Annotated in this window: 50 protein-coding genes (2 of these 50 cut by a window edge); 24 read left to right on the top strand and 26 right to left on the bottom strand. The window is 44.9% G+C overall.

The window, feature by feature from the left end; translation table 11 throughout:
* Window positions 1–969: the 3' portion of an exonuclease subunit SbcD gene (gene sbcD, locus MN199_RS13220; RefSeq protein ID WP_335739743.1), read on the top strand. The gene continues 249 nt to the left of window position 1, outside the view; only the last 969 of its 1218 coding nucleotides appear in the window; the start codon falls outside the window, past its left edge; its stop codon occupies window positions 967–969.
* Window positions 966–3947, top strand: coding sequence for an AAA family ATPase (locus tag MN199_RS13215; RefSeq protein ID WP_335739742.1), 2982 nt, complete (start codon window positions 966–968; stop codon window positions 3945–3947). Before sbcD ends, MN199_RS13215 begins: the two co-directional genes overlap by 4 nt.
* Before the next feature lies 1 nt (window position 3948).
* On the opposite strand, the gene MN199_RS13210 is transcribed toward MN199_RS13215, so the two are convergent.
* The 3 genes from MN199_RS13210 to MN199_RS13200 all read right to left on the bottom strand — a co-directional run bounded on the left by MN199_RS13210 (window position 3949) and on the right by MN199_RS13200 (window position 7945).
* The gene (locus MN199_RS13210; RefSeq protein ID WP_335739741.1) at window positions 3949–6240 is read right to left on the bottom strand and encodes an EAL domain-containing protein; all 2292 of its coding nucleotides are present in this window, start codon (window positions 6238–6240) and stop codon (window positions 3949–3951) included.
* 131 nt (window positions 6241–6371) lie between these two features.
* Window positions 6372–7118 (bottom strand): DUF481 domain-containing protein, encoded by a 747-nt coding sequence (locus tag MN199_RS13205; RefSeq protein WP_335739740.1) that lies wholly within the window; start codon window positions 7116–7118, stop codon window positions 6372–6374.
* A complete protein-coding gene (locus MN199_RS13200) occupies window positions 7115–7945 on the bottom strand; it encodes a mechanosensitive ion channel family protein (RefSeq protein ID WP_132586182.1) in 831 nt (276 codons plus the stop codon). The genes MN199_RS13205 and MN199_RS13200 overlap by 4 nt, the downstream gene beginning before the upstream one ends.
* A gap of 132 nt (window positions 7946–8077) precedes the next feature.
* Here MN199_RS13200 and MN199_RS13195 point away from each other — a divergent pair, with 132 nt between their 5' ends.
* Both MN199_RS13195 and MN199_RS13190 read left to right on the top strand, forming a co-directional pair.
* Window positions 8078–8650 (top strand): DUF1285 domain-containing protein, encoded by a 573-nt coding sequence (locus tag MN199_RS13195; protein WP_335739739.1) that lies wholly within the window; start codon window positions 8078–8080, stop codon window positions 8648–8650.
* A 107-nt stretch (window positions 8651–8757) separates the two neighbouring features.
* A complete protein-coding gene (locus MN199_RS13190) occupies window positions 8758–10041 on the top strand; it encodes a metal-dependent hydrolase family protein (RefSeq protein WP_335739738.1) in 1284 nt (427 codons plus the stop codon).
* Between the two features lie 22 nt (window positions 10042–10063).
* Here MN199_RS13190 and MN199_RS13185 read toward each other — a convergent pair whose 3' ends face one another.
* The 4 genes from MN199_RS13185 to MN199_RS13170 all read right to left on the bottom strand — a co-directional run bounded on the left by MN199_RS13185 (window position 10064) and on the right by MN199_RS13170 (window position 13007).
* Complete coding sequence (locus MN199_RS13185; RefSeq protein ID WP_132586191.1) at window positions 10064–10519, bottom strand: DUF2489 domain-containing protein; 456 nt, start codon at window positions 10517–10519, stop codon at window positions 10064–10066.
* A 2-nt stretch (window positions 10520–10521) separates the two neighbouring features.
* Window positions 10522–11076 carry a Der GTPase-activating protein YihI gene (gene yihI / locus MN199_RS13180; RefSeq protein WP_132586194.1) on the bottom strand — a complete coding sequence of 185 codons (555 nt, stop codon included), beginning with the start codon at window positions 11074–11076 and terminating at the stop codon, window positions 10522–10524.
* A 53-nt stretch (window positions 11077–11129) separates the two neighbouring features.
* On the bottom strand, window positions 11130–11780 hold the full coding sequence (locus tag MN199_RS13175) for a methyltransferase domain-containing protein (protein ID WP_132586197.1): 651 nt from the start codon (window positions 11778–11780) through the stop codon (window positions 11130–11132).
* A gap of 600 nt (window positions 11781–12380) precedes the next feature.
* The gene (locus MN199_RS13170) at window positions 12381–13007 is read right to left on the bottom strand and encodes a c-type cytochrome (RefSeq protein ID WP_132586200.1); all 627 of its coding nucleotides are present in this window, start codon (window positions 13005–13007) and stop codon (window positions 12381–12383) included.
* Between the two features lie 181 nt (window positions 13008–13188).
* On the opposite strand from MN199_RS13170, the gene yihA reads away from it, so the two are divergent.
* Window positions 13189–13818: a ribosome biogenesis GTP-binding protein YihA/YsxC gene (gene yihA / locus MN199_RS13165; RefSeq protein WP_132586203.1), complete on the top strand. Its 630-nt coding sequence runs from the start codon at window positions 13189–13191 to the stop codon at window positions 13816–13818.
* A 335-nt stretch (window positions 13819–14153) separates the two neighbouring features.
* On the opposite strand, the gene polA is transcribed toward yihA, so the two are convergent.
* Complete coding sequence (polA, locus tag MN199_RS13160) at window positions 14154–16940, bottom strand: DNA polymerase I (protein WP_335739737.1); 2787 nt, start codon at window positions 16938–16940, stop codon at window positions 14154–14156.
* Window positions 16941–17461: 521 nt separating this feature from the next.
* Between polA and MN199_RS13155 the strand changes: the two genes are divergently transcribed.
* Entirely contained in the window at window positions 17462–17857 is a 396-nt protein-coding gene (locus MN199_RS13155; RefSeq protein WP_132586209.1) for a c-type cytochrome, read from the top strand.
* Between the two features lie 193 nt (window positions 17858–18050).
* Window positions 18051–19913: a sensor domain-containing diguanylate cyclase gene (locus tag MN199_RS13150; protein ID WP_132586212.1), complete on the top strand. Its 1863-nt coding sequence runs from the start codon at window positions 18051–18053 to the stop codon at window positions 19911–19913.
* Between the two features lie 17 nt (window positions 19914–19930).
* Here the strand turns inward: MN199_RS13150 and rep are convergent, their stop codons facing one another.
* On the bottom strand, window positions 19931–21949 hold the full coding sequence (gene rep, locus MN199_RS13145; protein WP_335739736.1) for a DNA helicase Rep: 2019 nt from the start codon (window positions 21947–21949) through the stop codon (window positions 19931–19933).
* Between the two features lie 140 nt (window positions 21950–22089).
* Here rep and ubiK point away from each other — a divergent pair, with 140 nt between their 5' ends.
* Window positions 22090–22377 (top strand): ubiquinone biosynthesis accessory factor UbiK, encoded by a 288-nt coding sequence (gene ubiK / locus MN199_RS13140; protein ID WP_132586218.1) that lies wholly within the window; start codon window positions 22090–22092, stop codon window positions 22375–22377.
* 95 nt (window positions 22378–22472) lie between these two features.
* On the opposite strand, the gene MN199_RS13135 is transcribed toward ubiK, so the two are convergent.
* From MN199_RS13135 to MN199_RS13125, 3 genes are all read right to left on the bottom strand, one after another.
* A complete protein-coding gene (locus MN199_RS13135; protein WP_335739735.1) occupies window positions 22473–23411 on the bottom strand; it encodes an SPFH domain-containing protein in 939 nt (312 codons plus the stop codon).
* 43 nt (window positions 23412–23454) lie between these two features.
* The gene (locus tag MN199_RS13130) at window positions 23455–23901 is read right to left on the bottom strand and encodes an NfeD family protein (protein WP_132586224.1); all 447 of its coding nucleotides are present in this window, start codon (window positions 23899–23901) and stop codon (window positions 23455–23457) included.
* A gap of 74 nt (window positions 23902–23975) precedes the next feature.
* Entirely contained in the window at window positions 23976–24860 is an 885-nt protein-coding gene (locus MN199_RS13125) for a LysR family transcriptional regulator (protein ID WP_132586227.1), read from the bottom strand.
* 99 nt (window positions 24861–24959) lie between these two features.
* Between MN199_RS13125 and MN199_RS13120 the strand changes: the two genes are divergently transcribed.
* Both MN199_RS13120 and MN199_RS13115 read left to right on the top strand, forming a co-directional pair.
* Window positions 24960–26321 carry an NADH-quinone oxidoreductase subunit L gene (locus MN199_RS13120; RefSeq protein ID WP_335739734.1) on the top strand — a complete coding sequence of 454 codons (1362 nt, stop codon included), beginning with the start codon at window positions 24960–24962 and terminating at the stop codon, window positions 26319–26321.
* Entirely contained in the window at window positions 26318–28747 is a 2430-nt protein-coding gene (locus MN199_RS13115; protein ID WP_335739733.1) for a DUF2309 domain-containing protein, read from the top strand. The genes MN199_RS13120 and MN199_RS13115 overlap by 4 nt, the downstream gene beginning before the upstream one ends.
* 98 nt (window positions 28748–28845) lie before the next feature.
* On the opposite strand, the gene MN199_RS13110 is transcribed toward MN199_RS13115, so the two are convergent.
* Window positions 28846–29658 (bottom strand): DUF2884 family protein, encoded by an 813-nt coding sequence (locus tag MN199_RS13110; RefSeq protein ID WP_335739732.1) that lies wholly within the window; start codon window positions 29656–29658, stop codon window positions 28846–28848.
* Window positions 29659–29955: 297 nt separating this feature from the next.
* On the opposite strand from MN199_RS13110, the gene MN199_RS13105 reads away from it, so the two are divergent.
* From MN199_RS13105 to MN199_RS13090, 4 genes are read left to right on the top strand one after another with little or no spacing between them, the layout of a single operon-like run.
* Window positions 29956–31761: an assimilatory sulfite reductase (NADPH) flavoprotein subunit gene (locus MN199_RS13105; protein WP_335739731.1), complete on the top strand. Its 1806-nt coding sequence runs from the start codon at window positions 29956–29958 to the stop codon at window positions 31759–31761.
* Window positions 31761–33482: an assimilatory sulfite reductase (NADPH) hemoprotein subunit gene (gene cysI / locus MN199_RS13100; RefSeq protein WP_335739730.1), complete on the top strand. Its 1722-nt coding sequence runs from the start codon at window positions 31761–31763 to the stop codon at window positions 33480–33482. The genes MN199_RS13105 and cysI overlap by 1 nt, the downstream gene beginning before the upstream one ends.
* Window positions 33466–34242: a phosphoadenylyl-sulfate reductase gene (locus MN199_RS13095; RefSeq protein ID WP_132586245.1), complete on the top strand. Its 777-nt coding sequence runs from the start codon at window positions 33466–33468 to the stop codon at window positions 34240–34242. Before cysI ends, MN199_RS13095 begins: the two co-directional genes overlap by 17 nt.
* 44 nt (window positions 34243–34286) lie before the next feature.
* A complete protein-coding gene (locus MN199_RS13090) occupies window positions 34287–35048 on the top strand; it encodes a substrate-binding periplasmic protein (protein WP_335739729.1) in 762 nt (253 codons plus the stop codon).
* A 17-nt stretch (window positions 35049–35065) separates the two neighbouring features.
* On the opposite strand, the gene MN199_RS13085 is transcribed toward MN199_RS13090, so the two are convergent.
* On the bottom strand, window positions 35066–35437 hold the full coding sequence (locus MN199_RS13085; RefSeq protein ID WP_335739728.1) for an META domain-containing protein: 372 nt from the start codon (window positions 35435–35437) through the stop codon (window positions 35066–35068).
* Window positions 35438–35636: 199 nt separating this feature from the next.
* Between MN199_RS13085 and ahpC the strand changes: the two genes are divergently transcribed.
* Window positions 35637–36203: an alkyl hydroperoxide reductase subunit C gene (gene ahpC / locus MN199_RS13080; RefSeq protein ID WP_132586254.1), complete on the top strand. Its 567-nt coding sequence runs from the start codon at window positions 35637–35639 to the stop codon at window positions 36201–36203.
* A 215-nt stretch (window positions 36204–36418) separates the two neighbouring features.
* Window positions 36419–37963, top strand: a complete 1545-nt coding sequence (gene ahpF, locus MN199_RS13075) for an alkyl hydroperoxide reductase subunit F (RefSeq protein ID WP_132586257.1) — start codon at window positions 36419–36421, stop codon at window positions 37961–37963.
* Between the two features lie 83 nt (window positions 37964–38046).
* Here ahpF and MN199_RS13070 read toward each other — a convergent pair whose 3' ends face one another.
* The 3 genes from MN199_RS13070 to MN199_RS13060 all read right to left on the bottom strand — a co-directional run bounded on the left by MN199_RS13070 (window position 38047) and on the right by MN199_RS13060 (window position 40779).
* The gene (locus tag MN199_RS13070) at window positions 38047–38868 is read right to left on the bottom strand and encodes an SAM-dependent methyltransferase (protein WP_335739727.1); all 822 of its coding nucleotides are present in this window, start codon (window positions 38866–38868) and stop codon (window positions 38047–38049) included.
* Window positions 38861–40405: a tetratricopeptide repeat-containing diguanylate cyclase gene (locus MN199_RS13065; protein WP_335739726.1), complete on the bottom strand. Its 1545-nt coding sequence runs from the start codon at window positions 40403–40405 to the stop codon at window positions 38861–38863. Before MN199_RS13065 ends, MN199_RS13070 begins: the two co-directional genes overlap by 8 nt.
* Before the next feature lie 167 nt (window positions 40406–40572).
* Window positions 40573–40779 (bottom strand): hypothetical protein, encoded by a 207-nt coding sequence (locus MN199_RS13060; RefSeq protein ID WP_132586266.1) that lies wholly within the window; start codon window positions 40777–40779, stop codon window positions 40573–40575.
* 255 nt (window positions 40780–41034) lie between these two features.
* Between MN199_RS13060 and cysG the strand changes: the two genes are divergently transcribed.
* The 8 genes from cysG to MN199_RS13020 are packed head-to-tail and all read left to right on the top strand — an operon-like array spanning window position 41035 to window position 49328.
* The gene (gene cysG / locus MN199_RS13055) at window positions 41035–42456 is read left to right on the top strand and encodes a siroheme synthase CysG (protein ID WP_335739725.1); all 1422 of its coding nucleotides are present in this window, start codon (window positions 41035–41037) and stop codon (window positions 42454–42456) included.
* Between the two features lie 10 nt (window positions 42457–42466).
* On the top strand, window positions 42467–43378 hold the full coding sequence (cysD, locus tag MN199_RS13050; RefSeq protein WP_335739724.1) for a sulfate adenylyltransferase subunit CysD: 912 nt from the start codon (window positions 42467–42469) through the stop codon (window positions 43376–43378).
* Window positions 43378–44817, top strand: a complete 1440-nt coding sequence (gene cysN / locus MN199_RS13045) for a sulfate adenylyltransferase subunit CysN (protein WP_335739723.1) — start codon at window positions 43378–43380, stop codon at window positions 44815–44817. Before cysD ends, cysN begins: the two co-directional genes overlap by 1 nt.
* Window positions 44817–46538 (top strand): SLC13 family permease, encoded by a 1722-nt coding sequence (locus tag MN199_RS13040; RefSeq protein ID WP_132586278.1) that lies wholly within the window; start codon window positions 44817–44819, stop codon window positions 46536–46538. The genes cysN and MN199_RS13040 overlap by 1 nt, the downstream gene beginning before the upstream one ends.
* Window positions 46539–46550: 12 nt before the next feature.
* Window positions 46551–47150, top strand: a complete 600-nt coding sequence (gene cysC, locus MN199_RS13035) for an adenylyl-sulfate kinase (RefSeq protein ID WP_335739722.1) — start codon at window positions 46551–46553, stop codon at window positions 47148–47150.
* Window positions 47151–47912, top strand: coding sequence for a 3'(2'),5'-bisphosphate nucleotidase CysQ (gene cysQ / locus MN199_RS13030; protein ID WP_335739721.1), 762 nt, complete (start codon window positions 47151–47153; stop codon window positions 47910–47912). It begins immediately after the preceding gene.
* Window positions 47913–47972: 60 nt separating this feature from the next.
* Window positions 47973–48671 (top strand): 16S rRNA pseudouridine(516) synthase RsuA, encoded by a 699-nt coding sequence (gene rsuA, locus MN199_RS13025; RefSeq protein WP_335739720.1) that lies wholly within the window; start codon window positions 47973–47975, stop codon window positions 48669–48671.
* Complete coding sequence (locus MN199_RS13020) at window positions 48672–49328, top strand: START domain-containing protein (protein WP_335739719.1); 657 nt, start codon at window positions 48672–48674, stop codon at window positions 49326–49328.
* A 28-nt stretch (window positions 49329–49356) separates the two neighbouring features.
* On the opposite strand, the gene MN199_RS13015 is transcribed toward MN199_RS13020, so the two are convergent.
* The 9 genes in view from MN199_RS13015 to MN199_RS12975 are tightly spaced (at most 3 nt apart) and all read right to left on the bottom strand, a layout consistent with a single transcriptional unit that may run on beyond the window.
* The gene (locus MN199_RS13015; protein WP_335739718.1) at window positions 49357–49791 is read right to left on the bottom strand and encodes an excinuclease ABC subunit A; all 435 of its coding nucleotides are present in this window, start codon (window positions 49789–49791) and stop codon (window positions 49357–49359) included.
* Window positions 49781–50623 carry a MipA/OmpV family protein gene (locus tag MN199_RS13010; protein ID WP_335739717.1) on the bottom strand — a complete coding sequence of 281 codons (843 nt, stop codon included), beginning with the start codon at window positions 50621–50623 and terminating at the stop codon, window positions 49781–49783. Before MN199_RS13010 ends, MN199_RS13015 begins: the two co-directional genes overlap by 11 nt.
* Window positions 50624–50626: 3 nt before the next feature.
* On the bottom strand, window positions 50627–51856 hold the full coding sequence (locus MN199_RS13005; RefSeq protein ID WP_335739716.1) for a beta-ketoacyl-ACP synthase: 1230 nt from the start codon (window positions 51854–51856) through the stop codon (window positions 50627–50629).
* Entirely contained in the window at window positions 51856–52578 is a 723-nt protein-coding gene (locus MN199_RS13000) for a 3-ketoacyl-ACP reductase FabG2 (protein WP_335739715.1), read from the bottom strand. The genes MN199_RS13005 and MN199_RS13000 overlap by 1 nt, the downstream gene beginning before the upstream one ends.
* A gap of 2 nt (window positions 52579–52580) precedes the next feature.
* Window positions 52581–53033: a hotdog family protein gene (locus MN199_RS12995; RefSeq protein WP_335739714.1), complete on the bottom strand. Its 453-nt coding sequence runs from the start codon at window positions 53031–53033 to the stop codon at window positions 52581–52583.
* Window positions 53030–54214, bottom strand: coding sequence for a beta-ketoacyl-[acyl-carrier-protein] synthase family protein (locus MN199_RS12990; protein WP_335739713.1), 1185 nt, complete (start codon window positions 54212–54214; stop codon window positions 53030–53032). The genes MN199_RS12995 and MN199_RS12990 overlap by 4 nt, the downstream gene beginning before the upstream one ends.
* The gene (locus MN199_RS12985; RefSeq protein ID WP_335739712.1) at window positions 54211–54774 is read right to left on the bottom strand and encodes a DUF3261 domain-containing protein; all 564 of its coding nucleotides are present in this window, start codon (window positions 54772–54774) and stop codon (window positions 54211–54213) included. Before MN199_RS12985 ends, MN199_RS12990 begins: the two co-directional genes overlap by 4 nt.
* Window positions 54756–55997, bottom strand: a complete 1242-nt coding sequence (locus tag MN199_RS12980) for an NAD(P)/FAD-dependent oxidoreductase (protein WP_335739711.1) — start codon at window positions 55995–55997, stop codon at window positions 54756–54758. Before MN199_RS12980 ends, MN199_RS12985 begins: the two co-directional genes overlap by 19 nt.
* A protein-coding gene (locus MN199_RS12975) for an MMPL family transporter (protein WP_335739710.1) crosses the window boundary here: on the bottom strand, window positions 55984–57671 show its 3' portion. It continues 580 nt past the right edge of the window; 1688 of the gene's 2268 nt are visible here — the last part of the coding sequence; the start codon falls outside the window, past its right edge — the gene reads right to left on this strand; its stop codon occupies window positions 55984–55986. The genes MN199_RS12980 and MN199_RS12975 overlap by 14 nt, the downstream gene beginning before the upstream one ends.

Raw genomic sequence — 57671 nt, 5'->3', positions numbered from 1 at the left:
CACGATGCCAGTGCGGTACTAAATGAAAGTAGAACCCTGCTACAACACCTAAATACCCACGTATTTGCCAGCAGCAGCTCAGAACTTAATCAGCAATTACTGGTACTACATAATAAGCAACAGCAACCGGCAGCCTTATTGTGTGCCGTACCTTTTTTACGCGCCCGTGACTTACTGCAAAGCCAAGCAGGGCAAAGCGCAACAGAAAAACAGAGCAGCTTACAGCAGGCGATAGCACAGCATTATCAACAACTATTCGCTTTAGCCCAGCGCTATAACAGCCAACATCAGCTACAGCTGCCTATAGTTATGACCGGCCATCTAACCACCTTGGGCGTAACGCAGTCTGAATCAGTACGAGATATTTATATTGGCTCACTTGAAGCTTTCCCCGCAGATGCATTTCCACCCGCCGACTATATTGCCTTGGGCCATATTCATCAAAGTCAGCAGATCAAAGCCAATACTGATATCCGCTATAGTGGCTCGCCAATTGCGCTTAGTTTTGACGAGGCTAACCAGCAAAAACAAGCCTGGCTAATTGAATTTAGCAGTAATAACAAAACTGTATCGAGTTTAGCCATACCCTGTTTTCAACCCTTAATTAGTATTAAAACCCCGCTTGATAGCATCAAGCCTAAAGTGCAGCAAGTACTTAACTCACTTGAGAAAAATAAAGTACTGTGGCTAGAGTTAGTGATCACAGAAACTGACGCCTACTTAACTGATTTGCAGCAAAGAGTAGAAGCCGAGTTAGAGGGTTTAGCAGTTGAACTATTACGTTTACGCCGCCAGCGCAATGAACAACTTGGCGGCTTAATTGACGATGCCCAAGCCAGCTTAGCCGAACTAACGCCAAGCCAAGTATGGCAAGCCCGCCTAAGCAGCGAAAGCCTTACTGATCAGCAACAGCAGCAACTGACGAATTTACATGCTCAGGTACTGGCAAAAGTGCAGGAAACACCATGAAAATTTTATCCGTACGGCTGCAAAACCTAAATTCATTACGCGGTGAATGGCTTATTGATTTTCGCCAGCCACCGTTTAATCAAACTAACATTTTCGCCATTACGGGCCCAACCGGCGCCGGAAAAACCACAATTTTAGACGCTATTTGCCTAGCGCTCTATCATCAAACACCTCGGCTAAAAACGTCACCAACCAGCAATGAGTTAATGACACGTAATACCAGCGAATGCCTAGCCGAGGTCGAGTTTGAAGTTGCAGGTGTGGGTTATCGGGCATTTTGGAGCCAACGCAAGGCCCGTGGGCAAAGTGATGGCAACTTGCAAGCGGCTAAAACTGAACTGGCAAAACTAGATGGCACTATACTGGCTGAAAAAACTAGCGATAAATTACGCCTAGTCGCCGACATTACCGGCTTAGACTTTGGCCGTTTTACTAAGTCAATGCTACTGGCACAAGGTGGCTTTGCCGCATTTTTAAATGCCGACGCCAACGAGCGAGCCGAGCTACTAGAAGAGCTAACGGGTACCGACATCTACGGTCGTATTTCTGAGCAAGTATTTATTGATTGTCGTGAGCAGAAAAACCAGCTGGAACTACTTCAAGCTAGAGCTGGCGCAGTAGAGTTATTAAGCGAAGAACAACAACAGCAGTTAAACGCCGCTTTGGTAGCAAAAAAGCTCGACTTAACCGCACAGCAACAGATATTAGTTAAGCAGCGACACACACAAAACTGGCGCCAACAACTAGATAAGGCGCAACAAGAGCTACAACAAACTGAACAAGAAGTGGCACGGGCAGTTAATGCTATTAGTGCACAACACACTGAGTTAGCGCGATTATCAGCCTGGCAGCCTGCCAGCCAACTGGCGCCGCTATACAGTGCATTACAACAGGCTATTGGCCAACAACAACAAAGCCAACAACAGCAAGTTGCGCTGAAACAACAACTGCATGTTGCAGCGCAGCAACAAGCTAGTGTGTTATGGCACGGCGCACAAAGCCTTAGTCAACAACAGCAGCACTTTGCAGCGCAAATACAACAATTACAACAACAGCAACAACAGCTAACGCGGCAACATCAAACGTTAACCCAACAACACGAGGCTCTGCACCCACAGATACAACAGCTTTCGGCTCAATTGCAAAACACCAATCTAAACCAATTACGCCAACAGCAACAGCAACAGCGAGATAAACAACACCGGCTACAGCAACTTAAACAGCAGTTACAGCAACAACAACGCTGGCTACTTAATCAAACCCATTTACAGCAGCAGCTGCAGCAAACCGAATTAGCGCTTGCGCCTTTAGCTAAGCAACTGCTGACCCTGCGCCAACGCTATAAAATGCTGCAAGAGCACATTGCCGATAAAAAGCAGCTGTTACAGCAGCAGCTGCTGATCATGCAGCTGTCCGAACACCGCTCGCGTTTACAACCAGAGCAGCCATGCCCGCTGTGCGGTGCAACCGAACACCCGGCTATTGAGCACTATAATCAGGTAAATAGTTTAGCCGCAGAACAGCAGCTGCAAAGCAAAGAGGCCGAGCTGCAACTTACCCAACAAGACGGTGAAACCTTAAGTAAAAAACAAGCCGCGCTAGAAGCAGAACAACAGCAGTTACAACAACAACTAACACAGCAACAGCAACAATTAGCCGAGCTTAACGATACCATTCAACAGCAGTTACAGCAGGACAAGGTATCTGACATTGATATCGCGCTAACAGCATTAGCAGACGAAAGCCTGTGCACATCGCAAACGCTGACGCAACTCGAACAATGGCAAATGCAGTTACAGCTATATAAAGAGCAGCAACAGCAACTAGAACAGCAGCAGGTACAAAATCAGCACCAACAGCAATTATTGCTACAACAGTTACCGCGCTTACAAGAACAACATAACGAGCTGGCGCAGTTGCAGCAAAGTTGGCACCAGCAGTGGCAAGCCATGCAGCAGGCCGAGCCGGCAACGCAAACCCGGGCGGAGTTTTCTCGCCTTAATACCGAATTACAACGCTTACAGCAGCAAATACAGCAGGGCCAAGGCCAACTGCAAATGTTGCAGCAACAACAGCAGCAACTAGACGCCGCAGCAATGCTTGCCACACAACATTGGCAACAAGCTTTGGCTAACAGCGTATTTAGTGATGAAACCGCATTTAAAAATGCGTTATTAAATCCCGACGAACTACAGGCACTACAACAACTGCAGCAGCGCTTGCAACAAGCTGAGATTGCGGCTAAACGCTCGTTTAGTGACTGGCAACAGCGTTATCAGCAACTCGCCGAGCAGCAATTAAGCAGCTTGTCGTTAGATGAACTTAACCATAGTGTGCAACAGCACGACACACTGATCCAGCAGCTCAGTGCAGAACAAGGTCAACTACAACAACAGTTAGAAAGCGATACCGCGCGGCGGAACAGCCAGCAGCAGTTATTGCAAAATATTGCCCAGCAACAAATACAGTACGAACAGTGGCAGCGTCTCAATAGCTTAATTGGCTCTGCTGATGGCGCACGATACCGCCGCTTTGCTCAAAGCTTAACCCTACAACAGCTTATCGTTTTAGCCAACCGACAACTGGCTATTTTGCACAATCGTTATCAGCTGGCGCGCCATGCAACGGCCGAATTAGAGCTAGTAGTGTTAGATACTTGGCAAGCTGATAGTGCACGTGATACCAAAACCTTATCGGGCGGCGAAAGTTTTTTAGTTAGCTTAGCGTTAGCGCTGGCACTATCAGATTTAGTTAGCAGTAAAACCCGTATTGATTCGCTATTTCTCGATGAAGGCTTTGGCACCCTAGATGCGGATACCCTAGACAGTGCACTAAGTGCGTTAGATAACCTTAATGCAACCGGTAAAATGATCGGTATTATTAGCCACGTTGACGCACTAAAACAGCGCATTAGTGTGCAAATAAAGGTCGAAAAACAGCAAGGCCTAGGCTATAGCCAAATTAAAATAAGCAGCTAAGTTAGCGCTGAAGCAACGCAACAAACTCGTTAGCGGGTATGGGTTTGCTAAAGTAATAACCCTGATAGTAATCACACCCTTGCTGGGTCAAAAACGCTAACTGCTCTGCAGTTTCGACACCTTCGGCCAGCACTTTTAAATTCATATTATGCGCCAGCGCAATAATGGCACTGGTAATTTGTTTATCGTCATGGGCCTGCGGAATATGTTCTATAAAGCGTCGGTCTATTTTCAGTGCATCCAGCGGTAAACGTTTTAGATAGGACAATGACGAGTAACCCGTACCAAAATCATCTATCGCCAGCCTAATGCCCATCGCTTTAATCTGCTGCATAATGGCAATCACCCGCTCTTCATTAATCATTAGCGCGCTTTCGGTTACTTCTAGCTCTATTAAATGAGCGGGCACGGCGGTATCTATTAGCACTTGCTCTAGCAGGCCAAGTAGCTGATCTTTATTAAACTGATGCGCAGAAACGTTTATTGCCAAACTAAATGGCGCGATGCCTTGATCTAGCCAAGTTTTTAACTGCCGACAACTTTGCTGCAATACCCAGCTGCCAACATGATGAATTAGGCCACAAGACTCGGCTAAAGGTATAAACACACTAGGTGGAATATGGCCAAGCTCAGCATCGTGCCAACGCAGCAATACTTCCGCACCCATTATTTTTCCGCTAGCAATATCAATTTGTGGTTGATAATAGCACTGCAACTTGTCCTGTTTTAGCGCATTACGCAGTCGCGTTTCTAGCAATACTCGCTGCTTAGCTTGTGCGGTTAGCTCATCGCTATACAAGGCTATATGGTTTCGTCCTTCACTTTTCACTTTATACATCGCCGCGTCTGCTGCGCGAATTAAGTCTTCAGCACTATTGGCATGGCTTGGGTATAACGCAATACCGACTGACAGTGCAGTAATCACTTCGTTACCATTCGCTAAGTGGCAAGGTTGTTGTAATTGCTGCATTAACAGCTCAGCAAACTCAGTAACGTCGTTTACCGACTGAACAAATTGCACTAAAACACCAAACTCGTCGCCACCTAGACGCGCCAGCACATGTTGTGTTGTGCAACACCGCTGCAACCGCTGGCTTACTTGCATTAATAGCTGATCGCCGGCGCTGTGGCCAAAACTATCATTAATATCTTTAAAGTTATCTAAGTCCATTAGCAGCACTGCGCACTGCCCACCTTGTTGCTTTGTGCTGACGATTGCTTCAGTAACACGCTGGCTAAAATGCTGGCGGTTAGGCAGTTGTGTGACAGCATCAAAATCAGATAAAAACGCTAGCGCTGCTGCCTGCTTTTTACTTTCAGTAAGATCGACATCGATACAAAAAACCTGAGGCTCCAACCCCGGTAATTTAACTACCGCATGGCCGGAAAAAACCGGTACTAACGACCCATCTTTACGCCGTAGTACTAATTCTTCTGATGGCACGGCAATTCCGCTAGTCGCCATTTCTAACATGGCATCAGCTACATGCTGCTGCATATAAGAGGGAATAATAAGATCGAGTAAATTACTGCCTAAGGCTTCTTCTTTACTATACCCGTAAGTAAGCTCACTGGCCTTGTTCCAATAAAAGGTTGAGCCATCGGCATGATAACCTTGCACCGCAATTTGTGGCGTATTATCTAATAAGGTTCTAAATCTAAGCTCACTTTGCTCTAGCTGCTGCAATACCTGCTTTTGTGCGCTAATGTCATGAATAACTGCAACGAAATAGCTAGTTACCGATGATTTAATCATCGCAACAGATAATCGCGCCCAGAGAATGCTTTGGTCTTTGCGCACATAACGTTTTTCTATTTCGTAATGATTAATTTCACCACTTTTTAATTTTTGGATCATCGGCAGGTTATCGGCAAGATCGGCAGGAAAAGTTATTTGCGCAAAACTTAGCTGCGTTAGCTCTGCTTCGCTATAACCTAGCATCTGACACAGCATTTTGTTAACACGTAAAAACCGACCATCTAACGAAAGGTGCGCAATACCAACAGCCGCATGCGAAAATGTTTCCACAAAAATACGTTCTGATTTATCTAAAGAATGCGCAAAATATTGCTTTTGCTTTAGCAGATACCAAGCCAACCAAGCGGTTAGCCCAACATAGAAATAGCCTTTATAGCTTTGATACCTAGTTAGTAGCGCGGTGTCAGTTACTAACCAGCTTAATAGTTGATCACTGGTTGTGATCCACAGTAAACCAAACAACAAATACAGTACACCGCCTATCCAAGGGCGCTGTAACAGGCAGCGTAGTTTAATTTTCTGCTTTATCATCATTAATTTATTGTAACAATATAATTAGCAAAGTGATGCCTTAGCATAGCTTAATTTTTCACTTGGCCAACCTAAATTATTCAATAACAACATATTTAAATAAAAAGGCCTGCATTATGCAGGCCTTTTTATTGTTAGAACGAATAGACTAAGGTAAGCGATGTTTGTGTATCTGTGCTCTTTTTAGCTACCGGCACATCTGTATCATTTTGCACTAAAAATGCCGCTTTCATTTGTAGCGAACCATTAATTTTCGCTAACACTGCACTTTCTGCGATAGTACGGGTGTTATCATCACCGTACTCCACGCTTAACGTTTGCGCAAAACTGGCTGACTCACTAATGGTCCAATTGAACACCGCGGCACCACGAGCAATAAGGCCTTTTTCCGTTTCACCCGTTGAACGTTTGCCGGTGAAATAGCCCGGACCAACTTCTACGTCCAGTGACTTGTCTTCAGCATTATAAATGCGCGTACCGTAACCGACAGCGAGTGTAGTGTATTTAGTATAGGCACCAAACTTGTCATCAGTGTAAGAGCCATATACAAACAACTTATCAAACTCTTCATCTAGCTTATAAGCAGCTTTAGCTGATACTAAATACTTTTCTGCTGATTTTTCAGTAATTTTGTCGCCATTGGCATCGGTTTTTTCATCTTCTTTGAAAAAAGCGCTGAAAATATACTGATTACTCCATTGCTGCAGCTCTTGCTTGGCATCTATTTTACCGGTTACTGATGTACCAACCGTGTTACCTGATGTTGCAATAGCACCTAATTCAGCCGAGGTAGTCCATACTTTGCCAGTTGCGACAGTGTCGTTAGCTTGCACCTGCGAGCTAGCTGCGATGGCTAATGCCAGAATTGAAAAACGCTTCATACTTGCTCCTGCTTATCTTGCTTAATATGTACACCCATTTGCGGAAATGGCATACGAATACCGTTATCATCAAAGGTTAGCTTTATTTTCTCTAAAGTATCCCAGTACACGCCCCAATAATCTGCTGAATTAACCCAAGGTCGCACCAAAATATTAACGGTGGCATCGGCTAGCGCGCCAACCTTAATAACGGGTGCGGGTGTAGGTAAAACACGGCTATCACTGGTAACAATATCTTCTAAAAGTTTTTTCGCTAAACGTAAATCGGCGTCGTAACCAATACTAATGGTTAAATCTACCCGGCGCGTCGCCTCAGCAGAGTAATTAGTAATAGCACGGCTAGTAATTTGCGCGTTAGGCACAATAACTAATTTATTGTCAGGGGTTTTCATTATCGTTTGAAAAATCTCAATTTTATCAACGGTACCGGCAATACCACCAGCGTCAATAAAATCACCTGATTTAAACGGCCGAAATAAAATAATTAAAATACCTGAGGCAAAATTTGATAATGAGCCTTGTAACGCCAAACCAACCGCTAAACCTGCCGCGCCTAAAATAGCGATAAACGACGTAGTTTGCACGCCTACCTGCGACAAGGCCATTAGCGCGGTAGCAATTAATATGATGGCGTAAACAATACCGGTAACAAACGACACTACAGCTTTATCTACTGCCCGTGCTAATAGTGCTTTTTCCATCAGCCTACTTACACCTTTTGCTACCATCCGGCCGATATAAAAAATAACTATCGCAAGCACTAGCTGTAATAAATAGCCTAGTAATAGCTCGTTATTTTCATGAAATAACTGAGTAATTTTTTCCATAAATTTGCTCCTATAACCCATTGCGATAATAAATCGGGGTAAATAATACCATATTACACTGCGTTATAGCCGCTAAAACAGGCTAAACTCACCAGTTTTTCTTTCGCCATTAGCTTATCTTTGCTAGTCTTTATGGCTATGAAAACACTAACTACGGCTTCTGCTTTTAATCTACAAACGCTGCAACAACAGCTACAGCAAACCGATCTGGCACCAGTGGAAAGCTGGAACCCGCCGTTTTGTGGTGATATACCGATACATATAAACGCTGAGGGCGATTGGTATTATCAACACAGCAAAATTCAGCGTCCGGCATTAGTCACCTTATTTACATCAGTATTGTTACGACAGAATAATGAATATTTCTTGCAAACGCCGGTAGAGAAAATGCGCATAACGGTTGCTGATGCGCCGTTTTTAATCGTCGATTGGGCGTGGTTAGAAACAGCTGCAGGCCCAGCATTAAATTTAACGACAAATTTGCAGCAACAAGTGCTAGTAAGCCCACAATATCCGTTAGTACTAAAGGCCGACCCACAACAACAGCTGCTGCCCTACTTACAACTATGGCGAGGGTTAGATGCCAAGTTAAGCCGCAATGTTTACTACCAACTAGCAGAGCAAGCCAATGCGGTTTACTGCAACCACCAGCAACACTATCAATTAAAAAGCGCCGCTTATCCATTTACTTTTGCCATAACCTAAACCCATATTGGTCATTAAAAAACAGCATTCTGTCTAAAGCGCATTGTTGATTTTTTCTACTGTGTTAACACTGATTAAATCGTTAAACATATAAGGCCATAACCAAAATGAAAAAAACGCCAATAGCGCTTCTTTTAGCTACTGTCTGTATTTGTGCCCAGCCACATGCAGCAACACTTATTCACGCCGGAAAAGTAATTACTGCCGAAAATAAAACGGTATTAACTGAGCAAACTATAGTCGTTGACCAAGACAAAATTACTGCACTGGAAGCCGGTTATCGTCAGCCAGGCGCTAACGATACGGTAATTGATTTACGCCAGCACACGGTAATGCCGGGTTTAATGGATATGCACACCCATTTCTACTCGCAGTTTAGCGCTACAGCATACAGCGAGGGCTTTTCAATGAATGAAGCCGACTATGCTTTACGCGGTGCAACTTACGCCGAAAAAACTCTGATGGCCGGTTTTACCACAGTGCGCGAGTTAGGTGATAACCACGGTATTAGTGTGGCACTAAAAAAAGCTATCGCAAAAGGCTACATTAACGGCCCGCGTATTTTTGCTGCGGGTAAATCGCTGGCAACAACCGGCGGGCATGCCGACCCTACCAACGGTTTAGCCTTGGCATTAATGGCCGATCCAGGCCCGAAAGATGGTGTAATAAATGGCGCCGACGAAGCACGAAAAGCGGTACGCCAACGCTATAAAGAGGGTTCAGATTTAATTAAAATTACCGCTACTGGCGGTGTGCTAAGTGTCGCTAAAAGCGGCAGTAACCCCCAGTTTACTGATGAAGAACTCGCGGCCATTGTTAGCACAGCGAAAGATTATGGCATGAAGATAGCTGTACATGCCCATGGTAAAGAGGGTATGGAGCGCGCTATTAAAGCCGGAGTCGACTCAATAGAGCATGGCACTTACATGGATAAAAGCACCATGGCACTAATGCGCAAACAGGGTACTTACTTTGTACCAACCATTATTGCTGGAAAATGGGCTGAAGAAAAATCACGCATTCCAGGTTTTTTCCCCGATCTGGTGCAACCTAAAGCAGCAACTATTGGTAGCAAAATTCAGCAAACCTTTGCTGAAGCTTATAAAACTGGGGTAAAAATAGCCTTTGGTACTGATGCCGGTGTGTATGAACATGGTAATAACTGGCGTGAGTTTGTCTATATGACAGAAGCAGGCATGCCAGCGATAGAAGCTATTCAAAGTGCAACCATTGAAGGTGCGCGCTTACTGGGTGTTGCCGACGAGCTTGGCAGTATTAAAGTAGGGAAAATAGCCGATATTGTTGCGGTAGAAGGCGATCCGTTAAAAGATATTAGCCTAATGGGAAAAGTAAACTTTGTAATGAAAGCCGGTCAAATTTACCGGCAATAATAATCCTTGGCTTTCGGTTTGTTTAAGCAGGCTGGAAGCGCTTTAATAAGGTATCAGCATCAATTAAAATAAGCGGTTTTAAATCTTGTTCAGCTTTTAACCGCAATACGTCTTGCTGTTGCGTTAGTGCTTTGTCCTGCGCTTTACGCGCCTTGTGGGTTGGCATGTCTTTAACTACTTGGTACATCTGATACAAACCCGGGTAGCTAGCAATAGGATCAAGCTTATGCTCTGGCGCTAAGTGATCTAACAATACCCAAACTCGCAGCGCCCCTTCTGATAACTCGCACTGCTCGGCCAGCATCGCCTTACAAATTAATATAATACTGTCACGCAAATACTGCCGTTTTTCTGCTAACTCTAGCTGCGCAGCCTTGCTCTGCTGCTGCACGCGCCACAGCAAGCTACCGGCGTAAAACGCTAAAGCCACAATCAATACTGCCGCAACAACAAATGCTACGAATACGCTACTAGTCAAAATTAATCCTCGTCGCCGATCAAATCTTTACGCCAATCTTTACTTTCAAAAGCGGCTAACGGATCAATCTCTTCTTCATCAGCGTCATCAACTAAGCCTAACTGCTGTAACAGCTGGTCTAGTCTCGCTGTTTTAGCATTAAAATATTTAGCGTCTTTTCCGGTTAACACTTCGTCTTTCTCAACTCGCTCTAACAACTCATGTAGGAAGCTATCATTTTCAATCAAGGCGAGCTCTTGTTCAGCGGTTAACTCAACTGGTCTTACTTTGCTTAAACTGGCTTTAGGCTGCAGTATCACTTGCGGCTTTTCCGCTACCGGCGCCTCGGTCAGCACTAGCACTATTGGCTTTTTACTGCCAATACGTTTATCTTTTTTTACTGGCTCGCCATTAGCATCCGCTGCAATAGCAGCTACATTGTTGCGATTACCAGCTTTTAAACCCGCACCTTTTTTCTTGCTCTGCTCTTGAGGCTCGCGAGTTTTGCGGATCTCTATCGTTGATAAATGCCGTTGGCCATTAGGGCCGGTCAAGCGAGTTTTTTTCTGACGAGTCATGTTTTTTACCTGTAAAAAAGGGCGCACATTTTAACCAGTTTTCATTAGAAACACTAATGCTTTCGCCGCTGTAGCAAAACAACATCTTTTGCGACGACATTTAGTACTAAATTGTCTCTAGCAGCGAGGTAAGCAAATGTGTCTTCACAAAAAAAGCTAATGTGAGTCGGATCTAATTTGTAATACCAATCAGCAAATGCTGCGGCGTTAGTATAGCACTTTGTCATGATAGCTAGGGTAGCATCTGGCTTTAACAGTTTTAACCATAGCGCCCATTCAATAGCTGGGGTTACAAAATGTTCTATTGCTTCAGTGCAGCTAATAAAATCATAGCTTTGCTGTAAAACAGACGCATCATTAGCAAAATAGGGATCCCATATTGCCATCTGGTGCCCCTGCTCAGTTAGCATCTGTGCCAACAAAGGGCCGGGGCCACAACCAAAGTCTAAACCTAACAAACCTTGTTGCGGCAAATGGTTAAGCAACGGAGTTGCAATACGCTGTAAAAACTGGCGATAACCTACATCAGTTAACGCATTTTGGTGCTGCTGGTAATGCGCGAGCTCTTGTTGTGGTGATAATAGGCTGCAGCGGTCGGCAAATACTAACTTACAACACAAACACTGGTAATAAGCTCGTCGTTTGTCTTGATGAAAAAACTGAATTTGTTCGGCGCAACATAGCGGGCATTGATTATTTAACATTGCACAATAAACCAGGCTGTTTAATAGAAAAAGGCGATAAGATTGCTCTTATCGCCTTGTACATATTTGTGTTAAATCAACACGTCACTCACTTGTTGTTTTTCCTAGTGAATCTTCGACATCTTGTCTGTTCACTTCCGGATTTTATATCGCCTTCCTAGTTAGCTAGCATAATTTTATTTTTCGCGATCATCCTGATACTTTAGTATTCATCCTTGTGCGTTAACTCACGCCACACATCTTCCAGATGCGATGAAAACAAGGCTCCAAGTACTTGCGTACTGGCACTATCACTTCCCTGCGGACATTCCCTGTTTTCATTCGTTACAAAGTGTAACTGCTAGCTAATTTACCTCATTTTACCGGTATAACAAGGCTTCGTTGCTGGTAAAACCATAACTTTAACGCGAGTATTTATCTAACCATTTAAAATCAATACGTTACCAAGAGAAGTAAATATAATATAAGCATAATTAAAGTCAAACTACGCTTTTTACTTACAACAGATGTGAGATATATCGCACAAAAATACCCATTAAAATTCAAAAACCGGCGATGAACGCCGGCTTTTTTAAGATTAACGCCACTAAAAATAGCGAATTAGTGTAAGCCACCTAAGTATTGTGACAACACTTCAATATCTTCATCAGTCAGCTTTTTCGCAATGTCACCCATCATACCGTTTAAGTCGTTAGCACGGGCACCAGAGCGAAATTCGGTTAATGTCGTTTTAACATAGTTAGCATGTTGAAATGAAATTTTCGGGAAGCCACCTAAGCTTAAGCCAGAACCTCTTGGGCCATGGCAGGCAATACAGGCTGCAATACCGCGACTTTCGTCGCCACCACGATAAAGTTGCTCACCACGTTCGATCACATTTTCTGGTGTAGCACCAGCAACCATTTTTTGTGAAGAAAAGTATGCGGCTAAATCTTTCATGTCCTGATCTGACAACGCGGCAACCATACCAAACATAATGCCGTTATTGCGGCCTTGTTTACCGCCAGTAGCCATACCGGTTTTATAATCTTGCAGCTGCTTATAAATATAAGGTGCGTGCTGGCCAGCTAGCTTAGGATACATGTCGACTAAGCTATTACCATCGGCATTGTGGCACGCTGCACATACTGCTGATTTCGCTTTACCTGCTTCAGCATCACCGTCAAACGCCTGAGCTGTTCCGATAAGTCCGAATAACAGCGTCAGTGGAAATAGAATTTTTTTCATGTTTTATCCGTCTCTGTCCGCATTAAACTGCCAGCATACTGGCAACCAAGTGTATTAACCGTCACTTTTAAGCCTATTTTACACGAAACTGCTCAAAGTAAAATCCCATAGCGCATGCAAAAGCTTCTGCCGATCTGATTGATCCGTTACAATGTGCTCAAATTATTCGCCGGAGAAGGCTGTGTACAAGTCAAAAATCAATTATCAGCGTGCTACTTTTTTAACTAGCGCACCCGATATCAAAGCACTTCCTGCTGATGAAGGCATCGAAGTGGCATTTGCCGGCCGTTCTAACGCCGGTAAGTCTAGCGCATTAAACACATTAACGCGGCAAAATAGTTTAGCCCGCACCAGTAAAACACCGGGCCGTACTCAGCTGATTAACACATTCAGCTTAGATGCTGAGCGTCGTTTAATAGATTTACCAGGCTATGGCTTTGCCAAAGTACCCTTAGCGGTAAAAGAAAAATGGCAAAAGTCGTTGGCTGAGTATCTAATGAAACGCAGCAGTTTGAAAGGGCTGGTGGTATTAATGGATATTCGTCATCCATTAAAAGATTTAGACCAAGATCTTATTCACTGGGCGGTGCAAAGTGAGTTAGAGGTACTGATTCTTTTAACTAAATCGGATAAATTAGCCGTTGGTGCACGAAAAAAAGTGCTGTCAGAAGTACGAGAAGCCGCTATGGCCTTTATGGGTAACGTTACTGTTCACACTTTTAGCTCGCTAAATAAACAAGGCTTAGAAGAATTAGAACAGGTGCTTGATACATGGTACGGCGCAGAGGATAGCGCGTTCGACATAACCTAAGGTTAAGGCATAAAAAAACCGACACTCGAAGGTGTCGGTTATAGCAAACGGGGGAGAAGCTATAATTTCAAATCAACAGGGTGTCTTATATCTAAGACGCGTCTAGTATACAGCATTCTTTTAGCGTTTAAAGTATTTACTCTAAATTTAAATGCGCTATTAGTTTTCAACTAGTGTATCAACTGACAGTGCTGAGGTTTCTAATCACGAATCGTGTGCGGTAATTTTAAGCAAAAAAAAACCCCCATCAAACGACGGGGTTAAGATGGACACAGGAGAGATAAATAATCTTGCTATAACTTATGACTCGAGCAATATTATTTAGTTCAAAAAAATTAATGCGCTTGATCCCAATTATCACCATCCCCCGCTTCAGCTAACAACGGCACGTCTAAATGCGCAGCCTTAGCCATCAGCTCAACTAGCTGCGCCTTTACCTGCTCAACCTTATCAGCGTCAACTTCAAACACTAATTCATCGTGTACTTGCATAATCATCGTAGCCACTGGCGTGGTTTGTTGCTGCAACCAAGCGTCTACTACTATCATGGCTTTTTTTATTATATCTGCGGCAGTGCCCTGCATTGGCGCATTAATTGCGGCTCGCTCTGCGCCTTTGCGCCGCATCATATTTTGCGCGTTAATTTCTGGCAAATACAAACGTCGACCAAATAAGGTTTCGACATAACCTTGCTCGTGTGCCTGTTGGCGGGTGCGTTCCATATAACTTAATACGCCAGGGAAACGTTCAAAATAACGATCTACATATTGCTGAGCTTCGTTACGGCTAACGCCCAATTGTTTTGCCAAACCAAAGGCCGACATACCATAAATAAGGCCAAAGTTTACCGCTTTGGCGCTGCGCCGCTGATCTGACGTAACCTCACTTAGGCTGACACCAAATACTTCCGCGGCTGTAGCACGGTGAATATCCTGGCCATGAGCAAACGCATATAACAAGGCTTTATCTTGTGACAAATGCGCCATAATACGCAGCTCTATTTGTGAATAATCGACAGCGACAATTTTTTTACCGGCAGGCGCGATAAAAGCTTGGCGAATACGCCGCCCTTCTTCGGTACGGATAGGAATATTCTGTAAATTAGGATCTGTTGAGCTTAACCGACCGGTTGCAGCAACCGCTTGATGATACGACGTATGCACACGGCCTGTTGCCGCATTTTGCATTTTAGGTAGCTTGTCGGTGTAGGTCGATTTAAGCTTGGTTAAGCCACGATGCTCTGTAATTAACTTAGGAAATTCATACTCAAGCGCCAGCTCAGCTAACACCTCTTCAGCGGTAGAGGGCGCACCAGTTGGCGTTTTCTTTAATACTGGCAACGTCATTTGTTCAAAAAGAATTTCCTGCAGCTGCTTGGGTGACGCTAGGTTAAACTGCTTACCCGCTTGCTCATAGGCTAACTGTTCTAGTTCAGCAATACGCACAGCTAACTGCTCACTTTGTTTAAGTAAGAGTTTGCTATCAATGAGTACGCCATAGCGCTCAATACGCGATAAAATATCCACCAAGGGTATTTCAATATTACGCAATACCGACACCAAACCATCGTGTTGCTGTAACTGCGGCCATAATGCTTGGTGCAGTTGTAAGGTAATATCGGCATCTTCTGCCGCATATTGTGCGGCTTTTTCTAGTTCTATTTGATTAAACGTTAGTTGCTTGGCACCTTTACCGGCAATATCAACAAAGCTTACCGTTTTACGGCCTAAATATTTTAGCGCTAAGCTATCCATATCATGCCGTGCAGCAACCGAGTTAAGTACGTATGATTCAAGCATGGTATCAAAACGAATACCTGCCAGCGTGACCTTATAACGCGCCAATATACTTTGATCGTACTTAAGGTTTTGCCCCACTTTCGCCTTGCTGTCATCCTCAAGCCATGGCGTTAACTGCTGTAACACCCAATCTCGATTTAACTGCTCGGGTGCACCAATATAATCGTGAGCCACTGGCACATACCAAGCGGAACCCGCGGCGATAGACATGGATAAGCCAACCAATTCGGCCTGCATATAATCTAAGCTAGTTGTTTCAGTATCAAAAGCGGTGAGTTCACTGTTAGTAATTTGCTCTAACATACTGCTAAATGCTGCTTTATCTAGCACCGTAATATAATGGTTATTGTTTAAATCTGGCTGAATTTCAACAGTATCGTCACTGTCTAGCATATCTAATTGCGCTGCTTTTGCTGCAGGCTTAATTACCGTTTCATTGTCGGCATCTAATACCTCACTGAGCCAACGTCGAAACTCACATTCTTTAAACAGTTCAGCAAGCTGAACATTATCAGGTGCTTTAATCATTAAATCAGCAAGCTGGCAAGAAAGCTCTACATCGGTTTTTATGGTTGCCAACTGATATGACAGCGTTAGCTGCTCGCGAAACTCTTCTAATTTCGCCGCCATCGTTTTAGCTCCGCGAAAACTTAAACTGGCAACCTTATCAAGCTGTTGATAAATTTGTTCTATAGAGCCCATGCCTTGCAATAACGCGGCGGCGGTTTTTTCACCCACTCCCGGCAAGCCAGGTATATTGTCAGATTTATCGCCCATTAATGCTAAGTAATCGATGATCAATTCAGGGCCAACACCAAATTTGTCGACTACTCCCTGAGGGTCTAGCAAGGTATTGGTCATCGTATTAATTAACGTAACATGTTCATCTACTAGCTGCGCCATATCTTTATCGCCAGTAGAGATCAGTGTATTACGGCCTTCGCGACTAGCCTGACGTGCCAGCGTGCCTATGACATCGTCAGCTTCTACGCCGCTGATACATATAAGTGGCAAGCCCATCGCCTCAATAATACGATGCAGCGGCGCTATTTGGCTACGCAGATCATCCGGCATCGGCGGACGATTGGCTTTATATTCGCTATACATTTCGTTACGAAAGGTTGGTCCCTTCGCATCAAATACCACCGCCATCAGGCTTGGTTGATATTGACGCAATAGGCTTTTCAGCATATTTACTACGCCATAAATAGCGCCAGTTGCTTCACCACGCGAATTCGTTAAATGTGGCGGCGAATGATAGGCACGAAACAAATAAGATGAGCCATCAACCAAAATTAGCGGTGCGCTAGAGAGAGAAGCCATGAGTAATAATGTCCTGCTTAAATAAAGCTATAGCATGCCACAGCACCCTGCCCACGGCCATAGACACAGATACAATTATCGGTTCACAAGCTGTGGATAACTTTGTGAAAAACAAATAGAAATGATCTGCTACTTCAAATAAAGTGACAGTTAATGATTTTTTAAGTCTTTGTTTTGCATGAAAAAAGAGGGGGTGTACCGCAAAGCCCATCTTATTATTATTATATTTTTGTTTTGTGGAAAACGCTTTTAGCTGCCTACCTACGCCAGTGATAATTTATCAGCGCGATAACTAAGCGAGCACGTAGACTATCATAACGGGCAGCGATGCAAAGCAAAACCTTTAAATAATTTAGCTTTAAAAAATGCATATAACTAACCATAAAAGCATATAGCAGTATTGGCGCAGCCTTAACCGCTTATGCAGCTTAATTTGTACTATTTTAGCACTTTCCCTTGCCACCGCTTGGAGGCTATAATGCTGCGAACTTTGTGCGGATTTTACCACAGGAACTTATAACATGAACAAAATTACCCTTGTGCTTGCCTTGCTGTTAACCACCTTCGGCATTAATGCCAGTACAGATAATGACAACAAAGCATTAGCCAAACGTCTGGCTCCTGTCGGTCAAGTATATGTAGCTGGCGCAGCAGTAGCTGCAGCTGAGGGTGCATCAGGCCCACGCAGTGGTGAAAAAGTGTATCAAAACGCATGTTTTGCTTGTCATGGTACGGGCGCTTTAGATGCACCGAAAAAAGGTGATGCTGCTTGGAAACCTCGGTTAGAGCAAGGTTTTGATACCTTGCTAAAGCACGCGATAGAAGGCATTCGTAATATGCCTGCACGTGGTGCCTGTGCTGATTGTAGCGATGACGAAATTGCTGCGGCCATTAAGTTTATGACCGAAGGCGTGTAACAACGACGTTACCATTAGAAATAACAAAGGCTGCAGAAATGTGGCCTTTTTTGTTTTGCCGGCAACTAGCCCTAAACGAGCGTATGCAAAAAACAATAGGCTGGTGAATTTCTCTTCCATGTGGTCAAACATTGTGCATAATGTGCATAACTAAAAAAGTCATTTAGACAATTAATAATAACAAGAGTCAGGGTTGAACGAATCAACAAAGCTGAACAAAATTCTCAGACAAGCACAAAACAAGCTGCGCCGCCTAACGCTATTAGCGCAGCGCTATAAGCAAGCGTACATTACCCAGGGTGCGCTGTTACGTTTGTCTGAACTAGCTAGCACTATTAGCGATATGCGGGAGTTTTATCCTGCTATTCATAAAATGGTGTCTGAGCTATTACTCGCTGAAAACTTCTATGTTGTATTTTACGATCAAGAAAGTCAGCAATTTTCGCCACAGTATTTTTCTGATGAAAAAGATCAGCTAACCATCTCTCAGTTGCCATCCAGCTCATTTGCTAGCGGCTTAACCGGTTACGTCGCCCGCACGGGTAAACCTTTACTGTGTGGTACCACCGAGTTTAACCAGCTTATTGCCCAAGGACATATTCAAGCACTTGGTTCGCCATGTGCGCACTGGCTGGGTATCCCACTATGTCGCGGCAATCAGGTTATCGGAGTTATGGCAATACAGTCTTATAACGCAGAGCAACTGTATACCGACTCTGATATCGATTTATTCTTTAGCATTGGCCTACACACCGTTACGGCGCTAGACCGCGTAAAAAGCCGCGAACTATTGGAAGACACGGTGCGCCAGCGCACTAAGCAACTGCAGAATATCAACACATCGTTACAAAAAGAGATTAAAGAACGCACCAACGCAGAACAGCTGCAAGCTGCGCTATATCGTATATCTGAATTAACGGCGAGCAGCCGTGATATGAGTAGTTTTTATCAGGCTATGCACAAGGTATTATCGGGTTTAATGCCTGCTGAAAACTGCTATATTGCGCTACTCAGCGCCGACAATAGTAAACTAACCTTTCCGTTTTATTTAGATCAGTATTCCGTATCAGCACGAGAGCGCGCACTTAGCCGCGGCTTTACTGAATATGTTATACGCTGCGCCGACGCAAAGTTAATAGACAGCTCCACCGCTAATAAACTAATAGAGAGTGGTGAAATTCATCGCGATTCCAGCCCGGCAAACCAATCCGGTTATAACTCAAGTAGTTGGCTCGGCGCACCCTTGATTATTGAACAAAAAGTTATCGGTGTTATTGCACTGCAGTCGTATGATACAAGTTATAGCTATACCGAAAACGAGCTAAATATTCTTAAGTTTGTGTCGCAAAACATTGCCGTTGCCATTCAACGTAAGCTAGCCGCTGAGCAACAAAAACACCAGCAAGAAGAGCTTGAACGCAAGGTGTTCGAAAGCACTAGAGAGTTAAGACAAACCAATTTATTTCTGCGACTGCAGGTAGAAGAGCGTAAAAAAGCTGAACAAAAACTATTTTACGAAGCTAATCACGATGCGCTCACTGGCCTTGCTAACCGACAAATGTTCTTACAGCAGCTAAAGCAGCAATTTGCACTGGGTAAACGCCAACCCAACCTGCATGCTGCGTTACTATTTATCGATTTAGACCGTTTCAAATTAATTAATGACACACTTGGCCATCATGTTGGCGATGCTTTTTTAGCCGAAGTTAGCAAACGCCTACTTAGCGCCGTGCGCGAACACGACCTAGTAGCACGTTTAGGCGGTGATGAGTTTGTGGTGCTGTTAACCAGTTTACTGGTAGATGCCGATGCCGAAGATGTTGCAGAGCGTATTATCGAAAAAGTACGCGAACCCTTCTTGCTGCACGGCCAAGAAGTGCTTTCTGGTGCAAGCATCGGTATAGCCTACTTTCAGAATGACCACACCAAGGCTGAAGCGCTGCTGCGCGATGCCGATGCCGCCATGTATCAGGCGAAATCGTTAGGCCGTAACCGTTTCGTTATTTTTACCGAAAGTATGCGCGAACAAATGCTGCAGGCGTTAAAAACCATTTAAACCAATTAGCCGCTACATTAACTATGGTTTTTCAGCATCTGCCGTAAGCGTTCAATATGCGCTAAACCCGATTGTTGCTGTTGCTCCGCGGTTTTTACCGGCGCAGCTTTTTGCCACTCTAAATCATCTTGTGGGAGCTCATATAAAAACCGACTTGGCTCTGGGCGTATGGTTTCACCAAATTGACGACGCTCTTTGGCGTAGGTAAAAATAAGCTCGCGCTGCGCTCGAGTTATGCCCACGTAGGCTAAACGCCGCTCTTCTTCAACATTATCTTCATCTATGCTGGTTTGGTGCGGCAAAATGCCCTCTTCCATACCCACCATAAATACATAAGGAAACTCTAAACCTTTAGACGCATGAAGTGTTAGCAGCTGCACTTGGTCGGCGTTATCTTCTTGCTCTTGCCGCTCCATCATATCGCGCAGTGTTAAACGGGTAACGACCTCGGGTAAGGTCATGGGTTCTTCATCGTCTTTGCCTTGCAGCATTTCACTAATCCAGCGATACAGCTCATTAACGTTTTTCAACGCCATTTCTGCAGCCTTAGGGCTAGTGCTAGTTTCAAACAACCAGGCTTCGTAATGGCTTTGCCGAATAAGGTCACGCACCGCTTCTGCTGGTTCAGCGCGCTGCACGTTATCAGCAATATTGGCTATCCACTTAGCAAACTGAGTTACCGCGTTATGCGAACGCGCTGAAAGATGCATCGACAATTCACTGTCGCAACACGCGGCAAACAAACTTATTTGTTTTTCATTGGCTAAATTACCAATATGCTGCAATGTTGCTGCGCCAATTTCACGCCGAGGCACGTTAATAATGCGCAGCAGTGCATTGTCGTCATCTTGGTTAACCACCAAGCGCAAATAAGCCATCACATCTTTAATTTCACTGCGAGAGAAAAACGAAGTGCCACCTGAAATTTTATAAGGTATCCGGTTGGTCATTAAGGCTTTTTCAAATAGCCGCGACTGATGGTTGCCACGATATAACAAGGCGTAATCACGGTATTGGCTGCGATTAATAAAACGATGCGAAATAATTTCGGCGACTACTTTTTCGGCCTCATCTTCTTCGTGCTTGCACGGCAACACTTTTAACGGCACACCATAGCCGTTTTCACTAAATAACTGCTTTTCAAATTCGTGCGGGTTATTGGCTATTAAAATATTCGCCGCCTTTAGAATGCGTTCTGCCGAGCGGTAGTTTTGCTCTAGTTTAATTACATTCAAGTTTGGAAAGTCTGTTTTTAACAGTGCTAAGTTTTGTGGTCGCGCACCGCGCCAAGAGTAAATAGACTGGTCATCATCACCTACCACCGTAAAGCGCTGGCGCTCACCCACCAACCATTTCACTAATTGATACTGGCTAGTGTTGGTATCCTGGTATTCATCGACCAATAGATACTGAATTTTTTTCTGCCATTTAGTGCGCACCTCTTCATTATGCTGAAACAATAAGGTTGGCATTAAAATAAGATCATCAAAATCAAGTGCGCTATAAGCACTAAGTTGCTGGGTATATTGCTGATAATAATTAGCAAAGCTGATGCTTTGTGCATCGGTTGCTTCGGCCAGCGCCTTGGCCGGCAGGGTTAATTCATTTTTCCAATTACTTATTTTACTTTGCAGTGCGCGCAGTAAATCTTTGTCGCCTTGAATATCCTTTTCGCTTAGCTCTTTTAACAGTGCCATACTGTCTTGGTCGTCAAACAGCGTAAAATTGGCTTTATAGCCAATATGCCGATATTCCTTTTTTAAAATCTCTAAACCTAACGTGTGAAAAGTAGAAATAGTTAGGCCGCGCGTAGCTGATTTCGGTAGCTGTTGGTTGATACGTGACCGCATTTCACGCGCCGCTTTATTAGTAAAGGTAACTGCGGCTATATATTTAGCGGGCAGCTCGCACTCTTGAATTAAATAGGCAATTTTATTAATAATAACCCGTGTTTTACCACTGCCAGCACCAGCTAGCACTAGGCATGGCCCAGAGATAAATTTAACAGCAGCATTTTGTTGCGGATTTAACTTCATTGACTCACCCTTAACTCAAGGTAGGCATTGTAACGAAAATTGCCGCTAAATATCATTCGCGATTATAGTTCTGGCCTGTAGAATAAGGCTAATAGTTGCAGAAAACATCGCAAGTAACTGATGCGACACAGGAGAGTGACATGATCGACCCGAAAAAAATTGAAGATATCGCCAAACAAATTGGTAATGCTATTCCACCACAAGTACGTCAGTTTGCTGATGATGTTGAAGCTAAGGTAAAACAGGTGCTGCAAAATAAGCTTGCCGATATGGATTTTGTTAGCCGTGAAGAGTTTGACGTGCAGCGCCAAGTGTTACTACGCACCCGCGAAAAGGTAGAAAACCTAGAACAGCAGCTAACTGCATTACTGGCGGAAAAAACGCAAAAATTTGATGCTAAAGATTTACCCACGTCAGATCAGCTATAAGCTTTTAATAATCAAGCACTGAATAAAAGGCATTACGGCGCACTGAAAAACTACGCCGTAATTTTTTAATAAGCCAAGTACGTGTTAATGCTGGCTTATTTTGTTCGTGGCTGCGCCACTCTTAATATTTCGGTTAAGCCCGCCACCGCACCGCCGATATTAGCTAATTCTGCTGGCACTATCATGGTGTTGTTAGTTTTGGCCAAGTTACCAAACTCTTTTACATATTGCTCGGCAACGCGCAAGCTAACGGCTTCCGAACCGCCTGGCTGATTAATAGCCTCAGCAATTTTGCGCAGGCCCTCAGCGGTAGCTATAGCAATTAACTCAATTTCACGGGCTCGGCCTTCCGCTTCGTTAATTTGCCGCATTTTGTCACCTTCAGACAAATTGATGACTTCTTGCTTCTGGCCTTCAGATACGTTAATCATCGCTTGTCGCTCACCTTCTGATCTAGCAATAGCGGCACGGCGTTCTCGCTCAGCACGCATTTGCTGCTCAAGCGCATCTTTAATGCTCAGTGGCAGTTCAATATCGGCAATTTCATAACGTAGTACTTTTACTCCCCAAGGCGCAGCAGCTTCATCTAATGCTTTAACTACTTCTTCGTTAATTTTTGCCCGTTCTTCGAAAGTTTTATCTAGGTCGGTTTGGCCAATAACAGAACGCATGGTGGTTTGCGCAAGTTGCGCCGACGCATAACGGTAATTATTAATACCGTAACTCGCTTTATGTGGGTCAATAACCTGTAAATATAAAATACCGTCAATGCCTACCTGAATATTGTCGCGCGTAACACAGGTTTGGCGCTGCACATCGATCACTTCTTCTTTTAGGCTGTGTATGTAGGCGACTTTGTCGATAAATGGAATAAGAATATGAAAGCCTGAATCTAGCGTGCGCGAATATTTACCTAAACGTTCAATAACAAAGTTACTTTTTTGCGGCACTACGCGCGCGGTTTTTACGATCATAATAATAACGGCTAGGGCAAAACCCGCCATTAAAATAGTATTAATATCAATTTGAGCCATCAAGTTTACTCCTTAAAATAGATGGTTAGTTTTATAACTGTGGTTATTCCGGTTTAGTGGCCGATACCACTAATTTAATGCCCTGATTAGCCACTACCCAGGCCACATCACCGGCCTTTAGTAGATCAGTTGATTGTGCATCCCATTGCACACCATTTAGTACTACTCGGCCCGCGCCTTGGCTGAAATCCGCATGCACAGTAACACGGCTACCTATATCGTTTGCTAAACGTGACGGGTGTTCACCACTATCTGCGGTATAACCGACAAACCAGCGCTTAAACCGCCCTCGGGCGCTAAATAGTAACAGTAGCGATAATATGCCAAACAATAAAAACTGCAGGCTGAAGCTTTCTATCAGGCCAAAATTAAGTAACAAACCAACGATAATAGCGGCAATGCCAAAAAATACCGCCACTATACTGGTAGCCAATAATTCAGACAAAATAAGTACTATGCCAGCAACTATCCACAGCGTAGCAATATTCACGTAATTTGCTCCTTAACAATTATTAGCCTGCACATTAACTTATCGTAGACAACGCGGTCAATCAGCTTGGCATGTTATAACGCGGTCGCAGTATAGGCTTGTAATAGCCGGTTCAGTTGCGGATGGGTTAATTCACGTTGCGTGGTAATAATATAAAAATTCTCGTATACCTGAGGTAAGGTGAGGTATTTGTGCAAACGGCCACTGCTTAGCTCATCTTTTACCACAACATCGGGAATAACCGTGAGGGCACCGCTATCACGGGCCAGTAAGCGCAGCATTGCCATATCGTCGGCTTCAGCTATAACGTCGGGTTGCAACTGATACTGAGCAGCTAAGGCATCAAACGCCATGCGGATGGAGCTTTGTACCGGCGGTAATACCCAGCGCTGTTGCCGATAGCTAGCCAGATTGTCACTAAGCGCTTTACCAGGAGCGCCAATTACGGCGACGGGCTGACGCGCTAACAAACGACATTGCCACAGTTGGTTATCGTTAGCTTGTACCGCAACATTGCTGAGCGCTAAGTCCAGTTGATGCTGTGCCAGCGCATTAAGCAGCGTAGTTTGATTCATCGATAATAAACTAAAGCGGCTGTCTGCTGTGGCCAATAGCGGTGCGATAAAGCTTTCGATAAAATTACGCGACATCGTTGCCAAGGTACCAATGCGGATTGGGCTATGTTGTGGTTGCGCGCCGTTTATCAGCAGCTGTTCTAGCTCGGCGCCACGACTAAAAATATCTTCTGCATATTTCAGTGTGTGATAACCGCTATCGGTCAGCACCAGTTTACGCCCCTGTCGCAAGAACAGCTGTACCCGCATGCTTTGTTCTAACTGTTTAATTTGCGCCGACAAAGCAGACTGCGAAATATGCAGCCGCTGCGCGGTTTCGGTTAGGTTACCGCCTTTAGCAACCTGCCAAAAATAATACAGGTGATGGTAGTTTAGTCGGCTCATAGTTCTCTTTATGTGAACGATTAGTCTTTTATTATGTATTTTACTTATGATAGTGCACTGCACACAATAGAGCCAGTTTATTCCAGCTCAGGGTGCACTATGCAAACATTGTTTTCTGTAAACTCTTTTAAGTTGGTATTACTGGCGTTGATTGCGTTACTCGCGCTGGTGATCTGGCGTTACAGCTCAGTAGCACTGACGGGAGAGCCCGATAAGCCAAGGTTTATGCGCTCGCTAGCGTTTACACTAAGCGCAGTCGTTTTTACCCTAATTAGCAATCATTTGTTGCTATTCTGGCTAGGTTGGCTGGCCATCAGCCTGGCGCTGCATCAGCTGTTATTATTCTACCCAGAGCGGCCGCGGGCTCAGTTAGCAGCCCAAAAAAAAGCACTTAGCGCTCGGCTCAGTGAAGTGCTGCTAGCGATTGCGTTTACCCTACTTTATTTACATTTCGGTACTGCCAATATCTCGACTATCAACACTATGCTAGCTAGTGCGCCAAGTAGTTTAATACTACACAGCGCTGCAATATTAATGGTGCTAGTAGCACTGCTAAAATGCGCGCAATTACCGCTGCATGGCTGGTTAATACAGGTGGTGGAAGCGCCTACACCCGTATCGGCACTATTGCATGCGGGTATTATTAATCTGGGCGGCATTTTGTTATTACTGTTTTTACCCCTGCTGCGCTGCAGTCCCATAGCCAGCTTTATACTGCTGGTTACTGCGCTGGGTAGCACGATTGTCGCGGCGCTGGTGGTAAGCACACGTATCAGTATAAAGGTGCGTCTAGCCTGGTCTACAGTGGCACAAATGGGCTTAATGCTGGTAGAGATTGCCCTTGGTCTTTATACGCTGGCGCTGCTGCACCTGTTAGCGCACTCCTGCTACAAAGCCTATGCTTTTTTACACAGTGGCAATGCCGTGAACCACTATTTGGCTGCTCAACTTGCCGAACAAGCTCATCCTCGTGCGCGGCACTGGCTCGTGTCACTGCTACTGGCGGTGGCACTGGTAAGCCTTACACAGCAAGTGTTGCCATTATCAAGCCTAAGCAGCGCAGTATTATTGATACTAGCCATAACGGTGCTGTTAGTACCGACACTGCAGCTTGCCGATAACAGACGCCCAGCGCGTGTACTATTAGCGCTGGTATACGCTATTGGCTTACTCATTTTATACTTTAGTTTGAAAACGCTATTACAACCGGTTATGCCAACGCCCCATAGCGTAACGCTGGCAGCCGATATGCTGAGCAGTGTCGCTTTTGTCGGTTTGTTTATGCTAACGCTGTTGTTACGGTATCAAAGCCATCGAAAATCGATAAATAAAGTTTTTATCTGGCTTAATGCCGGCGGCTATCTAGATGAATGGACAACGCGTATTACACTAAAAATCTGGCCGTATACGGCTCACACCAAGGCTTGCCACAAAGTGCCTGCATTACAGGAGGCAAAATGAGTGCGATAACCCACAGCGTAGCAAGATCTGACAACAAGCTTTGCAACCTAATTATTAACGCCGCCAGCCAAATTGCACCGCAATGGCCGCTTGATCAGATGATTGCCGTTAACCCTTGGTGGCAAAAGCGCCAGCGCCCCTTTGCGGTAATATGTGCAGAGCAAAAACTGCTGGCCGGCACCGACTGCTTGATGAACGCCGATTGGTATTTAGCACAGTTAAACCGACAAATAATGCCCACACATTTACGCCAAGCGTTAGATGAAGCCCAACTGACAATCAGCGTGGCTGAGGCGAGCAGCGCATTATCAAGGCCCTCGGAAACAAACCAATGGCAGCGTTTAAGTGAGTTGTTATCCAGCCAGATACAACAGCCGGATAAATTGCCGTGGCAGCCGCTTATTGTGCAACAACTCAGCCAGTTTTTGGCGTTATACCATCAATACCCTGAACGCTTTAGTGTTAAAGCCGATAGTAAAAACCATGCTTATCAAAGCTGGCTTAGCGTAGTGCGTCAGGATAAGGGGCTACAGGTACTCACTGGCACTAATCTTAATGACTTATTTGCCGCGCTACCTGATGACCCCTTGTTGTTACTTGAGCAAATACACCCTTGGCTGAGTAGCTGGGGGGCAGATGAACAAAGTCAGCAAGCCTATGTTGAAACACTACTACAGGGCATGTCAGGCTGGGCCGGCTGGCAAGCTTTTCTCGACTGGCAGCAACAACTACAAGGCAATACAGGTCATGCAGCCGTGTGTCAGCTGTTATTTATGTTACTGGGCTGGGACCGGGTGCTATGGCTACACAGTGTGCAACATAACAGCAAACACGACGAGGTGTTACCTGCACTGCAGCGACAAGGCAAACAGTATGCAAGCCTGTTACAACATACCCAAGCAGTGCAGTGTTTGCGCCAAGTGTGGCAACGCGCCTTAGAAATCAGTGTACAACAACCGCTGTTGTTGCAGTTACAGCAACAACAGCAAAACCTTAGTACTGCCCCAGCAACGCGTCCTGTAATGCAGGCCGCGTTTTGCATCGATGTGCGTTCAGAACCGGTGCGACGAGCACTTGAGCAACAAGATCCCGCTATTCAGACACTAGGCTTTGCTGGCTTTTTTGGTTTACCCATTGCGTATAAGGCAACTGATAATCAACAACCACGGCCGCAGTTACCAGGGTTGATTGCACCAAGGCTAACTGTAATACAAATTAAGCCAGATAACGCGCCCTTATCACGCCAAGCCACACTTGGCTGGAAACAAAGCTTTGATCTCGCCTCGTCCAGTTTAGGGATGGTAGAAGCTGCCGGCCCTACTAAACTCGTTAGCCTAGTTAAACGGGCATTCTTTCGCACGCCAGCACCACATGCACTAAATCAGCTGATTGATAATAACCGGTGGCAGCTACTCAACGCGCAACACCCCGTTTCAATCGCCGAGCAAGCTCAGTTAGCGGCAAGCATACTCAACGCCATGGGCTTAACTACAGATCTCGCTCCGTCTGTCATGTTGTTTGGCCATAGCAGCAGTAGCTGTAATAACGCACATGCCGCCGCATTAGATTGTGGCGCCTGCGGCGGTCAGAGTGGCGAAGTTAATGCTAAAGTGCTGGCGCAAATGCTCAACGACAGCGCCATCAGGCAGCAGCTTGGTGCTAGTCACGGTATAGCAATTCCAGCAGATACGCAGTTTTATGCTGCTCTGCACCACACCACCACTGATGAGCTGCAAGTATACCAAGCGCCAGAACAAGCACCGTGGCACCACTGGCTAGCGACAGCAAGCGCGCAGGCTCGACAACAGCGAGGTGCACAATTTAATCAGGCGCCACAAACCGACCGCGCCCTATCGCGCTTTTTTAAACAACGCAGCAGCGATTGGTCTCAACTGCGCCCAGAATGGGGTTTGGCCAACAATGCCGCTTTTATTGTCGCACCGCGCCAACTTACCAAACAGCTAGATTTAAAAAGCCGCGTATTTTTACATGACTATGATAGCGATAAAGATCATGATTTTAGCCTGTTATATACCATTATGACTGCACCCATGGTGGTAACAAACTGGATTAACCTGCAGTACTACGCCTCGGTGGTTGCGCCAGACAAATATGGTAGCGGTAATAAATTACTGCATAATGTAGTGGCAGGGCATATAGGCGTGTTCGAAGGTAACGGCGGTGATTTACGCACCGGGCTTGCGTGGCAGTCGGTACATGATGGCAGTAAGTTAATGCATCAGCCAGTAAGGCTAAGCGTGGTTATTGCCGCGCCAGCTGATGCGATAACCCGCGTAATTAATAGCTCAACCGATGTTGCCGCGCTGGTAGATAATCAGTGGTTGTTCCTGTATCAACTGAGCCATGACGGCAGAGTGCAACAATGGCGGCAGCAAAGCTGGCAGCCAGTTACGCAACCACTTTAGCAAGGTGGTGCGGTGAGCAAATTAGCCAGTAAAAAAGACGCGCTGTCGGGATAGAGCAGCGCGCTAAGGTTGTGGCTGGAGGACACATTACATAAGAGTTAATTAAATAAATACGCGGTATTTTTATCACTAGTTACATCAATGACGTCATATTGCTGCATTTGTGGAATAGCGCGCTGAACTTGGGTTTCAATAGCATCTAGCTGCTGTAAGTTAGCGCAGATACTATTACCCCGTTGCTCTAACAGATTACTCTTAATATCTAGGCGAGCTTCTAAATCCTCACCAAAGCGTTCCATACGTTCGCCGAAGGCTTCCATGCGTTGCTCAAAGTTACCCTCACCGCTCATCATGGCTTTACCCACCATCATAAAAATGCTGCCCATCGAATTTGTCACTGCTTCTTCAATCGCTTGTTCAAATTCTTTGCCAAAAGCATCGTCTATATGGCTAAAACGACTGCCATAAATATTGATGGTTTCACCACTGCGTACCACGATATTTGCCGTGCTAGTTTTAACCTTCTCTAACGCAGTTTGCAGTGCAGGGTTGCTATTAATGGTATTCCCAGTTAACTCAGCAAAAACACTACTAACGGCATCGGCTGCCAGTATTAGTGCATCTTCAACCAGCTCAACGGTTTCTAGCGTTTGGCTACGAATACCGGCTTGATAATCAAACAACAATTGCTGGGTTGAAGCATCGGTATTTACCGCATGATCTTTTATCCACAACTGACCTTGCGTGTTAATACGCCACAGCTCAGTGCCGGCTTCATTTACACTAACCAGCTCATTGCTCATGGTAATGTCTTTATCAAAATTGATATTACAGCTGTTGTCTTCGCCTGCTATTACTGCATTGCTAATACTTGTTAATGCAAAACCCATCGCGATTAGTAAAGTTTTCATTTGGCTGCCCTTTAAGCTATTAATTATAGTTAACTACAACCTTAGTATTACAAGCTTAATGCCAAAACTTAACTTACTGATATATATTAACTAAAGTAAAAATCCGTTAATAAGTATTGCTCTACCATGGGCTTTTTGACCACTTTTTAGTTGATTTATTACAAGCCACTGCCATTTTCGAAACTAGATTAAAGCACTTTTTAATTACTTTTTGGAATATAGAAGAGTTATCCATTCTTGTACATTTAAACGTATAGACGGCTAAAGTGATAAAAGAATAACAACACAGGGTGTTTTATGCTTTTATCGTCATTGGTTGCACAAGCCAGCCCGCTGTCTGAACAACAGATCAGCCAACTGCAAAATGTAGTAAGCCAGTTAAACCCGATACAACAAGCTTGGGTTAGTGGCTACCTGGCTGCGGGTGCCCAACTTGCAGGGCAACGTGTCATTTCGCCCGCGGCAGTTACCGCTAGCGCCAGCTTAACCATTTTATTTGGTTCACAAACGGGTAATGCTCGCCATCTTGCCGAGGCCCTAGCCGTAAAGGCAAAAGCCAAGGGTATTAACGCTAAAGTACTGGATATGGCAGATTACAAAACTAGCCAATTAAAACATGAACAGTATTTAATCATTGTTACCTCAACCTATGGTGAGGGCGAGCCGCCAGAAAGTGCGCAGGGCTTCTATAACTTTTTATTTAGCAAAAAAGTGCCTCAGCTGGCGGGATTAAAATATGCAGTATTAGGCTTAGGCGACACTAGCTATGAGTTTTTTTGTAAAACTGCCCAAGACTTTGATCAGCGGCTCACTGAGCTTGGTGCTACTTCAGTACAAAGCCGTGCCGATTTAGACGTTGATTATCAAGTGGAAGCCGACCACTGGGGCGCAGCTGTGGTTACTATACTTGAACCAGAACTTACTGCTAACACCACACCATCGGCACAAGTTATTGCTTGGCCGGGTACTGATACCACCGGCGTTGCTAGCCAGTACAGTAAGCAAAAGCCTTATGCTGCCGAGCTATATACACTACAAAAAATTACTGGCCGCCAATCCACTAAAGATGTGCGTCATATTGAAATTTCACTGGGCAATTCAGGCTTAAGTTATCAGCCAGGTGATGCACTGGGTTTGTACTTTTTAAACGAGCCGCAATTAGTGCGTGAGCTACTGCTGTTAACGGCTATTTCGCCGGACACACCCGTAAACTTAGGCAGTGTTAGCCTAACGGTACAACAGGCATTAACCGAGCAATTAGAGCTTACGCAGTCTTATCCCGCCTTTGTCGAAAAGTATGCTCGCGCCAGCAATAATCTAGCATTAAGCGCATTGGCTAGCGATAAAGCCGCGCTACGCGCCTACATTAACGAGCGACAAATCCTTGATATTGTACGCGAGCACCCGGCACTGATCAGTGCTCAACAGCTAGTCAACGCACTACGTAAGCAACAACCCCGCCTCTATTCTATTGCTTCATCACAGGCTGAAGTAGCTGATGAAGTGCATTTAACTGTGGGTGTGGTGCGTTATAACGCTTTTGGTAACACGCATTTAGGCGGTGCTTCTGGTTTTCTAGCAGAGCGTTTAGCCGAGGGCGACAAAGTAAAAGTTTTTATTGAGCAGAATAATAATTTTCGCTTACCTGAGAATGACGATACCGCCATTATTATGATTGGCCCCGGTACGGGTATTGCGCCATTTCGTGCATTTTTACAAGAACGGGAAGCTCGCGCTGCCAGCGGCAAAAATTGGCTGTTCTTTGGTAACCCACATTTTACCCAAGATTTTTTATACCAACTAGAACTACAAAATTACTTAAAAAGTGGCCTATTAACCAAGCTAGACCTGGCATTTAGCCGTGATCAGGCAGAAAAAATCTATGTGCAAGATAAGCTATACCAGAACAGCCGCGAGATTTGGCAATGGCTAGAGCAAGGTGCGCATTTGTATATTTGCGGCGACGCCAACCGGATGGCAAAAGATGTGCAACAAACGCTGCTAACCATAATTCAGCAGGTTGGTAGTAAAACAGCAGAACAAGCAGAGCAGTATTTAGAGCAGCTGCGTATAGAAAAACGTTATCAAAAGGACATTTACTAATGAGCCAATATCCCATTAATCCTGATTTAGTGGCACCGGGTGCATTGTCGGGTAACGAGCAATTAAAAGCTAACAGCCAACATTTACGAGGCACCATTAGCGATGACTTAACCAACCCCGTTACCGGCGGTTTTGTTGGCGACAACTTTATGCTGATCCGCTTTCACGGTATGTATCAGCAAGACGATCGTGATATTCGTGTGGAGCGTACCGCGCAAAAGCTGGAACCACTGCATAACGTAATGCTGCGCGCACGTTTACCCGGCGGCATTATTACCACTAAGCAGTGGCTGGCACTGGAAAAATTTGCTACAGCCAATACGTTATATGGCAGCGTGCGCTTAACTACGCGGCAAACCTTTCAACTGCATGGCGTACTAAAACCTAACATTAAACCCACGCACCAGTTTTTACACAGTATCGGCATTGATAGCATTGCTACCGCGGGTGATGTTAACCGCAACGTGCTTTGTACGCCCAATCCTGTAGAGTCAGAATTGCACCAGCAGGCGTATGAGTGGGCAGCAAAAATTAGTGAGCATTTACTGCCCAAAACACGTGCCTACGCCGAAATTTGGCTAGATGAAGAAAAAATAGAAACGACCGACATAGAACCTGTTTTAGGTGATACCTATTTACCGCGTAAGTTTAAAACCGCGGTGGTAATACCGCCGAATAACGACATTGATCTACACGCTAATGATTTAAGCTTTGTTGCGGTGGCCGAGCATGGCCAATTAATTGGCTTTAATGTACTCGTTGGCGGAGGTTTAGCCATGACTTGGGGCGATAACGCTACCTACCCACGTCTAGCCGACGAGTTAGGTTATATACCGCTAGAGCACACCTTAAAAGTGGCAGAACATGTAGTTACTGTGCAGCGTGACTACGGTAATCGCTCAAACCGTAAAAATGCAAAAACTAAGTACACTATAGATCGCATTGGTCTTGACGTATTTCGTGCTGAAGTAGAAGCGCGCACTAACCTTAGCTTTGCGCCAATTAAGCCTTATCGCTTTACCAGCCGAGGTGATCGCATTGGTTGGGTAGACGGCATTGATGGCAAACAACATTTAACCTTGTTTATTGAAAATGGCCGAGTGTTAGACTTCCCTGACAAACCGTTAAAAACTGGCTTAGCAAAAATTGCTGCAATTCATCAAGGTGACTTTCGCATAACCGCAAACCAAAACCTGATTATTGCCGGAGTAGTACCAAGCCAAAAAGCAGAAATTGACACCATTGCCCGTGCCCACGGTTTAATTGACGATAGCCATAGTAAACTGCGTAAAAACTCAATGGCATGTGTTGCTTTGCCCACCTGCCCATTGGCAATGGCGGAAGCCGAGCGTTATTTACCGGATTTAGTAACTAAAGTTGAAGCCTTGCTCATTAAGCATAATATTGCTGATGAGCATATTATATTGCGCGTTACCGGCTGCCCCAATAGCTGTGGCCGAACTATGCTGGCCGAAGTGGCGTTAGTGGGCCGCGCGCCAGGCAAATATAATCTTTATTTAGGCGGCAACCGCGAGGGCACTCGTATTCCACGTTTATTCTTGGATAACGTGGCTGAAACCGATATTCTGAGTACGCTAGACCGCCTTATCGGCCTCTGGGCCACTGAGCGCAGCAACAGTAACGAAGGCTTTGGTGACTTTGTGATAAGGGCTGGCGTAGTTACGCCGGTAGTGGTGCCCAAAGATGACTTTCACAGCTAAACAGGCCATAAATCTGGTGAATAACAGTAAATTTCGTACTATCTTGGCGCAAGACGCCGACATACAACAGCAATGGTTAGAACAAGCTAACCAGCTGCTTGCGCCACTAACGGCAGCTCAGCGGGTACGTTGGGCGTTAGATAACTTGCCGCAAAAGCCAATGCTTAGTTCAAGTTTTGGTATCCAGGCTGCGGTAATGCTGCATTTAGTTACCCAACAGCAGCCTAATATTCCAGTAGTACTAGCCGATACCGGCTATCTTTTTGCGGAAACCTATCAGTTTATTGAGCAATTAACCGCACAATTAAAGCTAAATTTAAAGGTATACCGCGCCAAGCTAACGCCGGCATGGCAAGAGGCGCATTATGGCCGGTTATGGCAAACCCCTGAAGGTCTTAAACGTTATAACCAGATTAACAAAGTAGAACCCATGCAGCGTGCGTTAGACGAATTGCAGGTTGGCTGTTGGTATACCGGCTTGCGTCGCAGCCAAAGTGGTAGCCGTAGCGATAAAATGATCATTGAAATAAGCCGTGGCGTAGTAAAAGTTCAGCCAATTATTGACTGGAGCAACAAGGATATATTTTATTACCTAAAACAGCATGGCTTAAGTTATCATCCGCTATGGGAACAAGGCTATGTTTCAGTGGGTGATACCCATTCCACGCGAAAATTAGAGTTGGGCATGAGTGAAGAAGATACACGCTTTAATGGTTTTGGTCGCGAGTGCGGCTTACATATAGACGGTGATGGCATTTGAAGTAAAGCCATATTAACTTGGCAAAAACGATCACGAAGGGTGCAATGAAAACTATTCTAGCGGCATTATCAATGTTAGTCATTGCATCACCCTTTGCTACTCTAGCAGACGAACCCCTTACTTTTTATACCGAACATTTTCCGCCCTATAATTATGCCGACAATACCGGTGTAACAGGCCTAAACACAGAACTGTTGAGCTTAGCGTGTAAAAAGGCCGAGCTAGTGTGTAACTTCGAGCTTTACCCTTGGCTACGCGCCTATGAAAATGCCAGCAAAAACTCACAGGGTGGGTTATTTTCCACCTCGCGAAATATACACCGCGAGCGTTCATTTAAATGGGTTGGGCCATTAGCTCACTCAACGGCCAATATGTATCGCTTAAAAAGCCGGCCCGAAGTTAATCCACACACTTTAGAAGAGGCAAAACAATTCGTCGTAGGCGTTGCAAGTGGTGATATATACGAACAATACTTGCTGGACCAGGGTTTTTCTTATAGCGAGAATTTATTAAGACTTGCGGCTAAAGCCAGCGCAGTAAAGCTGTTTTTGCAAAGTAAAGTAGACCTACTTATTGCCTCTGAATTAATTTTGCCCATTTGGTTTGCCGGCCACGATGTTAACGTTAACGCGGTCGAACCCGTGCTAGATCTATCCGGAATAGATGCAAACTATTTAGCGCTAAACCCCGCCGTACCAGATGCTGTAGTAAAAAAGCTGCAACTGGCGCTTGAAGAGATAAAAGCCGGCGAGCAATATAAACGGCTAAAAGAAAAATACATGCACCCGCCGGCCATAACAGAATAAGCTGCTGCCTAACTAAATTAACGTGCGCTAAACTGATACACCGTATCATCTTTGCTTAAGGTCAGTATTTTGCCATCTATGGTTACTTTAGGCCGATTTTGTAAAAACTGGCTAAACTGTTGTTCACGCTGCATTGCTGCTGGCTCACAAGCCATCATGGTGCTAGCCAGTTGAGAAACCACTAACTCGCCCTTATCAATAGTGTAATCACCCATAGCATTGTTACAGCCAGTAAAGCCAGATAACCGACTTTCTTCTAGCTGCAGAGTAAAAGGTTTTTCGTTGTTTTCGGCAGTTAATTGCTGATACTGCCCTTGTGGCACTTCGGCCTGCTGACAAGCAGTAAGTACAGTTAATAAGCAAAGCGGTACAAGATATTTTACTGACATATTAAGCTCCAAAAGGCTAAAAACGGTAGATAGTGTGGCACACGCCTACCAAATGCCAGCTGAACAATGTTGAGACTTGTTTGTTATCAATTAAAACGATTAAACCAATTTGTTTTATTCGTTTTGACAATTAAGATGGGCGCGGTAACATAGCTCCTGTCGAAACATGATGTGTGAACTAACCTAAAGGAGTAAGACTATGTCTTCTATTATTAATACTAAAATTAAGCCGTTTAAAGCTACTGCATTTCACGAAGGTAAATTCGTACCCGTTTCTGAGCAGGATTTAGCCGGTAAATGGTCTGTTGTGGTATTTTACCCAGCTGACTTTACGTTTGTATGCCCTACAGAATTAGGCGACTTAGCTGATTTCTACCCTAAGTTCCAAGAAATTGGTGTTGAAGTGTACTCAGTATCTACTGATACTCACTTTACTCACAAAGCGTGGCATGACGCGTCTGACACTATCAAAAAAATCAATTACCCAATGATTGGCGACCCAACTGGCGCTATCACACGTAACTTCGGTGTAATGATTGAAGAAGAAGGTTTAGCTCTGCGTGGTACTTTCGTAATTAACCCGCAAGGCGAAATTAAAGTTGCTGAAATTCATGACCTAGGCATTGGCCGCAGCGCAGCTGAACTGTTCCGTAAAGTTCAAGCCGCTCAGTATGTTGCTAATCACGACGGTGAAGTGTGCCCAGCTAAATGGACTCCAGGTGAAGCAACATTAGCACCATCTCTGGACCTAGTTGGTAAGATCTAAGCTACACCCTGCCCTGCAGTTTACTGCAGGGCAACTTAACTACCGTGCTTGTTAACGGCCAGTAGTTAAGTTTCGCTCTACCAACCCCTAAGGTTGGCTACACGGCAGGTATTTCGCTGCCAATATAACCAAATAGTTATTAAACAGTCTGCTATTGCTGGCTGCGGCTTTGTCACGCTTAAATTTATGTCGTCCTTAATTTTTCCGGAGTTTTTATGTTAGATACTAACCTGAAGCAAACACTTAAAACCTATCTACAAAACTTGAAAACACAGGTTGAACTGGTGGTATCTTTAGACGATAGCGCCAAAGCAACTGAAGTACACACCTTAGCAACTGAAATTGCTGAGTTATCAGATTTAGTGTCATTGCGTCGCGATGATACTGCTATGGCACGCAAGCCAGCTATGTTGGTGCGTTCGGTAGCAAACAACACCCACATCACCTTTGCCGGTGTACCACTGGGGCATGAATTTACCTCATTAGTGTTAGCACTGCTGCACTCTGGCGGCCACCCAATTAAAGTAGAAGCCGATGTTATTGAGCAAATTCGCCAGCTGCCAGGCAACTTCGCGTTTGAGACCTATGTATCACTAAGTTGCCAAACCTGCCCTGAAGTAGTGCAAGCACTAAACATCATGTCGGCCATTAACCCTAACATTACTAACGTAATGATCGACGGTGCAATGTTCCAGCAAGAAGTAGCTGATAAAAACATTATGGCCGTACCTTCGGTTTACCTAAATGGTGAGCTATTTTCGCAAGGTGCCATTACGCTAGAAAAAATTATTCAAAAACTTGATGTTAATGCAGAAAAACGTCAAGCCGAAGCGCTGAAAAACAAAGCAGACTTTGATGTATTAGTGGTTGGTGGCGGCCCAGCAGGTGCAGCAGCCTCTATTTACGCTGCACGTAAAGGCTTAAACACCGGCATTGTGGCTGAGCGTTTTGGCGGCCAAGTCGCAGATACCGTAGGTATCGAAAACTTTATTTCGGTAAAATATACCGAAGGTCCAAAGTTAGTTAATAGCTTAGAAGCGCACGTACGTGAGTACAACGTAGATATTATGAACAATCAACGCGCAGTAAAACTAAGCAAAGATGGCAAGGTACAGCTAGAGCTGCAAAATGGCGCGGTACTTAAAAGTAAAACCATTATTTTAAGCCCAGGTGCACGCTGGAGAGAAATGAACGTACCCGGCGAGCAAGAGTATCGTGGCAAGGGCGTGGCTTACTGCCCGCATTGTGACGGCCCGCTGTTTAAAGGCAAAAAAGTCGCGGTAATTGGCGGTGGTAACTCAGGTATTGAAGCCGCAATTGACCTAGCCGGCATTGTTGAACACGTTACCGTATTAGAATTTGCTGCCGAACTGCGTGCCGATGCGGTACTAGTTAAAAAAGCCAATTCAATGGGCAACATTACCATTATTACCGAAGCGCAAAGTACCGAAGTAACCGGTGATGGCAGCCGCGTAACCGGCATTAACTATACCGACCGTAAAACGGGTAATGCACACCATGTAGAACTAGCCGGTATTTTTGTACAAATTGGTTTAGTGCCAAATACCGAATGGTTACGTGGCGCAATAGAGCTGTCATCTCGTGGTGAAATTATTATTGACGAGCGCGGCCAAACCTCAATGCCAGGCGTATTTGCCGCTGGTGATGCTACTACCGCACCATTTAAGCAAATTATTATTGCTATGGGTTCAGGCGCCACCGCCGCATTAGGTGCCTTTGACTATATGATCCGTAACTAATTGCTAAACCACTAAGCAATTTGCAAAAACGCTTTCATTCCCCCACTCGTAGAGTGTTACGGCAACTTCGGTTGCCGTTTTTTTTATTGCTGGCGTAGCGCATGCTCAGACGGTACGCCTAATAAATCTAACATCTGAATATTGATCTGTTTCTTCTGTAGCGGGGGAATAACTAAGGTGGTGATCTGGTTTAGTTTAGCCTGCACCAATTGGGATAATGGCAGCGTCTCAGCACGGTGCTGCCAAATGGGTAAATCAGCGGCTTCATATAATATCACCTGATGCTCAGCCGGATACCAACGCTGCAAATGCTGTGCAAGCACAGCGATATAGTGGCTGTTAGCGTTAAGATTACATAAACTAAAATCGCCAGCTATAGCGACTTGCCACAAAATAACATAGCCTGAAACATCGAGCGTACGCTGATAAAACAAAAATTGGCTGGCTTCAAACTGCTGACAACCTTCAGCTATAGGGTCTATACCTAAATCGGCATATAAACAGGCATCCGCTGCAATACCCGCTTCCATTTTGGCAGAATAACCCAGTATTTTTAACTGACGTATTGTTTCATGTGGTGGCCAGCTTGCTACACCTGGGTGGCCATAACAAGCCCACACCACATTTTTACCGGCTTGTACTGCGTTAATTACCGCGTCGATCATGGCCTGATAACTCAGGCTTCGTGGCTGACCATCCTGGTAAAACTGTTGCAAATCGACTAAGTTAACGTTTATTTGCTGCAAAAACTTAGTAAGGTAATGAGTATTGCTATGAAAAAATACTATATCGGCAGCTACCAACTGATTACGCGCTAACTCGGTTAACTGACTACCCAAGGTAATACCCAAACCCAGACAAATAAGCCGGCCATATTTTATGTTATTACCATTTAATTCAGGCATTGGCCGTTGCACTATGACTGCAATTACGCCCAGCGGCTTTAGCTTGGTATAGCGCGGCATCAGCCTGTTGCAGTAAGGTATCAAAATTTGCGCTATCGCCACTAGCAATACCAAAACTGGCCGTCACGCTAATATTTTGCTCATTAACGACTACTGCACTATCAGCAATACTCTGACGGCACTGCTCGGCTAATTTAATGGCATCAGCCAAACGACAACCGGGTAAGAACATAGCAAATTCTTCGCCACCAATTCGTGCCAAAATATCCTGCTTACGTATATGCACAGAGCAGCGCGCAGCTATTTCGGTTAGCACAATATCGCCAGTACTGTGGCCATACTGATCATTAATCTGTTTAAACAAATCGATATCAAACACGATAAGGCTATATTCTTCCTGCTGTCGCCGGTTATTTAATTGTCGGCTAACGGCTTCGCTAAAATAACGCCTATTGTACAGTTTGGTGAGAAAATCCGTGGTGGCCAACCGACTTAATAAAGCACGTTTGTTGTTTAATACATAAATAACGCATAACAACAGCAATGTAACGGCAATCGTTATTAGCAGAGCGTTAAATTTTTGGTCTTTTTGCAGTTGGCTTTCTAGCTTTAATAAATTATTTTGGCTTTTTAGCAGTGCCAGTTTATTTTCGCTTTCCATAAAGTCAGCCTGCGCCATATGGTAAGCCACACTGCGCTGCTTAAAATCGCCGATAAAAGCATTTAATGCGGCTATATGCTGCTTATAAGCAATAACCGCAGCGTGCATATCACCTTTTTTCTCATATAACCGCGCTAACAATAACATCGATTTATTCGCCGTTTGGTTATCATTTAATTGTTTAGACTGTTGGTAGACCTGCTCTAAATTCACCTCAGCCGCACTAAGCTGATTGAGGTTAAGCTCAGCATATCCTAAATAATATCTCGTCAGAATTATGGTGTATAAATAACCAATTTCGTTTAACTTTGGTAAGGATGCTTGCATGTTTTTTTTAACACGCTCAGGTGCACTGTTTACATCAACATCTGCGGTGAAAATGTCTACCGTATATTTCATCAAAGGTTCTTGTGCCTGTTCGCATGCAAGAGACGCTTTGTTTGCTAATTCTTGCGGATACGCGCCGACCAACTGCGTTAATGCTTGTAATTTTTGTGTGTAACTTATACAAAATCCTCTAGGAGAATCAGCATACTCAGCAATCATATCAGCAAACTCAATGGCTTTTTCATAGGCATTGACGCTGCTATGAAGCTGCGCTGCTACAGTATAGACATTAACAAGTAGCATTCTATCGGTTACTATACGAGCATGTTTCAGTGCCTCATTTAATGATAAATAAGCCTCTTTATAGTTTTTCTTATGCTCAAACACTGTTGCAAGCAGTAAATAAGCCTTCACTCTAATGACTGCAGACTGGCTTTTAATTATTGTCTGAGCTAACGCAATGGCGTCATCTTGCTGGCCTTTGAATCCAAGCATATACGCTTTGATAAAAATAAAATGATCACGTTGCTCAGAAGGCAGCTGTTTCAATATTGGCTCAAGCTGTTCAAGTATATGAAGCGTGGTTTCTGGGGACTTTGTTCTTAATGTTTCAGCCTCAGTTAACTGAGATTGAATAGATTCTAGGTCAAAAGCAAAAGCTGGAGCATTGCAAAACAATACTCCTAGTAGATAAAAAATATAGAACAATCTAGACACTATTTAACAGGAAACATATAAGGTACAACATTTACTGCATTACCCGTTAGTTTCTCTACTTGCGCTTTATCACCCGATAACACCGCTTCAATTTCATGGCTTTGTAAGCCGTAGTTTTTTAGTGTATTGGCAGGTGAAGCAGAATACTCTTGCAGTAACTTAGGGTTAGTTGCTAATTCAGCAATAAATTTACTTAAATCTGACATGAAAACTCCTTATTAATGAGGCGGGTTTATCCATTATTTCGCCACCAGCACAGTGGCTGTAGCCGGTTAATCTAAAGCAAATACAGCATGCTGACAACCTTTCGTTTTAACCCTCGCTTTAGCGCAAATTTTCGCATATCAATAGCGCCTTTAATTCCATTTAGCTATATATGAGCATAATTCGCTATTTCATAAAAGACGTTCAGATGGCTAAAGTGACTTGGTACTATAAGTCATCTGTAGGCAGGAGCCAACGTGCAGTATTTACCTATTTTTGTTCAGTTAACCGGCCAACCAGTGCTGATTGTTGGTGGCGGTTCGGTAGCGCTGCGTAAAGCTAACACGCTGTTAAGTGCTGGCGCTAAGCTTAGCGTAGTCGCACCAGAATTTGCTGCCGAATTTATTACTTGGCAACAACAAGGCAAAGCAGAGCTAATTAATAGCTATTTTGTGCCTGCATTATTAGATAACAAACTATTAGTTATTGCTGCAACCAATAGCGACACCGTTAATGCTGCTGTATTTAAAGCCGCAACCGCGCGTAATATGTTGGTTAATACCGTAGATGACCAAGCCAAGTGTGGTTTTATTTTTCCGGCTATTATTGACCGCAGCCCAATACTGATCGCTATTTCTAGTTTTGGTACGGCACCCGTGTTAGCACGGCGTTTGCGTGAAAAACTTGAGGCTTTACTGCCGCAGCACTTAGGGCCGTTAGCAACCTTGGTCGGCAGTTTTCGCAACAAAGTAAAAGCTAAAATTAGTAGCTTTGCGGGTCGCCGCCAATTTTGGGAAGGGGTATTTAACTCTGACGTAGTACGCAAGGTGCAAGCTAATCAACTCGATGCGGCGAAACAACATTTAGAACAATTATTAACCGCACCGCAAAAACACAGTGGTGAAGTCTATATTGTTGGCGCAGGCCCAGGCGACCCTGAGTTACTAACCCTTAAAGCACTCCAATTGATGCAACAAGCCGACGTGGTGGTATATGACAACTTAGTATCTGCTGAAGTGTTGACTTTAGTGCGCCGCGATGCCGAGCAAATTTGCGTAGGTAAAAAAGCCGGAGCGCATTCAGTAACGCAACAAGATACTAATCAACTGCTAATAGATTTAGCGTTAGCGGGTAAAAAGGTATGCCGCTTAAAAGGTGGCGACCCGTTTATATTTGGCCGCGGCGGCGAAGAAATTCAAGCATTAGTGCCGCACAATATTGCCTTTCAAGTAGTGCCGGGTATTACCGCGGCAGCTGGCTGTGCCGCTTATGCCGGTATACCGTTAACTCATCGCGACCACGCGCAAAGTGTGCAGTTTGTTACCGGGCATTGCCAACATGATGGTAGCGAACCAAATTGGTTTAGTATGAGCAATACTAACCAGACTCTGGTAATTTATATGGGTTTAATGAAGGCCGCTTATGTTCAACAACAACTAATTAAAGCAGGTCGTAGTGCTGAAACACCCGTGGCTATTATTGAAAACGGTACTCGTCGTGAGCAACGCATTGTAACGGGCAAGTTGTATAATTTAGCTGAGCTAGTAATGCAGCATCAAATAAGCTCACCGGCGCTATTGGTTATTGGTGATGTGGTTAGTTTGCAACAAGATTTACATTGGTTTGGCCTGCGCCCGCAAGCTGCGGTATTTAGTCAAAACCTTACACAGATGGCCTAAGGATTAACAGATGTCGGAACTTACCAGCGCTCTAACCCACTTGCAGCAGCTTGAAGCAGAGAGTATTTATATTTTTCGTGAAGTGGCGGCCGAATTTAAACAGCCAGTAATGTTGTATTCAATAGGTAAAGACTCATCGGTATTACTGCACTTAGCACGAAAGGCGTTTGCGCCGGGTAAAATACCCTTTCCGCTGCTGCATGTTGATACCACCTGGAAATTTCGCGAAATGATCGAGTTTCGTGATCGCTTAGCAAAAGCCTATAACTTTAAATTGCTGGTACATAAAAACCCAGAAGGCTTAGCCATGAATATTAACCCGTTTATTCATGGCAGCGCTAAGCACACCGACATTATGAAAACCGAAGGCTTAAAGCAGGCGCTAAACCAATACGGTTTTGATGCGGCTTTTGGTGGTGCTAGGCGTGATGAAGAAAAATCGCGAGCAAAAGAGCGGGTGTATTCATTTCGTGATAAACACCACCGCTGGGATCCAAAAAACCAGCGCCCCGAGTTATGGAATTTGTATAACGGCGCGATTAATGACCAAGAAAGCATTCGCGTATTTCCATTATCAAACTGGACCGAACTGGATATCTGGCTCTATATCTTGCAAGAAAATATCGACATAGTGCCGCTGTATTTAGCCAAACAGCGGCCAGTAGTAGAGCGTAATGGCAGCCTTATTATGGTTGACGACGAGCGCATGCCGCTAGAACCGGGTGAAACGCCGCAACTTAAATCTGTACGTTTTCGCACACTGGGTTGTTATCCCCTGACTGGGGCTATTGAATCAACGGCTAACACACTAGAAGCGATAGTAGAAGAAATGCTCCGCGCCCGCACCTCAGAACGGCAAGGTAGGGTTATTGATCAAGATCAGTCCGGTATGGAATTAAAAAAGCGCGAGGGTTATTTCTAATGTCATCGGTAAAGGTTACCTCATTAAATGAGCAGCTAAATACGCTAGGTATTCGCGATTATTTGCAACAGCATCAAAGCAAAGGCTTACTGCGAGTACTTACCTGCGGTAGTGTCGATGATGGCAAAAGCACGCTTATCGGCCGATTATTGCATGACAGCCAACAGCTATATGACGACCAATTAGACGCATTAAAGCGCGACCATAAAGGCCGTAACGGTGAGGGCGAGTTAGAGCTAGCCATGTTAGTCGACGGCCTTCAGGCTGAACGCGAACAAGGTATTACTATCGACGTGGCTTATCGGTATTTCTCAACCACCAAGCGTAAATTTATTTTGGCCGACACACCAGGCCACGAACAATACACGCGCAATATGGCTACCGGCGCATCCACCTCTGATGTGGCAATATTACTGATTGATGCGCGCTATGGTGTGCAAACCCAAACTCGGCGCCATAGTTTTATTTGTGCGCTCTTAGGTATTAAACACCTCGTTGTTGCCGTAAATAAAATGGATATCATTGGTTATAGCGAACCGGCTTATCAGGCTATTAAGTTGGAAATACAGGCACTAATGGCGCAGTTACAAGTGCCAACGGTAGACATAGTGCCAATTAGCGCCTTAAAGGGTGAAAATATTTTAACGCTTTCAGCCAATATGCCTTGGTATACCGGCACAGCATTATTACCACTGCTAGAAACCCTATCTATACCGAAGTATGGTGGCAGCGCTACTCGCTTTCCGGTGCAGTATGTTAACCGCCCCGATCTTAACTTTCGTGGCTTTGCTGGCAGCGTAGTCAGTGGCCGTTTAGCCGTAGGCCAAGCCATTACCGCTTACCCATCTGGTAAAAAAACCACGATTAAGCAAATAGTAACCTTTGCCGGCGAGCAAGCTTCAGCCAGCGCGGGGCAAGCCGTTACTATAACGCTAAATGATGAAATTGACGTTAGCCGTGGTGACTGGTTAGTGCCCTCTGAAGAGACCGTAACCCTAACCAATCGTGCACTGGCTTATTTAGTCTGGTTTAATGAACAGCCACTACAAACTGGCCGCTTATATGATATAAAACTGGCAACCCGAAAAACCAGCGCCAGCATTAACAGGTTGAACTATAAAGTTAATATTAACACTTTAGCACAGGAAGCAGCCGAACAAGTAAGCATTAACGATATTGCGCTAGTAGAACTAGAGTTAACCGAAACACTGCCGCTAGATACCTTTAAAAACCAACCTAGCACGGGCAATTTTATCTTAATTGACCGCTTAACCAATGCCACAGTAGCGGCAGGCTTAATTCAGAATATTTTAGCCGAAGAAAAAGCCAGCGGGACAGATATCAGTGCCTTTGAGTTAGAACTGAATGCACTTGTTCGCAAACATTTTCCGCATTGGGAAGCGCGAGATGTGCGTGAATTATTTAAGGCTGATAAATAATGCTGTATCAGCAGTATGGTGTTATCACGCTATTATTGGTGTTAGTAGCTGCGCTAATTTTCAGTAAACGCTCGCCAGCGCTGTGGTTTGGTGGCGCCTTGCTATTAAGTTATTTAGCCGGCTGGCTAACATTAGATGCGGCGCTGCAAAACTTTGCTAACCCGTCGCTAATTACTTTGCTATTACTGCTATCAGTGTCAATTGCGATTGAAAAATCGCAATTGGTTAGCTGGCTAAGTCGTGGCTTTCAAGGCCAGCGTTTAACTAGCGTTATCGCCCGCTTAAGTTTATCTAGCGCACTAATGTCGGCTTTTATTAATAATACTGCGGTAGTAGCAACACTAATGTCGTCACTACGGCATCATAACCACTTTGCCGCCTCTAAGTTGCTATTACCGCTATCATACAGTGCCATCTTAGGCGGTATGCTAACACTAATCGGCACCTCTACTAACCTTATTGTTAACGGCTTTGTTGAACAAGCGGGCGAGCCTGTATTAGGCTTTTTTGACTTTACTCTGCTGGGTATTTTGGTACTAGTAGCTGGCGTTATTGTATTAATGATAGGCAGCCATTGGCTGCCGGATAACCGCGAACAAACCAACGATAGCACACCTTATTACCTTACTGCGCATGTGCGCAGTGACAGCCAACTTATTGGTAAAAGTGTCGAACAAAATCAGCTGCGTGAGCTGCAATCGTTATTTTTAGCCGAAATTCAACGTGGTGCAGAACGTATCTGCCCAGTAACACCAGAAACGGTTATCCAAGCTGCTGACGAATTACGTTTTGTTGGCGATATTGCCGCAGTATCACGCTTACAGCAGTTTCCCGGTTTAGAGCTGTTACGCCAAAATCAACAACAAGGTGAGTTATTAGAAGCCGTACTAAGTTACAGTTCACGTTTAGTGGGTAAAAGTTTAAAACAAATTCGCTTTCGTCATCAATACGATGCGGTGGTAATTGCTGTGCGCCGTGGCCATGAACGCTTACAAGGTGGCTTAGGTGATTTAGTGCTGCACGCAGGCGATGTGCTTATTTTATCTGTTGGCGATCATTTCCCAGGGCAGCATCAATTAAACCAAGAGTTTATTTACGTTAATGGCTTATCTATTAGCACGCCATTACCTAAAACGCGCAGCAACTGGGTACTGCTTAGTTTTCTAGCTGCACTCACTTTATCTATTATTGGCGTTGTACCACTGATTAAAAGTTTACCCGTGTTATTACTTGCCTACGTTGCTGGGCGAGCAATAAGCATAAAAGAGCTAAAAAACCGTTTTCCATTAGAGCTATGGATTATTGTTGGCTCGGCTATTGGCTTAGCACAGTTAATGATTAAAACCGGTGTCGCCAGCGCTACCGCAAATATACTAATCCAATGGGTTGATGGCAGCGGAGCCTATGGTGCGCTAATCGCAGTATTTGTTGTCACCTGGCTATTTACCGAATTAGTAACTAATAATGCCGCTGCAGCATTAACGTTTCCGATTGCCTATGCCATTGCCCAAAACTTAGGAGTTGATCCGGTGCCATTTTTTATGGCGGTTGCTTTTGGGGCTTCTGCCAGCTTTATTTCACCCTTTGGTTATCAAACCAATTTAATGGTGTACTCGGCAGGTAATTATCAGTTACGCGACTATATTCGTCTTGGCGTACCCATGGTACTGGCGTACAGTGCCGTAGTGCTGTTATTTCTACCGTTAATTTATCCCTTTTAACCGGCTAAAAGCATGACTAATAACAATATAAAATGGCAACAACTTGATGTTAATAGTGCGCAGCGTGAGGCATTACTTGGTCATAAAAGTGCAGTAATTTGGTTTACTGGTTTATCTGGTTCGGGTAAATCTTCTGTAGCCAATGCATTAGAGCAGGCTTTAGCAATGCAAGGTAAACACACCTATTTGCTTGATGGCGACAATGTGCGCCATGGCCTATGTGCCGATTTAGGCTTTAGTGCCACAGATCGTACGGAAAGCCTACGCCGCGTTGGCGCTGTAGCTGGGCTAATGGCTGATGCCGGCTTATTAGTGCTTAGTGCCTTTATTTCGCCGTACCGTGCGCAACGTGAGCTGGTAAAAAGCTTGATACCGCAAGGTAAGTTTATTGAAGTACATATTGCCACGCCGCTAAACGTATGCGAGCAGCGCGATGTTAAAGGCTTATACAAGAAAGCCCGTGCCGGTGAACTAAGCCAGTTTACCGGCATTTCGGATCCCTACGAAGCACCTAAAGCTGCCGATTTAGTACTAGATACATCGGTAACCTCGTTACAAGACAGCGTGCAGCAACTGCTGCAGCTGCTGACACAAAAGGGCATTATTAACTAAATGAACTACTTACCTAAGGTTATTAACATTGCCGAGCAAGCTGGGCATGCCATTATGGCTATTTATCAGCAAGATAATGTGGCCTTTAATATTACTGATAAAACCGACCAGTCACCGCTTACCGCCGCCGATTTAGCTGCACATCAGTTAATTGTTAACGCCTTAAGCAAACTCACACCAGAATTACCTATTCTCTCGGAAGAAGCGGCAGATATTAGCTGGGATATTCGTCAAACTTGGCAGCGTTACTGGCTAGTCGACCCGCTAGATGGCACTAAAGAATTTATTAAACGTAATGGCGAATTTACAGTAAACATCGCCCTTATTGAGCACGGCGAGCCAATATTGGGCGTAATTTATGCCCCGGTACTGAACAAAACCTACTACGCCAGCAAAGGCGCAGGTGCTTTTGTTAAAACTGCTACGGGTATTACCGCAGCAAAAGTAAGTATTCCCGGTAAGGTTATTCGCGTAGTTGGCAGTCGCAGCCATCCAAGCCCTGATCTAGCGGAGTATTTAGCTCAATTTGCTCAGCACGAAATGGTACCAGTAGGCAGCTCGCTAAAATTTTGTTTAGTAGCAGAAGGCGCCGCTGATGTGTATCCGCGCTTTGGCCCCACCATGCAATGGGATACCGGCGCAGGCCATATTATCGCCTTAGAAGCCGGGGCTAGCGTCAGCTTTACCGGCATTAGCAGCAAGGTATATCAGCGCGAAAACTTACTAAACCCTAACTTTATGGTTTCGGCATTACAAGACTAATACCCAACAGTCGGGTACACTAAACGCTATTAATATCGGTGATTTATGGTTGTATAACGCATGCGTTTAGATAAGTTTATATGTGACAGCACAGGCCTAACTCGTAGCCAAGCAGGCAAGGTGATCCGCCAAGGTTTAGTGACATTAAATGGCGATAAGGTAAAGCAAGCAGCTTTACAGGTTAAAGAACACGATGCGGTTTGCTTAGACGGCAAACCAATTAACATTATTGGCTTGCGCTACTTTATGCTGCATAAGCCGGATGGCTATGTCTGCTCTACCGATGATCCGGACCATCCAACCGTATTTACACTAATGGATGAGCCAATAATCGAGCGGCTGCACACCGTTGGTCGGCTAGATTTAGATACCACAGGTTTAGTGCTAATTACCGACGACGGCCAGTGGTCGCATCGTATTAGTAGCCCCAAGCATCATGTGGCCAAAACCTATCGCGCTTGGACAGCCGACCCAATTCCCGCCAGTGCGGTGCAACAGTTTGCCGATGGCATTATGCTGCGTAATGAAAAAAACATAACACTACCGGCTACGCTAGAAATTATTGGCGAATGCGAAGCGCTGCTTACTATTCAAGAAGGCCGCTACCATCAGGTTAAACGCATGTTTGCTGCAATTGGCAACAAAGTAGTGCAACTGCATCGCGAGAAAATTGGCGGCATACAGTTACCAGATGATTTAGCTGAAGGTGAATACCGCGAGCTAACATCTCAGCAGTTAAAGTTGTTGCAGGTAAAATAGATGCGCTTTAGCTTAAATGCCTGTTTTAGCTTAGTGTTTTTTTCATTGTTTTTTGCAGTTAGTGGGCAGGCTGCTGATTGGTTGCACTATAAAACCAAAGAGCAGGTTACTGTTGAATATCGTCGACTAGATACTAGCCTGCTAGAAATCCGTGCTCAAGTACGTCTTACCTCTAACCTTGGTGCTTTTTTACATTTACTCAATGATACTGACGCAATTAGCCATTGGGTTGAAAATGCAGAGCGGGTTGAAATAATCAGCTCTGCGGCAGAACACAGCAAGATAGTGCACACTTATTTCAAAGCGATATGGCCAGTGTCATCACGCGATATGGTAACGCAATCAACTTGGTCACAAAATAGTGACGGAGTGTTAACCCTGCAAGTAACTGATGTTGGTCAGCAGTACCCGCCCGTTAAAGGCTATGTACGAATGCAGCAGGTTAAGTCGCAGTGGGTGCTAACACCAGAGCCTAATGGTGTAGTGTTAATTCAATATCGAGGCCAAGCAGACCCTGCCGGCAATTTACCGCATTTTATTGTCAACCGTGTAGCGTTAAGCTCTGTGCTAAAAACCTTTATTAATCTCGCTAAAATGTTACCGCACTATCAGCGGCCTTATCCTGGCATTATAATTAGCGATAAAAAACGCCGCTAAACTAGCGGCGTTTTTAATGTAATCTTACTTAGAACTTAACTAGCTCACCTTTTAACGCCACGCCGGCCATAATGCTGCCAGCACCGCATTGAAACTCTGTAGCGCTAGTAAATTCATTATTTTTATAGTTAGAACGAATATTCACTACCGCATCATAACCACGCTTGGTTGCAGCTTCTTGCAACGCTTTAATTGCTGATAATAATACCCACTGACAGGCTTCTGCATCAGATTTCCCTACCGCATTAGTCTTTTTATTAGTGCTGACATCACCCCAAGTGCTCGTTACTTTAGCGTGTTTTTGTCCAGCAAAGTAAAATGGCACATCTAGTAATGCCGACTTGGCTTTATCCGTGCCAATGATATCGGCTAGAGGTAACGTAGTTACCGAGTCACGCGCTGATGCTGTACCGCATAAAAAAACAGTGCTTATTGCAGCTGCTAGTATTAACTTAGTTTTCATAAATAACTCCTTGTTGATTAAAAATCCAGGCGAAGGCCAAACCAAAGCTGACATTATGCCGACGCTGCACTAATGGACTATCGCGAAAGCTTGCCTGTTGTAAATTATCATAACGGGCAAAGCCACCCAACCACCAACTTTTATAACGCCAGCTTAAACCACTCGATAAGCGCCAACCAGAAAAACCGTCAACCGCACGATATTCGTGGCGCTGCTCGGTTGCATAAAGCGGCTCAACACCATATAAATACTGATGATACTGCGCTGTACTCCAAATTCCGGCTAGCTGACTGCTCAATTGCACTCGATTAGTTAACGATTTATGCCAACGAATATGCGGCTCTAAACGCCAACCGACACTTTGCCAATGTTGCAAATCAGTTGCAACTGCTTTTCTTAGCGGTATTCGTAACGCCAACTGACTAGTATTTGTTTGGCTAATATTATAATCCAAAGTCGGCCCTATCTCGCCGATCCATAGTAGATCAGGCATGCCTTGACGGTAGGGGTTGTCAGCGCTATTTACTCGTAGCGCCCCAGCCATGCTTAAACTTAAAGACCAAGCTCCACTTTGAAACAATTCACCTATAGCTTCAGTCTGATTAAGTTTAACTTTATCACTTTGATAAACAATGTAGGGAAATGGCAGCAAGTAATGCTGATTTACGGCCGAGCCAAGATAATCAGGCAGCTGAGCGTAGGTAGCACCAATGCCAATAGCAAATGAGGGCTTAGTTGCCGTTGCTTGTTCTGCTGCAGCCTGCACGTAATTAGGTAAAGCTACGTAGAGCATTACGCTAAGGCAGCAAAGCACATAACTGCGCACGGTCACTTACTAGCTATCCCAACGTTTAAAAATAAGTGAGGTATTAATGCCGCCAAAAGCGAAGTTATTCGTCATCACATAGTTGGTATGTATGCTGCGCCCTTGTTCTACAATGTAATCCAGTGCAGCGCAATCAGGATCAACTTCGGTGAGGTTCAATGATGGCGCAAACCAACCATCTCGCATCATCATAATGCTGGCCCAGCTTTCAATTGCGCCACAAGCACCCAAGGTATGCCCTAGATAACTTTTTAACGAACTGATTGGCATGCTGGTACCAAATACCCGAGCCGTAGCGTGGCTTTCTGCTACATCGCCCTTGTCAGTCGCCGTGCCATGGGCATTAACATAGCCGATGCTACTAGCTGGCAAAGCAGCATCTGCCAATGCCAAACGCATAGCTTGCTCCATAGTGGTATCGGTTGGCTGAGTGACGTGCACCCCATCCGAGTTTGAGCCAAAACCAACTAATTCAGCATAAATAGTCGCGCCACGTGCCAGCGCATGCTCTAACTCTTCCAGAATTAAGGTGCCTGAACCTTCACCAATAACTAAACCATCGCGCGCTTTATCAAACGGGCGCGGCGTTAGTTTTGGGCTATCATTGCGAGTGCTGGTAGCATATAACGTATCAAATACTGCGGCTTCGGTTGCACAAAGTTCTTCTGCACCACCAGCAACCATCAGCAGCTGTTTGCCAAACTTAATCGCTTCGTACGCATAGCCAATACCCTGTGAACCAGAAGTACAAGCAGAGCTGGTGGTATACACTCGGCCTTTAATACCAAAAAACACGCCAACATTTACCGCGGTAGTGTGCGCCATCATCTGAATATAACTGGTGGCGGTAACGCCCGACATATCTCCAGTGTCCATCATCCGACCAAAAGCCAAAATTGGTTCCGTGCTGCCGGTTGATGAGCCAAAGGCAATACCACAGCGGCCATCAGTTAATGCTGGGTGCTCTAACAAACCGGCATCAATTAAAGCTAACTCTGTACTACGAGTCGCCATAAGTGAAACTCGCCCCATAGAGCGTACCATTTTGCGTGAATAGTGCGCTGGCCGCTGAAAATGCGGCACCGGCGCAGCTAATCGCGTACTCATGCTGCTGTATTTGTTCCATTCTGGCATGCTACATACAGCATTTTCACCTTGCCGCAACTTATGCTTAAAGTTAGGCCAGCTATCTCCCAGGGCGCTAATGACCGACATGCCCGTTACAACCACTCGTTTCATTACACTAACCCACCATTTACCGAAATAACCTGCCGCGTAATATAAGCAGCTGGCTCTGAAAATAAAAATGCGACGGTTGCAGCTACTTCATTAGCCGTGCCGGCACGGCGCAATGGAATCATTTTCATTACTTCATCAGCTGCAACGTCTTGCACCATGTCGGTATCAATTAAACCCGGCGCCACACAGTTTACGGTGATTTTTCGTTTAGCTAACTCTAAAGCCAGCGCTTTAGTGGCGCCAATTAAGCCGGCTTTTGAGGCGCTATAATTAACCTGACCACGATTACCGGCGATACCAGAAACCGACGCCATAGTAACAATGCGGCCACCATTACGTAGCTGGATCATCGGCATCACCGTTGGGTGCAGCACATTATAAAAACCGTCCAAATTGGTATGAATAACCTGATCCCAATCTTGTTCTGTTAAAGCAGGAAAAGCGCCATCACGGGTAATGCCTGCATTACAGACTACACCATAATAGGCGCCATTTTCGGCCATATCCTGCTCTAGTGCTGCCCTTGCCGCTGCGCGGTCAGCGACATCAAACTGCAATATCTGCGCCTGACGGCCAAGCTCACGAATACTTGCTGCTACGCTTTCTGCACTATCGCGACCGGAACGACAGTGCACTGCAATATCAAAGCCTTGTTCCGCCAAATGCAAAGCGATAGCTTTACCAATACCTCGGCTCGAGCCGGTGACTAATACTCTTTTCATTACTACTCCGTTAGCCACGTCTGATGATCTTCAGGTTCAAACACATTAAGCCGTGCAGTTACTAATACTTGCTGTTGATCGCTAATACTACATTCAAACACACTTAAACCAGAAGACTCCATAACTAACTGAGTGGCATGAACTGTTAATTCTGTACCCAACGTAAATTCCGTTACCAGCGGTTGATATTTACGGCAACCAAGTAAAAAACCAATTTTAACCTGCCCACCTGCAACTAGTCGATTTGCTCCGGCATAAGCGGCAATAGTCTGCGCCATATACTCAATGCCAACATAGGCCGGCACCGCTGCGCGAGCAACATCGTAAAACGGACTATTTTCAGAGATTGTTATACTACAAATACCGTAGTCAGTCCCGGCCTCAACAAAGCGATTAAGCAGGATCATCGGTGCCCTATGCGGCAATACTTGCTCAATGCTATAACCTGTTATCATATTGTTTTACCAAGAATTAAAGCCATATTATTGCCGCCAAACGCAAATGAGTTAGATAAGCAGTATTGTGCCGCCCGCTGTTGCCGTGGCGCAACTAAATGTAATGCTGGCAATTTAGGGTCTGACTGCTGATCCCAGCAATGCGGAATTAAATTTTGGCCAGTATTATACTCTGATAACGTTAACCAGCACAGGGCGGCTTCAATTGCACCAGCCGCCCCAAGAGTATGACCTGTCATACTCTTGCTTGAGCTAGCCGGTATCGCAGCTAAACCTAGCTGCTCTAAAGCCTGGCTTTCCATGCTGTCATTCAGCGGTGTAGCCGTGCCATGCAAATTAATATAGTCGAGATGGGTTGGCTTAATATCTGCGTTGTCGCACGCTTGACGAATAGCGGCTACTGCGCCACGCCCTTCAGGATGTGGTGCAGACATATGGTGTGCATCAGACGACGCGCCAGCACCAAGTAAAGCAATACCTTGAGCTGCTTTTTGCATTAAAAACAAAGCGGCGCCTTCACCAATATTAATGCCATCGCGATTAGCACTAAATGGCTGACAAAAACCCGCAGAAGTAGATTCTAGTGCATGAAAACCATTAATAGTAAGCCGGCATAATGAGTCGACGCCGCCTACAATGACTGCATCGGCTAAATCAGCCTGTAATAAGTTACGCGCACTCATTAACGCCCGCGCACTAGATGAGCATGCCGTTGAAATAGCATAACAAGGCCCGGTTACCTCGGCCAACTGGGCAATAAAATCAGCCGGAGCTAACATCTCTTGCATCTGATACTGATAACCCGCAGGGTACTGCTGTTGTTGCATATACTGCTGTATTGCCTGCTCGCCCTCAGCGATACCCGAAGTACTAGTACCGATAACCACGGCAATGCGCGCCGCACCATATTGCTGACGCACAGCAGCCACTTCGCTAGCAATTTGTTGAAACGCTAACGTCGCTAGCTGATTATTACGGCTTTGATACAGCGGTGGCCAATCTGATAAATCGGGCAAAGGTGCACTAACTTCGCCCACAACTATCGCTTCGCCAGACTGCAATAAATCGGTACGCCACCGCATACCTGCACGGCTGCCTTGTATAGCATTTTGCCATACCTGCTGCTTGGTCTGACCCAGTGCACAACATATGCCCAATGCACTAAGAACCATTTTGGTCATGGCAAAAAATCCTGCTGTAAGGTCTTGATCTGCAATGAATAAGCAGGCGCTTTAATAATAATTTTTTGCCCAGCAGCAATTTGTCCGGCATTAGTTATATGTAATAATAGCTGGCCATCTTTATCAAGTAGCGTTCGATCATTACCATCCTGCAGCAAGGTTACCTGTTGTAGCTTAGCGCGTAATTGCGGTTCACTAAGCAGTGCCATTTGCATTTGCGCTAGTAGCACCTTAGCAAATGGCGGCTGATTAAATGGTGCAATACCCGACACAGACAATTGATGATCTGGTTGATAATTTAGCCGCCATAACTCTTGACCTAACGGCGACACCGCGACCAGCAACATTGCTTCAGGCTGCAACAGTGCACTGATAATAAACTGCTGTTGCTGTTTACCATCAAACCAGACCACCTGCTGCATAAGCTGCTGCGCTTGGCTTGGCCAAGTATCAGTTAACTGATAATGACCTTTGCCTAACACCACCCAGCTATTATCGAACATTGGTTTTAACTGACAACCTGTTAATAACAATGCGAAAATCAGGAAAATTCGATACATATTTCCCTTAATACATTCATCCTACGCGCGGTTTCAGCCACATAAGGGTTACTATCATCCCAAGCGTAACCAGCCAAAATAGCACTGATCATTGCTGTGACACCATCATTGCGCTTGGTGCTAAAAATAACGTCTTGAAACCGGCTGTCATACCAAGCTTCAACAAAAAACCGGAATGTTTTAATGCCTTTACGCAATGGCGCACTGAATTCTTGCTCCCAATCCGGTTGCTCGCCGTTAAGTTGGCGTATTACTAATGGCACTGCAGTAGACGCAGAGCGCAGCGCTATAGTAACGCCTGATGAAAATACCGGGTCAAGAAACTCACCCGCGTTACCTAATAGTGCATAGTTTTTACCATACAATTGCTTCACGCTGGCGGAATAGCCAGTGATGTTTCTGGCTTCATTTACCGGCTTAGCATTACCCAGCAATTCGGCAAGTTTGGGGGTTTGCTGTAACTGCTGCCATAGGTTTTCTTCATGGGAGAGCTTGCTATCAAAGCGCTCTGTTTTACCTACAACACCAAAGCTGGCTGTGCCATCGCTAAATGGAATTAACCAAAACCAAATATCATCGTGCTGATCATGCACAGTAATAAGTATTTTATTGCAGTCAAAGGTTGGGCTAGTAATGCCGTGCTTAATATGACAAAAATTAGCTTCTCGTATTGGAAAGTTTGACGGTAACTCTAAATCTAATAAGCGGGGTAATACCCGACCAAAGCCACTGGCATCTAACACAAAACTGGCACTAAGCTGGCTGGTATTTTGCTGTTCGTCTTGTACGGTTAATTTTGTTAATGCGTCGTCTGAATTATCAAGAGCAATTAAGCTGATGCCATAACGGATCTGCAGCCCTTGTTTTTCAGCTTCATCGGCCAGCAGTTTATCAAAGCCAGCTCGCTTGACTTGAAAGGTGGTACTAGGGCCGGCACCAAATTTTTTCGTAAAATCAAAATCCGTGTACATACCTTGCTTTAAAAATGCAGCACCGTTTTTATATTGAAAACCAAGCTCACCAGCCTGTTGCTGCAAAGCCGACTCTAAACCGGCCTCTGCCAAAAACTCCATACAATGCGGTAGTAAGCTTTCACCAATACTAAAGCGGGGAAAGTGCTGCTTTTCAATACATAAAACATTTTTCCCAGCCCGGGCTAGCATGGCCCCAGCAGTACTGCCAGATGGACCAGCGCCAATTATAATGACGTCAAAGTGCTGCATGGTTTTCACTCTCCTTGATAACTATGATACTCAGCAGCGGCGCCAACATACAGGCTAACGCTACGCCCAGAAATACTGTTAAACCGAAGCTGGCAATAGCCGGTGTTTTACTAAAACCTAGCAAACCAAACGCCAAGCAACTGGTTGTGGCTGACAACAATACTGCCTGCACCACTTCTGCATGCTTTAAATTGGCGGTAAAAAATATACCGTAATCTAGCGCCAACGCCAGTACCAATAAAGCCGCGATTAGATTAAAAATATTTAGCTGTTGTTGTATATGCAAGCTAATTAGTAAGGCGCTACTTATCGCTAACGTTAGCATTAATACAACACCTATTGCAGCTCTACTACCACGCTGCCAGATCAATATCACCACCGCTAATGTCAACGCCAAAGCAAACCAAAGGCTAAGCTGCTTACGTAAATGCGCCAAACTGGAATTAGTATCGGCTATCGGATCTAACCAATATGTTTGCGGAAATTGTTGCAGTAGTTGTATATCGCTTGTTGTTAGCTCGACATTACGCAACAGAATAACGCTAACTAGCTTGTCATTAAGCGGCTGTATTTGTTGCATAACACTGCTAGGAAAGCTATCTGGGGTCAGCCTGCTGCTGGTTGCTGGCGGTGCGTTAAGCTGTAATTGCTGCAAATAGCTTTGCAGGGGCTGGCTCTGATACGCCTGCTGTAACAATTGCTGTAATTCTGCTTGTAATGCTAATGGCGGCACCCGCTGAACTGTTGCCTGCCATGCGCTTAGCTTGCCTTGCTGCTGCCAGCTCAGCAATAAGCTTTGCAAGGCCTGTTCTTGTTGTAGCAATTGCTCAGTAGTGTCACCTAATAAGACAATAAAGCGGCTATCCCAATTTTGGCCGCCGGCGCTTCGCACCAACTGCTCTTGTTGTAATAATGCGGTAGGACTTTGATTAAATAAGCGTACATCATCGCTAAATTGTACCTGCAACAACAACGCACTACTAACGAGTATTAAGGTAATTACGCCAATTATCAGCACCAGTTTGCGGCTTGCCTTGCAATAACTTTGGCTAACCACTTGGCAAAAGCGCAATAAGTAACGATTAACTGTCATACAGTTTGCAGGTAGCACGAACAAAGCCAGTACTTTTACGGTAAAAAATGCGGCAACTAAACCAGCGCACATAAATACTGCAACCTGATTCAATATCGGAAACGGCAAAAACATCAGCGCTAAATAGCCGAACAAAGTGGTAATAAGGCCAAGTAGTAACGACGGTAGCATACGTCGAAATGCACTGTGCCCCTGATTAGCCGCTAACATGCCATGAACAGAGTAGTCGATGGCAATACCAATTAGCGTGGTTGCAAATACCAAACCTAAGACATGCGGCTGCTCAAATATCAGCAGCATTGCAGCTAAACCAAAAGCAGAAGCGCAACTTAGTGTGGTAAGCGCCAGCACTATTGGGCGCCAGCTACTGAAACTAAACCAAATTAGTAGCAAAATGGCGGTTAGTGAAAGACCACCATAAAACTGCATTTCAAAACTGGCATTTTCTGCCGCAATAACCGCATGAAATAACACCCCGCTGCGCGCTACATTCAGCGTTGGCCATTGCTGCTGCAGGTGCAATAGTTGTTGCTCTAACGCATTAGCCACTAAGCTGCCGTTGTTACGATCAAAAGGATCAA

It is taken from the genome of Rheinheimera metallidurans, assembly GCF_036983985.1.
GTDB lineage: Bacteria > Pseudomonadota > Gammaproteobacteria > Enterobacterales > Alteromonadaceae > Alishewanella > Alishewanella metallidurans.
Note: the sequence above shows the minus strand (reverse complement) of the source record. Positions and strands in the feature narration are given on the sequence as shown.

Bases quoted from the DNA above. Each gene is read 5' to 3' on its own strand.
- MN199_RS13190 (WP_335739738.1), top strand. From the start codon at position 8,758: ATGAAAAAAACGCCAATAGCGCTTCTTTTAGCTACTGTCTGTATTTGT.
- ubiK (WP_132586218.1), top strand. From the start codon at position 22,090: ATGATCGACCCGAAAAAAATTGAAGATATCGCCAAACAAATTGGTAAT.
- MN199_RS13205 (WP_335739740.1), bottom strand. From the start codon at position 7,118: ATGAAGCGTTTTTCAATTCTGGCATTAGCCATCGCAGCTAGCTCGCAG.
- MN199_RS13135 (WP_335739735.1), bottom strand. From the start codon at position 23,411: ATGGCTCAAATTGATATTAATACTATTTTAATGGCGGGTTTTGCCCTA.
- MN199_RS13060 (WP_132586266.1), bottom strand. From the start codon at position 40,779: ATGTCAGATTTAAGTAAATTTATTGCTGAATTAGCAACTAACCCTAAG.
- ahpF (WP_132586257.1), top strand. From the start codon at position 36,419: ATGTTAGATACTAACCTGAAGCAAACACTTAAAACCTATCTACAAAAC.
- MN199_RS13195 (WP_335739739.1), top strand. From the start codon at position 8,078: ATGGCTATGAAAACACTAACTACGGCTTCTGCTTTTAATCTACAAACG.
- MN199_RS13020 (WP_335739719.1), top strand. From the start codon at position 48,672: ATGCGCTTTAGCTTAAATGCCTGTTTTAGCTTAGTGTTTTTTTCATTG.
- MN199_RS13110 (WP_335739732.1), bottom strand. From the start codon at position 29,658: ATGAAAACTTTACTAATCGCGATGGGTTTTGCATTAACAAGTATTAGC.
- MN199_RS13115 (WP_335739733.1), top strand. From the start codon at position 26,318: ATGAGTGCGATAACCCACAGCGTAGCAAGATCTGACAACAAGCTTTGC.
- yihI (WP_132586194.1), bottom strand. From the start codon at position 11,076: ATGACTCGTCAGAAAAAAACTCGCTTGACCGGCCCTAATGGCCAACGG.
- MN199_RS13120 (WP_335739734.1), top strand. From the start codon at position 24,960: ATGCAAACATTGTTTTCTGTAAACTCTTTTAAGTTGGTATTACTGGCG.
- cysN (WP_335739723.1), top strand. From the start codon at position 43,378: ATGTCATCGGTAAAGGTTACCTCATTAAATGAGCAGCTAAATACGCTA.
- ahpC (WP_132586254.1), top strand. From the start codon at position 35,637: ATGTCTTCTATTATTAATACTAAAATTAAGCCGTTTAAAGCTACTGCA.
- MN199_RS13095 (WP_132586245.1), top strand. From the start codon at position 33,466: ATGACTTTCACAGCTAAACAGGCCATAAATCTGGTGAATAACAGTAAA.
- cysI (WP_335739730.1), top strand. From the start codon at position 31,761: ATGAGCCAATATCCCATTAATCCTGATTTAGTGGCACCGGGTGCATTG.
- MN199_RS12995 (WP_335739714.1), bottom strand. From the start codon at position 53,033: ATGATAACAGGTTATAGCATTGAGCAAGTATTGCCGCATAGGGCACCG.
- rsuA (WP_335739720.1), top strand. From the start codon at position 47,973: ATGCGTTTAGATAAGTTTATATGTGACAGCACAGGCCTAACTCGTAGC.
- rep (WP_335739736.1), bottom strand. From the start codon at position 21,949: ATGAAGTTAAATCCGCAACAAAATGCTGCTGTTAAATTTATCTCTGGG.
- MN199_RS13105 (WP_335739731.1), top strand. From the start codon at position 29,956: ATGCTTTTATCGTCATTGGTTGCACAAGCCAGCCCGCTGTCTGAACAA.
- MN199_RS13200 (WP_132586182.1), bottom strand. From the start codon at position 7,945: ATGGAAAAAATTACTCAGTTATTTCATGAAAATAACGAGCTATTACTA.
- MN199_RS12985 (WP_335739712.1), bottom strand. From the start codon at position 54,774: ATGTATCGAATTTTCCTGATTTTCGCATTGTTATTAACAGGTTGTCAG.
- MN199_RS13070 (WP_335739727.1), bottom strand. From the start codon at position 38,868: ATGCCTGAATTAAATGGTAATAACATAAAATATGGCCGGCTTATTTGT.
- MN199_RS13155 (WP_132586209.1), top strand. From the start codon at position 17,462: ATGAACAAAATTACCCTTGTGCTTGCCTTGCTGTTAACCACCTTCGGC.
- MN199_RS13215 (WP_335739742.1), top strand. From the start codon at position 966: ATGAAAATTTTATCCGTACGGCTGCAAAACCTAAATTCATTACGCGGT.
- MN199_RS13040 (WP_132586278.1), top strand. From the start codon at position 44,817: ATGCTGTATCAGCAGTATGGTGTTATCACGCTATTATTGGTGTTAGTA.
- MN199_RS13005 (WP_335739716.1), bottom strand. From the start codon at position 51,856: ATGAAACGAGTGGTTGTAACGGGCATGTCGGTCATTAGCGCCCTGGGA.
- polA (WP_335739737.1), bottom strand. From the start codon at position 16,940: ATGGCTTCTCTCTCTAGCGCACCGCTAATTTTGGTTGATGGCTCATCT.
- MN199_RS13125 (WP_132586227.1), bottom strand. From the start codon at position 24,860: ATGAGCCGACTAAACTACCATCACCTGTATTATTTTTGGCAGGTTGCT.
- MN199_RS12990 (WP_335739713.1), bottom strand. From the start codon at position 54,214: ATGACCAAAATGGTTCTTAGTGCATTGGGCATATGTTGTGCACTGGGT.
- cysC (WP_335739722.1), top strand. From the start codon at position 46,551: ATGACTAATAACAATATAAAATGGCAACAACTTGATGTTAATAGTGCG.
- MN199_RS13000 (WP_335739715.1), bottom strand. From the start codon at position 52,578: ATGAAAAGAGTATTAGTCACCGGCTCGAGCCGAGGTATTGGTAAAGCT.
- cysD (WP_335739724.1), top strand. From the start codon at position 42,467: ATGTCGGAACTTACCAGCGCTCTAACCCACTTGCAGCAGCTTGAAGCA.
- MN199_RS13085 (WP_335739728.1), bottom strand. From the start codon at position 35,437: ATGTCAGTAAAATATCTTGTACCGCTTTGCTTATTAACTGTACTTACT.
- MN199_RS13175 (WP_132586197.1), bottom strand. From the start codon at position 11,780: ATGTTAAATAATCAATGCCCGCTATGTTGCGCCGAACAAATTCAGTTT.
- MN199_RS12980 (WP_335739711.1), bottom strand. From the start codon at position 55,997: ATGCAGCACTTTGACGTCATTATAATTGGCGCTGGTCCATCTGGCAGT.
- MN199_RS13090 (WP_335739729.1), top strand. From the start codon at position 34,287: ATGAAAACTATTCTAGCGGCATTATCAATGTTAGTCATTGCATCACCC.
- MN199_RS13015 (WP_335739718.1), bottom strand. From the start codon at position 49,791: ATGAAAACTAAGTTAATACTAGCAGCTGCAATAAGCACTGTTTTTTTA.
- MN199_RS13210 (WP_335739741.1), bottom strand. From the start codon at position 6,240: ATGATGATAAAGCAGAAAATTAAACTACGCTGCCTGTTACAGCGCCCT.
- MN199_RS13170 (WP_132586200.1), bottom strand. From the start codon at position 13,007: ATGAAAAAAATTCTATTTCCACTGACGCTGTTATTCGGACTTATCGGA.
- cysQ (WP_335739721.1), top strand. From the start codon at position 47,151: ATGAACTACTTACCTAAGGTTATTAACATTGCCGAGCAAGCTGGGCAT.